Annotated in this window: 47 protein-coding genes, 2 pseudogenes and 3 riboswitches (1 of these 52 running past the window's edge); of the genes and pseudogenes, 32 read left to right on the top strand and 17 right to left on the bottom strand. The window is 73.6% G+C overall.

Going from position 1 to position 57,671, the window contains the following annotated elements; genetic code table 11:
• Positions 1-47: the final stretch of a LysE family translocator gene (locus CXR04_RS08945; RefSeq protein ID WP_101421324.1), read on the top strand. 601 nt of this gene lie to the left of the window's left edge; the window shows 47 of its 648 coding nt (coding positions 602-648); its start codon lies beyond the left edge, outside the window; its stop codon occupies positions 45-47.
• Positions 48-80: 33 nt separating this feature from the next.
• Here CXR04_RS08945 and CXR04_RS08940 read toward each other — a convergent pair whose 3' ends face one another.
• The 4 genes from CXR04_RS08940 to CXR04_RS08925 all read right to left on the bottom strand — a co-directional run bounded on the left by CXR04_RS08940 (position 81) and on the right by CXR04_RS08925 (position 4,872).
• Entirely contained in the window at positions 81-1,151 is a 1,071-nt protein-coding gene (locus tag CXR04_RS08940) for a hypothetical protein (protein ID WP_101421323.1), read from the bottom strand.
• A gap of 139 nt (positions 1,152-1,290) precedes the next feature.
• Positions 1,291-2,313: a hemolysin family protein gene (locus CXR04_RS08935; RefSeq protein ID WP_101421322.1), complete on the bottom strand. Its 1,023-nt coding sequence runs from the start codon at positions 2,311-2,313 to the stop codon at positions 1,291-1,293.
• Entirely contained in the window at positions 2,310-3,689 is a 1,380-nt protein-coding gene (locus CXR04_RS08930; protein ID WP_101421321.1) for a hemolysin family protein, read from the bottom strand. Before CXR04_RS08930 ends, CXR04_RS08935 begins: the two co-directional genes overlap by 4 nt.
• 235 nt (positions 3,690-3,924) lie before the next feature.
• Positions 3,925-4,872, bottom strand: a complete 948-nt coding sequence (locus CXR04_RS08925) for a LysR family transcriptional regulator (protein ID WP_101421320.1) — start codon at positions 4,870-4,872, stop codon at positions 3,925-3,927.
• 200 nt (positions 4,873-5,072) lie between these two features.
• On the opposite strand from CXR04_RS08925, the gene CXR04_RS08920 reads away from it, so the two are divergent.
• Positions 5,073-5,702 carry a snapalysin family zinc-dependent metalloprotease gene (locus tag CXR04_RS08920; RefSeq protein ID WP_101421319.1) on the top strand — a complete coding sequence of 210 codons (630 nt, stop codon included), beginning with the start codon at positions 5,073-5,075 and terminating at the stop codon, positions 5,700-5,702.
• 194 nt (positions 5,703-5,896) lie between these two features.
• Here the strand turns inward: CXR04_RS08920 and CXR04_RS08915 are convergent, their stop codons facing one another.
• From CXR04_RS08915 to CXR04_RS08905, 3 genes are all read right to left on the bottom strand, one after another.
• The gene (locus CXR04_RS08915; RefSeq protein ID WP_101421318.1) at positions 5,897-7,744 is read right to left on the bottom strand and encodes a chitinase; all 1,848 of its coding nucleotides are present in this window, start codon (positions 7,742-7,744) and stop codon (positions 5,897-5,899) included.
• A 180-nt stretch (positions 7,745-7,924) separates the two neighbouring features.
• A complete protein-coding gene (locus tag CXR04_RS08910; RefSeq protein WP_101421317.1) occupies positions 7,925-9,253 on the bottom strand; it encodes a DUF2252 domain-containing protein in 1,329 nt (442 codons plus the stop codon).
• A 219-nt stretch (positions 9,254-9,472) separates the two neighbouring features.
• Positions 9,473-11,353, bottom strand: coding sequence for a sugar-binding protein (locus tag CXR04_RS08905; RefSeq protein WP_101421316.1), 1,881 nt, complete (start codon positions 11,351-11,353; stop codon positions 9,473-9,475).
• Positions 11,354-11,598: 245 nt separating this feature from the next.
• On the opposite strand from CXR04_RS08905, the gene CXR04_RS08900 reads away from it, so the two are divergent.
• On the top strand, positions 11,599-12,474 hold the full coding sequence (locus CXR04_RS08900) for an SAM-dependent methyltransferase (RefSeq protein WP_101421315.1): 876 nt from the start codon (positions 11,599-11,601) through the stop codon (positions 12,472-12,474).
• Positions 12,471-13,033: pseudogene (locus tag CXR04_RS36875) on the top strand (SAM-dependent methyltransferase). The gene CXR04_RS08900 and the pseudogene CXR04_RS36875 overlap by 4 nt, the downstream one beginning before the upstream one ends.
• Before the next feature lie 62 nt (positions 13,034-13,095).
• Here the strand turns inward: CXR04_RS36875 and CXR04_RS35150 are convergent.
• Positions 13,096-13,347 carry a hypothetical protein gene (locus CXR04_RS35150; RefSeq protein WP_199850695.1) on the bottom strand — a complete coding sequence of 84 codons (252 nt, stop codon included), beginning with the start codon at positions 13,345-13,347 and terminating at the stop codon, positions 13,096-13,098.
• A 198-nt stretch (positions 13,348-13,545) separates the two neighbouring features.
• Between CXR04_RS35150 and CXR04_RS08890 the strand changes: the two genes are divergently transcribed.
• The 3 genes from CXR04_RS08890 to CXR04_RS08880 are packed head-to-tail and all read left to right on the top strand — an operon-like array spanning position 13,546 to position 15,670.
• Complete coding sequence (locus tag CXR04_RS08890; protein ID WP_159072280.1) at positions 13,546-14,316, top strand: hypothetical protein; 771 nt, start codon at positions 13,546-13,548, stop codon at positions 14,314-14,316.
• A gap of 10 nt (positions 14,317-14,326) precedes the next feature.
• Positions 14,327-14,851 carry a hypothetical protein gene (locus CXR04_RS08885; RefSeq protein ID WP_101421313.1) on the top strand — a complete coding sequence of 175 codons (525 nt, stop codon included), beginning with the start codon at positions 14,327-14,329 and terminating at the stop codon, positions 14,849-14,851.
• Positions 14,852-14,881: 30 nt separating this feature from the next.
• The gene (locus CXR04_RS08880; protein WP_101421312.1) at positions 14,882-15,670 is read left to right on the top strand and encodes a hypothetical protein; all 789 of its coding nucleotides are present in this window, start codon (positions 14,882-14,884) and stop codon (positions 15,668-15,670) included.
• A gap of 56 nt (positions 15,671-15,726) precedes the next feature.
• On the opposite strand, the gene CXR04_RS08875 is transcribed toward CXR04_RS08880, so the two are convergent.
• The 6 genes from CXR04_RS08875 to gcvT form a co-directional block, all read right to left on the bottom strand.
• Entirely contained in the window at positions 15,727-17,013 is a 1,287-nt protein-coding gene (locus CXR04_RS08875; RefSeq protein WP_101421311.1) for an alkaline phosphatase family protein, read from the bottom strand.
• 147 nt (positions 17,014-17,160) lie between these two features.
• The gene (locus CXR04_RS08870; RefSeq protein ID WP_101421310.1) at positions 17,161-17,913 is read right to left on the bottom strand and encodes a transglycosylase SLT domain-containing protein; all 753 of its coding nucleotides are present in this window, start codon (positions 17,911-17,913) and stop codon (positions 17,161-17,163) included.
• A gap of 1 nt (position 17,914) precedes the next feature.
• Positions 17,915-18,076, bottom strand: a riboswitch (cyclic di-AMP (ydaO/yuaA leader).
• A 508-nt stretch (positions 18,077-18,584) separates the two neighbouring features.
• A complete protein-coding gene (locus CXR04_RS08865; RefSeq protein ID WP_101421309.1) occupies positions 18,585-19,967 on the bottom strand; it encodes an L-serine ammonia-lyase in 1,383 nt (460 codons plus the stop codon).
• Positions 19,968-20,092: 125 nt separating this feature from the next.
• Entirely contained in the window at positions 20,093-21,361 is a 1,269-nt protein-coding gene (gene glyA / locus CXR04_RS08860; protein WP_101421308.1) for a serine hydroxymethyltransferase, read from the bottom strand.
• Between the two features lie 55 nt (positions 21,362-21,416).
• Positions 21,417-21,791, bottom strand: a complete 375-nt coding sequence (gene gcvH, locus CXR04_RS08855) for a glycine cleavage system protein GcvH (RefSeq protein ID WP_101421307.1) — start codon at positions 21,789-21,791, stop codon at positions 21,417-21,419.
• A gap of 102 nt (positions 21,792-21,893) precedes the next feature.
• Positions 21,894-23,027 (bottom strand): glycine cleavage system aminomethyltransferase GcvT, encoded by a 1,134-nt coding sequence (gcvT, locus tag CXR04_RS08850; protein WP_101421306.1) that lies wholly within the window; start codon positions 23,025-23,027, stop codon positions 21,894-21,896.
• Between the two features lie 30 nt (positions 23,028-23,057).
• Positions 23,058-23,175, bottom strand: a riboswitch (glycine riboswitch).
• A riboswitch (glycine riboswitch) is annotated at positions 23,176-23,273 on the bottom strand.
• A 163-nt stretch (positions 23,274-23,436) separates the two neighbouring features.
• Here gcvT and CXR04_RS08845 point away from each other — a divergent pair.
• On the top strand, positions 23,437-24,000 hold the full coding sequence (locus tag CXR04_RS08845) for an AAA family ATPase (protein ID WP_234380120.1): 564 nt from the start codon (positions 23,437-23,439) through the stop codon (positions 23,998-24,000).
• Between the two features lie 49 nt (positions 24,001-24,049).
• Here the strand turns inward: CXR04_RS08845 and CXR04_RS36390 are convergent, their stop codons facing one another.
• Positions 24,050-24,655 carry a hypothetical protein gene (locus CXR04_RS36390; protein ID WP_267898182.1) on the bottom strand — a complete coding sequence of 202 codons (606 nt, stop codon included), beginning with the start codon at positions 24,653-24,655 and terminating at the stop codon, positions 24,050-24,052.
• A 131-nt stretch (positions 24,656-24,786) separates the two neighbouring features.
• Here CXR04_RS36390 and CXR04_RS08835 point away from each other — a divergent pair, with 131 nt between their 5' ends.
• From CXR04_RS08835 to CXR04_RS08795, 9 genes are all read left to right on the top strand, one after another.
• Positions 24,787-25,560: an enhanced serine sensitivity protein SseB gene (locus CXR04_RS08835; protein ID WP_101421303.1), complete on the top strand. Its 774-nt coding sequence runs from the start codon at positions 24,787-24,789 to the stop codon at positions 25,558-25,560.
• A gap of 132 nt (positions 25,561-25,692) precedes the next feature.
• Positions 25,693-26,493 (top strand): enhanced serine sensitivity protein SseB C-terminal domain-containing protein, encoded by an 801-nt coding sequence (locus tag CXR04_RS08830; RefSeq protein WP_101421302.1) that lies wholly within the window; start codon positions 25,693-25,695, stop codon positions 26,491-26,493.
• Positions 26,494-26,850: 357 nt separating this feature from the next.
• Positions 26,851-27,849, top strand: a complete 999-nt coding sequence (locus tag CXR04_RS08825; protein WP_101421301.1) for an ABC transporter permease — start codon at positions 26,851-26,853, stop codon at positions 27,847-27,849.
• Between the two features lie 107 nt (positions 27,850-27,956).
• Positions 27,957-29,687 (top strand): ABC transporter substrate-binding protein, encoded by a 1,731-nt coding sequence (locus tag CXR04_RS08820; protein WP_101421300.1) that lies wholly within the window; start codon positions 27,957-27,959, stop codon positions 29,685-29,687.
• A gap of 75 nt (positions 29,688-29,762) precedes the next feature.
• Positions 29,763-30,770 carry an ABC transporter permease gene (locus CXR04_RS08815; protein WP_101421299.1) on the top strand — a complete coding sequence of 336 codons (1,008 nt, stop codon included), beginning with the start codon at positions 29,763-29,765 and terminating at the stop codon, positions 30,768-30,770.
• Positions 30,767-31,906 (top strand): ABC transporter ATP-binding protein, encoded by a 1,140-nt coding sequence (locus CXR04_RS08810; RefSeq protein WP_101421298.1) that lies wholly within the window; start codon positions 30,767-30,769, stop codon positions 31,904-31,906. The genes CXR04_RS08815 and CXR04_RS08810 overlap by 4 nt, the downstream gene beginning before the upstream one ends.
• Positions 31,903-33,108: an ABC transporter ATP-binding protein gene (locus CXR04_RS08805; RefSeq protein ID WP_101421297.1), complete on the top strand. Its 1,206-nt coding sequence runs from the start codon at positions 31,903-31,905 to the stop codon at positions 33,106-33,108. The genes CXR04_RS08810 and CXR04_RS08805 overlap by 4 nt, the downstream gene beginning before the upstream one ends.
• Before the next feature lie 28 nt (positions 33,109-33,136).
• Complete coding sequence (locus CXR04_RS08800) at positions 33,137-33,796, top strand: trimeric intracellular cation channel family protein (protein ID WP_442802365.1); 660 nt, start codon at positions 33,137-33,139, stop codon at positions 33,794-33,796.
• A 114-nt stretch (positions 33,797-33,910) separates the two neighbouring features.
• Positions 33,911-35,101, top strand: coding sequence for a cysteine desulfurase family protein (locus CXR04_RS08795; protein ID WP_101421295.1), 1,191 nt, complete (start codon positions 33,911-33,913; stop codon positions 35,099-35,101).
• A 77-nt stretch (positions 35,102-35,178) separates the two neighbouring features.
• Here CXR04_RS08795 and CXR04_RS08790 read toward each other — a convergent pair whose 3' ends face one another.
• Complete coding sequence (locus CXR04_RS08790) at positions 35,179-35,940, bottom strand: N-acetylmuramoyl-L-alanine amidase (protein WP_101421294.1); 762 nt, start codon at positions 35,938-35,940, stop codon at positions 35,179-35,181.
• Positions 35,941-36,040: 100 nt separating this feature from the next.
• Between CXR04_RS08790 and mnmA the strand changes: the two genes are divergently transcribed.
• The 15 genes and pseudogenes from mnmA to CXR04_RS35140 all read left to right on the top strand — a co-directional run bounded on the left by mnmA (position 36,041) and on the right by CXR04_RS35140 (position 54,552).
• Positions 36,041-37,180, top strand: a complete 1,140-nt coding sequence (gene mnmA, locus CXR04_RS08785; RefSeq protein ID WP_199850425.1) for a tRNA 2-thiouridine(34) synthase MnmA — start codon at positions 36,041-36,043, stop codon at positions 37,178-37,180.
• Positions 37,181-37,312: 132 nt separating this feature from the next.
• On the top strand, positions 37,313-37,849 hold the full coding sequence (locus CXR04_RS08780) for a TIGR00730 family Rossman fold protein (RefSeq protein WP_101421292.1): 537 nt from the start codon (positions 37,313-37,315) through the stop codon (positions 37,847-37,849).
• Positions 37,850-37,861: 12 nt separating this feature from the next.
• On the top strand, positions 37,862-38,572 hold the full coding sequence (locus tag CXR04_RS08775) for an SDR family oxidoreductase (protein WP_101421291.1): 711 nt from the start codon (positions 37,862-37,864) through the stop codon (positions 38,570-38,572).
• A 31-nt stretch (positions 38,573-38,603) separates the two neighbouring features.
• On the top strand, positions 38,604-39,662 hold the full coding sequence (locus CXR04_RS08770) for a methionine synthase (protein ID WP_101421290.1): 1,059 nt from the start codon (positions 38,604-38,606) through the stop codon (positions 39,660-39,662).
• A gap of 15 nt (positions 39,663-39,677) precedes the next feature.
• Positions 39,678-41,837, top strand: a complete 2,160-nt coding sequence (gene ligA / locus CXR04_RS08765; RefSeq protein ID WP_101421289.1) for an NAD-dependent DNA ligase LigA — start codon at positions 39,678-39,680, stop codon at positions 41,835-41,837.
• 149 nt (positions 41,838-41,986) lie between these two features.
• Positions 41,987-44,137, top strand: a complete 2,151-nt coding sequence (locus tag CXR04_RS08760) for a putative bifunctional diguanylate cyclase/phosphodiesterase (protein ID WP_101421288.1) — start codon at positions 41,987-41,989, stop codon at positions 44,135-44,137.
• A gap of 168 nt (positions 44,138-44,305) precedes the next feature.
• Entirely contained in the window at positions 44,306-44,602 is a 297-nt protein-coding gene (gatC, locus tag CXR04_RS08755) for an Asp-tRNA(Asn)/Glu-tRNA(Gln) amidotransferase subunit GatC (protein WP_018838916.1), read from the top strand.
• On the top strand, positions 44,599-46,107 hold the full coding sequence (gene gatA / locus CXR04_RS08750; RefSeq protein WP_101421287.1) for an Asp-tRNA(Asn)/Glu-tRNA(Gln) amidotransferase subunit GatA: 1,509 nt from the start codon (positions 44,599-44,601) through the stop codon (positions 46,105-46,107). The genes gatC and gatA overlap by 4 nt, the downstream gene beginning before the upstream one ends.
• Positions 46,104-46,343, top strand: a complete 240-nt coding sequence (locus CXR04_RS08745; protein WP_101421286.1) for a hypothetical protein — start codon at positions 46,104-46,106, stop codon at positions 46,341-46,343. Before gatA ends, CXR04_RS08745 begins: the two co-directional genes overlap by 4 nt.
• A gap of 37 nt (positions 46,344-46,380) precedes the next feature.
• On the top strand, positions 46,381-47,874 hold the full coding sequence (gene gatB, locus CXR04_RS08740) for an Asp-tRNA(Asn)/Glu-tRNA(Gln) amidotransferase subunit GatB (protein ID WP_101421285.1): 1,494 nt from the start codon (positions 46,381-46,383) through the stop codon (positions 47,872-47,874).
• A gap of 124 nt (positions 47,875-47,998) precedes the next feature.
• Positions 47,999-50,263 carry an MMPL family transporter gene (locus tag CXR04_RS08735; RefSeq protein ID WP_101421284.1) on the top strand — a complete coding sequence of 755 codons (2,265 nt, stop codon included), beginning with the start codon at positions 47,999-48,001 and terminating at the stop codon, positions 50,261-50,263.
• A gap of 35 nt (positions 50,264-50,298) precedes the next feature.
• Positions 50,299-50,928: a hypothetical protein gene (locus tag CXR04_RS08730; RefSeq protein ID WP_101421283.1), complete on the top strand. Its 630-nt coding sequence runs from the start codon at positions 50,299-50,301 to the stop codon at positions 50,926-50,928.
• A gap of 34 nt (positions 50,929-50,962) precedes the next feature.
• The gene (locus CXR04_RS08725; RefSeq protein ID WP_101421282.1) at positions 50,963-53,980 is read left to right on the top strand and encodes a helix-turn-helix transcriptional regulator; all 3,018 of its coding nucleotides are present in this window, start codon (positions 50,963-50,965) and stop codon (positions 53,978-53,980) included.
• A gap of 187 nt (positions 53,981-54,167) precedes the next feature.
• Positions 54,168-54,317, top strand: a pseudogene (locus CXR04_RS36870) (CPBP family glutamic-type intramembrane protease); the annotation flags it as partial.
• A gap of 40 nt (positions 54,318-54,357) precedes the next feature.
• Complete coding sequence (locus CXR04_RS35140) at positions 54,358-54,552, top strand: hypothetical protein (RefSeq protein ID WP_199850423.1); 195 nt, start codon at positions 54,358-54,360, stop codon at positions 54,550-54,552.
• Between the two features lie 49 nt (positions 54,553-54,601).
• Here the strand turns inward: CXR04_RS35140 and CXR04_RS08715 are convergent, their stop codons facing one another.
• Positions 54,602-57,622 carry a helix-turn-helix transcriptional regulator gene (locus CXR04_RS08715; RefSeq protein ID WP_101426265.1) on the bottom strand — a complete coding sequence of 1,007 codons (3,021 nt, stop codon included), beginning with the start codon at positions 57,620-57,622 and terminating at the stop codon, positions 54,602-54,604.
• Positions 57,623-57,671 lie beyond the last annotated feature (49 nt).

Here is a 57,671-nt window from a genome sequence, read left to right as displayed (position 1 = left end):
CGGTCTTCGCGGGCCTGGCCGTACGACTGGCGGCCACACCCCGCTGAGCCCGCGCCCCGCAGTCCCCGGCCCGGGTGCCCTCACGCCGGGGTGAGGCCCGCCCGGGGCGCGGGTCCGGGGGCGAGCAGCGCCCAGCTCCGCGCGTCGCCCCACGCCGAGTCCGGGGCGACGTACGGGCGCAGCAGCTCGTCGAGTTCGGGATCGGCGAGGCCGGCCAGCGCGTCGGAGGCCCGCTTGCGGGCGATCCCCGCGAGGAAGTCGGCGAGCTGCACCCGCGGATCGGTCTCGGCGTCGACGAAGCGCAGCGCGCGCAGGTGCGCCCGGGGCGGCCGGCACACCTCGTACAGCCGCGCCATCCGCTCGTCGGTCAGCGCCGTCTGCCGGTCGTGCACGACGGTCACCGGCGCACCGTCCCGCCCCCAGTACGCGACCGCAGCGGCCAGCGCCGGCAGCAGCGAGTCCAGCGCGGGCACGGTCCGCGGGTCTTCGAGGAGCGCGGCACGCAGCGCGTCGGCCCGCGGGCGCGCCTGTCGTACGAGCCCCAGCAGCCGCCCCGCCTCACCAGGCGCCCCCGCGCGGTGCAGTTCGCCGGCCAGTCCGAAGAAGCCGTCGGCCGACGTCTCCGCGCCCCGGCGGGTGTTGATCCACATCAGCTCGTTGAACGAGGCGAGGAACGCCCGCCAGCGCTCGCGGCCGTAGACGCGGGGGCCCGCGCGGTACAGCTCACCCGCGGGACCGCGCGCGTGCGCGCCGCGCAGCATCGCGGGCGCGTCCGCCGGGTCCGTCCCGGACACCAGCAGGTCCACGATCCGGGCGACGGTGAAGAAGGACTTCTCCGTCAGGTGCACGCGGGCGCGGCCGGGCAGCGGCCCCTCCGGACCGAGGAACCACAGCAGCGTGCCGCGGTGCTTCTCGCGCTGGAGGTGGTTCGCCTTGTAGACGGTCGCGGGGGAGCGGATGCGGTCCCGCAGCTCGCGGATGCAGTCCGCCGCGTCCGCGGCCGGGACCGTCACACCGGCGTGGGCGAAGACGTCGGTGATGCCGCCGACGAGGTTCTCGCCCTCGTAGCCGGACTCGTCGCAGAACAGCTCGGCACCGGGTGCCGGGGATACGGGGGCGTCCGTGGGGACGCCGGACGGCGGACCGTGCATGAGCCGCCTCCCGCCGTTGCCGAGAGCGCGACCGTACCGCGGCTGGTCCCCGCGCACGAGGGGTTTTCCCGCGCGGCGCCGCCGCCCGCCCGCCCGTACCCCCGGCGGGAGCCGGTGGGCGGGGCCGGCGGGCGGGCGCTCAGGCCGCGGCCGGCGCGGGGCCCACCAGCTCCGACAGGACGTCCTCCATGGTGACGAAGCCCAGCACCCGCCCCTGGTCGCCGGTGACGGCCGCCAGATGGCTGCCGGCGGCGCGCAGGGCGGTCAGCGTGTCGTCCAGCGGGGTGTCGATGGCCACCCGCGTCATCGGGTGCAGCGCCGTACGCGGGAACGGCGCGTCCCTTTCCGCCACCCCGAGGGTGTCCTTGATGTGCAGGTAGCCCAGCAGCGCGCCGCCCCGGTCGGTGACCGGGAAGCGGGAGAAGCCCGCCTCGGCGGCCAGCCGCTCCAGACGCGCCGGGGTGACGGTGTCCTCGACGGTCGTCATGGTGCCCGCGGGCACCAGGATCTCGCCGACCGGCCGGGTGCCCAGCTCCAGCGCGTCCCGCAGCCGCTCGCCGTCGGCCGGCTCCAGCAGCCCGGCCTGGCTGGCGTCGGTGACCATCCGGGCGAGCTGGTCGTCGGTGAAGACCGCCGCCACCTCGTCCTTCGGCTCCACCCGCAGCAGCTTCAGCAGCCCGTTCGCGAAGGCGTTGATGCCGAAGACCACCGGGCGCAGCGCCCGGGTCACCGCGACCAGCGGCGGGCCCAGCAGCAGCACGGTGGGCACGGGCGCGGCCAGCGCGATGTTCTTCGGGATCATCTCGCCGATGAGCATGTGCAGGTACGTCGCCACGGTCAGCGCGATCACGAACGCGATCGGGTGCACCGCGGCGGACGGCACGCTGGCCGCCTCGAAGCCGGGCTCCAGCAGGTGCGCGATGGCCGGTTCCGCGACCGCGCCCAGCACCAGCGAGGAGACGGTGATGCCGAGCTGGGCCGTGGCCATCATCGCGGAAAGGTGTTCGAGGCCGTAGAGCGTGATGCGGGCGCGCTTGTGCCCGCGGCGCGCCTGCGGCTCGATCTGGCTGCGCCGTACGGAGATCATCGCGAACTCGGCGCCGACGAAGAAGGCGTTCGTGACCAGCGTCAGCGCGCCGATCCACAGTTGCAGCGCGGTCACCGGCGCACCTCCTCGGCGGGCCGGCGCTGGTCGGGTGCGGCGGCCCGGCGCGGCGGCGCGGCACCGGCCGCGTCCTCGGCGGGGGCGGTGATCCGGACCCGGTCGGCGCGGTGGTGCTCGACGGCCAGGACGTCCAGCCGCCAGCCGGCGAGGTGCACCGCGTCGCCCTTGGCGGGGATGCGGGCCAGCAGCGTGGCGATCAGCCCTGCGACCGTCTCGTACGGGCCCTCCGGGGCCTCCAGGCCCAGCTCCGCAAGCTGGTCCAGGCGGACGCTGCCGTCCGCGTCCCAGGTCGGCCTGCCGTCCGCGCCGACGCCCGCCGGCTGCAGGTCGGGCAGCTCGACCGGGTCGTGCTCGTCGCGTACCTCGCCGACGACCTCCTCCACGATGTCCTCCATCGTGGCCACCCCCGCGGTGCCGCCGTACTCGTCGATGACCACGGCCATCGTGCGCCGCTCGCGCAACTGCTCCAGCAGCCGGTCGGCGGGCAGCGTCTCGGGCACCAGCAGCGGCTCGGTGGCCAGCTCGGTGACCGGCGTCGCGGCCCGGGTGCGGGGTTCGAGGGCGAGCACGTCGCGGATGTGCACCGTGCCGACGACCTCGTCCAGGCTGTGCGCGTAGACGGGGAAGCGGGACAGCCCGGTGGCGTGCGCGAGGTTCGCGGCGTCGAGGGCGGTGGCGCCGGACTCCAGCGCCTTGACGTCGACGCGGGGCGTCATGACGTTCTCCGCGGTCAGCTCGTGCAGGTGCAGGGTGCGGACGAACAGCTCGGCGGAGTCCGGCTCCAGCGCGCCGCCCGCGGCGGAGTGCCGGGCCAGCGAGACCAGCTCGTCGGGCGTACGGGCCGAGGCCAGCTCCTCGGCGGGCTCCAGCCCGACGCGGCGCACGACGCGGTTCGCGGTGCTGTTCAGATGGCGGATGAACGGGCCGAAGGCGGCGGTGAAGCCGCGCTGCGGTCCGGCCACGGTCTTCGCCACGGCCAGCGGCCGGGCGATCGCCCAGTTCTTCGGCACCAGCTCGCCGATCACCATCAGGACCACCGTGGACAGCGCCACGCCCAGCAGCGTCGCCACCGGCGAGGCCGTGCCGCCCAGGCCCATGGCCTCCAGCGGGCCGCGCAGCAGCGTGGCCAGCGAGGGCTCGGCCAGCATGCCGATGACCAGCGAGGTCACGGTGATGCCGAGCTGGGCGCCGGAGAGCTGGAAGGTGAGCCGGCGGACGGCCTTCAGGGCGCCCTCGGCGCCCCGCTCACCCGCGGCGGCGGCCCGCTCCAGGTCGCCGCGCTCGACGGTGGTCAGGGAGAACTCGGCCGCCACGAAGATCGCGCAGGCCAGGGTGAGGGCCAGGGCGGCGAGCAGCAGAAGGATCTCGGTCACCGTGCCACCCCCGCCCCGTCGCTCGTTCTCCGGCGGGCTGTGGCACGGCTGGTACTGGGAGGTTCGCCCATTGCGGGACCGCTGCTCCTTCGTGATCGTCGGCGGGGGTGCCGGAAGTGTCTCTTATCGAGTGTCTCCGACACCAGGGTAAAGGGATAGTAAACCGGCTTGCGCGCCCGCGGCCAGGCGCGGAGGGCGGCGCCCGGGGGCGCGTGCGGACGGGCGCCAGGTGGCGTCAGGTGAGCAGCAGCGGGTTGTCGTTGCGGTGCAGCCAGCGCAGATACGTCTCGGTGGACCTGGCCGCCTCGCGGTAGGCGTCCTCCAGCGCGGTGTAGACGGCATGGAACTCGCCGTCGGTGGTCGACGCCGCCCGGGCGGCCAGCAGCAGCCGTACGGTCAGCGGGTCGCCGCGCAGCGGCCTGATCGCCATGCCGGGGCGCGGCGTCGAGGTGGGCTGGCACGGGGTGACGGCGACCCCGGCCCGTACCAGGTCGGCGCCCGTCAGGTAGTCGCCCTGGATAACCCGCAACTCCAGCCCGGCGCTGGCGAACATCCGGCGGATGCCGTGCCACTCGCCGTCCACGTGCGGATCGATGACCCACGGGTGCCCGCAGAGGTCGGCGAGGGCCACCTCCTCGCCTTCGGCCGCGGGGTGCGCCGCGGGCAGCGCGACGAACTGCGGCTCGCGCCAGAGCAGCGTGCGCTGGCCGACGCCGTCGGGTACGCGCAGCGGGCAGCCGGTGACCTCGTGCACGAACGCGACGTCGAGGTGGCCCTCGGCGACCATGCGCAGCAGCGAGTTCGGCGACGGGTCGACGCGGATGGAGACGTCCGTGTCCGGGAACCGCCCGCGCAGCCGGCACAGCCAGCCGGCCACCGCCCGGTTCGCGGTGCTGCCCAGTCGCAGCCGGGGCCCGCTCTCCTGCGCGCGGGCCTCCTCGCGCGCCTCGCTGACCAGGGTGGACATCTCGGCGATGATCGGCCGCGCGCGGGCGGTCACGGAGCGGCCGAGCGGGGTCGGGCGGCAGCCCGAGCGGTCGCGTACGAACAGCCGGCCGCCCACGGCCCGTTCGATACGGTTCAACTGCGCCGTCAGGGCGGGCTGGGAGACTCCGAGCCACCTGGCCGCCCCGTGCACACTTCCGGCGTCGGAGATCGCGCACAGCGCGCGCAGATGCCTCAACTCCAGCTCCACGCGGGGAGCATAGCCGCAATTATTTGTCAGGGGCACTACACGTATGCGCCGTTCCGCCCCGGCGGCGGGCGCCGGCGGGGGTGGGATCGCACGCCGCTATCACCGGATGAGATCTGCCCCCGGCCACCTGTTCGCCCGCAGACTCCTCACCGACCGACCGACCAATCGTTCGTGAGGAGAAACCCCCCATGAAGCTCTCCGGAAGACTGGTCTCCACCGCCTTGGGCCTCGGCCTGGCGCTGACCGGCCTGGCCGCCTCCCCGGCACCCGCGGCCGACCACCACGACCGGCAGACGACGCAGGCCACCGCCTCCGCGGCGTATGTCGGGCACGACAAGGAACAGCAGGCGCAGAACCGGGCCTTCTTCGAGATGATCCGGGAGAAGGCGCGCGAGAAGCAGGCGGCGGAACCCGGCTACCAGGCCATCACCATCACGTACAACGACGCCAGCGCGCCCAACTACCAGGGCGACATATCCCAGAGCACCCAGATCTGGAACAACGCCACCAACAACATCACGCTGGCCGAGACCTCCGGCTCCGGCGACTTCAGCTACCGCCAGGGCAACGACCCGCGCGGCAGCCACGCCGTCACCGACGGCCGCGGCCACGGCTACGTCTTCCTGGACCTGCGCCAGACCCAGCAGTACTACTCGCTGCGCGTCGTCACCCACGAGACCGGCCACATCCTCGGCCTGCCGGACAACTACAGCGGCCCGTGCAGCGAGCTGATGTCCGGCGGCGGCCCCGGCACCTCCTGCCGCAACGCCTACCCGAACGCGAACGAAGCCGCCCGCGTGGACCGCAACTTCGGCTGAGCCGGACCCGGTTCCGGGCCCGCCCGGAGCCGGCCGCCGGCCGAGCCCGGTCCCGGCCCCACACGGGACCGGCGGGCCGCCGCCCGCGGGCCGAGTGCCCGGCGGCCCGACCGCGCCCGCCCCGCGAACCTGCGGGGCGGGCGCGGCGCGCGTCCGGCCGCCCGGGGCCGGCGCGCGTCCCGGGCCGGGGCCTCCTATGGCCAGTAGGCGTCGAAGTTCCTGCTGAACTCCCAGTTGTTGTACCGGTCCCAGTTGATCGACCAGGTCATCAGCCCGCGCATGCCGGGCCAGGTGCCGTGCGTCTTGTACGAGCCGCAGTTGCTGCCCTTCGTCAGGCAGTCCAGCGTCTTGTTCACCTCGCCGGTCGACACGTGCCCGTTGCCCGCCTGGGTGCTGGCCGGCATCCCGATGGCCACCTGGTCGGGCCGGAGCGCGGGGAAGAACCGGTCGGCGTTGCCCGCGACCGGGAAGCCGGTGAGCAGCATGTCCGTCATCGCGATGTGGAAGTCGGCGCCGCCCATGGTGTGGTACTGGTTGTCCAGGCCCATGATCGGGCCGGAGTTGTAGTCCTGGACGTGCAGCAGCGTGAGCGAGTCGCGCAGCGCGTGGATCACCGGCAGGTACGCGCCGCAGCGCGGGTCCTGGCCGCCCCACTGCCCGGTGCCGTAGAACTGGTAGCCCATCTGCACGAAGAACGTCTCCGGCGCCATGGTGAGTACGAACCGCTCGCCGTACTTCGCCTTGAGCGTCTTCAGCGCCGAGATCAGGTTGACGATCGACGGGGTGGTGGGGTTCCGGAAGTCGGTGTCGCCGTTGTCGAGCGAGAGCGAGTGGCCCTCGAAATCGATGTCGACGCCGTCGAGCCCGTACTCGTCGATGATGCCGCCGACCGAGCGGACGAAGGCGTCGCGCGCGGCCGTGCTGGTCAACTGGACCTGCCCGTTCTGGCCGCCGATGGACAGCAGCACCTTCTTGCCCGCGGCCTGCCTGGCCTTGATCGCCGCCTTGAAGTCCGCCACCGGTTCCACGTTCTGGCACTCGGTCTGCGGGCAGAGCGCGAAGCGGATGTCGCCGGAGGTCGACGAGGTGGGCTCGCCGAAGGCGAGGTTGATCACGTCCCAGCTCGCCGGGACGTCGGCGAGCCGGGTGTAGCCCGAGCCGTTGGCGAAGCTGGTGTGCAGATAGCCGACGAGGGCGTGCGGCGGCAGGGTGCCGCCGGGGTTGCCGCCGCCGTCGCCGGTGGTGGCGCTGACGGCGGCCGACCCGGGGGACTCGCCGGCGGCGTTGGTGGCGGTCACCTCGAAGCGGTACGAGGTCTTGGGCGTGAGCCCCGTGACGGTGGCGGAGGTACCGGTGACGGAGGTGGCGCGGGTGCCGTCGCGGTAGACGGTGTAGCCGGTCGCGCCGCTCACCGCGCCCCAGGACAGCGTGACGGAGGTGGCGGTGGTGGAGCCGGCCGCGAGTCCCGAGGGGGCGGCGGGGACGGTGCCCGGGTCGCCGCCTGGTCCGGTGAGCGTGAGGTCGTCGGCGTGGTAGGCGGGCTGGCCGTACCAGCCGTGGGTGTAGACCGTCACCGAGGTGGTGTTCGGCCCGGTGGTGAAGGACGTGTTCAGCTCGGTCCAGGTGCTCGCGGCGGGGGTCCAGTCCGCGACGTCGGTGGTGCCCGTGCCGCGGGCACCGAGGTAGGCGTACGCGCCCTGCACCCAGCCGCTCAGCGCGTACTGCGAGTGGGGGCGTACGGGCACGGTCTGGGTGCACTGGCCCTGGTCGCCGCCCGACGGCTGGACCCGCAGGGCGGACGTCCCGCTGTGCACGGGGCTGGTGACCGCGGAGCCGCTGCCGGCGGAGCAGCTCCAGCCGTCGAGCCCGGCCTCGATGCCGCCGTTGCGGACGAGGTTGGGCTCGGCGGCGGCCTCGGGCGCGGTGGCCCCGGCGGCGGTGCCGGAGAGCGCGCCGGCCAGCAGGGCGAGCGCGGCGAGCAGGGCCGCGAGCGGGGCGCTGCGGCGGGAGCGGTGTCTGGAGAAGCGCAGGAATCGGTCCACAACTGCCTCCACGGCTTGGGGTGTTGGGGCCTGGCGGGGGATGCGCGAGGGACAGGTTGGTCCAGACCAATAATGATGTCAAGGGGACGCGTACACGTCAGGGCGCGTACGCCGTCCGCGTACGCGCCCTGTGCCGCCGCCGTGTTCCGTCGTCAGGAGGCCGCCGTGGCCGGGGCTTCCTCAGAGGCCGGAGATCCGCCCGTTGCGGAAGAGGTCGACGAAGATCTGGTGGTCCGCCCGCGCCCGTACCCCGTAGTCGTGCGCGAAGTCCACCAGCATTTCGGTGAACCCGTCGGCGTCCGCCGAGATCGCCCCGTCGATCGCCTGCTCCGTCGAGAACGGCACCAGCGAGTGCCCGCTCTCCGCCACGTCCGCCGCCGCGTGCATGGTGGCGGTGGCCCGGCCCAGGTCGCCCACGACGGCCGCGGCCTGCTCCGGGTCATCGATGTCCGACCAGTCCAGGTCCACCGCGTACGGCGACACCTCCGCGACCAACTGCCCCGCCCCGTCCAGCTCCGTCCAGCCCAGCCACGGGTCGGAGGCGGCCTGCAGCGCGCGCTGCGAGATGACCGTGCGGTGCCCCTCGTGGTGGAAGTAGCCGCGGATCGCCGGGTCGGTGACGTGCCGCGCGACCGCCGGGGTCTGGCCGCGCTTCATGTAGATGACGATGTCGTTCTCCAGGGCGTCGCTGTGCCCTTCGAGGAGGATGTTGTACGACGGCAGCCCCGCGCTGCCGATCCCGATGCCCCGGCGGCCCACCACGTCCTTCACCCGGTACGCGTCCGGACGGCGCTCCCGGCCGCCGGAGGGCAGCGTCTCCAGATAGCCCTCGAAGGCGTCGAGCACCCGGGCGCGGGTGGCCGCGTCCAGCTCGATGGCGCCGCCGCCGGAGGTGAAGCGGCGCTCGAAGTCCCGTACCTCCGTCATCGACTCCAGCAGCCCGAAGCGGGTGTGCGCGCGGGCGGTGCGCAGCGCGCCGAGGAGCGGCCCGGTGGCGGTGTCGAGGGTGAACGGCGGCACCTCGTCGTCCTTGGCACCGGCGGCGAGGGCGCGGATGCGCTCGCGGTAGGCGTCGGCGTACGCGCGGACGAGGCCGGAGATCTGGCCGTCGCTGAGCGCCTTGGTGTAGCCGATGAGCGCCAGCGAGCCGGCCAGCCGCTTGACGTCCCAGGTGAACGGGCCGACGAACGCCTCGTCGAAGTCGTTGACGTTGAAGACGAGCCGGCCGTTGGCGTCCATGTAGGTGCCGAAGTTCTCGGCGTGCAGATCGCCGTGGATCCACACCCGGCCGGTCTGCTCGGTCAGGAACGGGTCGCCGCGCTCGCCGGCCTCCAGGTCGTGGTAATAGAGGGCGGCGGTCCCGCGGTAGAAGGCGAACGCCGAGGCCGCCATCTTGCGGAACTTGAGCCGGAAGGCGGCGGGATCGGCGGCGAGCAGCTCGCCGAATGCGGAGTCGAAGACGGCGAGTATCTCGTCGCCGCGCTGAGCGGCCTTGGTGTCCGTGACCATGCGGCTCACGATACCGGCGGGGCACCCCCCTGAACGGGGCGCCCGGGGAGCCCGGGGAGTGCGGTCCGCGCCCCGCCGGGGCGGGCGGGGCGCGGGGCGTACGCTCGGCGGACGCGCGTCACAGGCGCGCGCCCGCCGGGTGCTTCGGCCGGCCGAAGCCGGCCTGCATTACTGCTCTTTCTGCTCTTCCGACCGGTCTGCCGTTGCCCGTGCGCCGCGTCAGCGGCCGGGGCGCGGGCCGACCGCGAGCGGGACGCCCGTACGCCGCGACTGCGCCACCGACGCCGGCGAGTCCTCGCTGCGTGCCGCGTCCTTCGGGATCTCCGGCTCGGCCGGCTCCGTGGGCCGGTCCGCCGGCGGGGTGTAGCCCTCCAGCGTCGCGGTGCCCCAGACGTACGGGTCGGCCTGGGCGCTGCCGAACGGCGACCACGCCAGCCGGGTCTGGCCCGTCTTGTCGTCGGTGTCCGAGTCGTACACCAGGACGTTGAGCGCGAACTTCTCCGGGTCGGCCGCGGCCGGCAGGTCGGCCAGCGCGATCTTCGCCTCGATCGTGTAGCCCCGGTACGGGTCCGAGACCGCCGAGACCACCCGCATCCCGGGCGCCGTGGTGGCCGCCGGGCCCTGCCGGTTGTCGCCGTCGCGCTCGGCTGCCGCACCGCCGCCGTTCGCGGTGTACGGGAAGATGCCCGTCTTGAACGTCGTCGAGGTGTCGTCGGCCGTGCCGCGCGGGTCGAGGGTGATCTCGACCGCGTCCGTACGCCAGTGGCGCTTGGCGTCGCCCTCCTCCAGCGCCGTGCCCCTGCGGTCGTCGGTGACCTTGACGAACACGTAGAGGTCGTCACCGTGCCGCGACAGCTTCGCCGTGGCCGAGATGTCCTCCGCGCCGACCTTCTCGCCCTCCCAGTGCACCAGCGGCAGCTCCGGGCCCGGGTACTCGCCGGGGCGCTCCACCCCGTCGAGCACGGGGGCGGTGGCGACCTCGGGGATCGTCGTGGCCGGGGCGGCGGGGTACGTCGGCTGGGTGTCGTTCGCCAGCCACGGCAGGCCGACGCGCTCCGTCCAGTCGCGGAACTCCGCGTACAGCGGGCGCAGCTCGCCCTGGGACCGCACCTTCGACTTCACGGCCTTGCCGTTCGCCGCCAGGACCGTGAACCAGTCGGAGCCCAACTGCTCGGGGTCGGTCGGCACCTGCGGCGGCCGCGCGGCCCAGCCCTGCGTGACGTACTTGCGGGCGGCGTTCCGCTCCACCTGCGCCCAGCTCGTGCCGTACTCCTCGCTGTGCGCACCGGTGAAGACGCCGAAGACGGGCAGGCCGCTGGCGCGGTCCGTACGCCGCTGCTTCGGGGCGTCCGGGCCGAGCAGGCTGCCGAAGCCGTAGTTCTGCGCAAGCAGCAGCCGCGGGCGGTGCGGGCGGTACCCCTCCTTGGTGATCTGCGAGCGGAACGCGCGCGGGTCGCCGGCGAGGAAGAACGCCTCGATCGCCAGCCGGGCGGACAACTGGTGGCCGCCGTGCTGGTTGAAGGGGCGCGGGTCCATCGTCACGACCGTGTCGGGCGTGGTGGCGCGGATCAGCCGGACGACGCGCTCCAGCGTGTCGTCCACGTCCCAGATCGCGGCCGTCAGCGGGCCGGACAGGGTGTACCAGAAGTCGGGCTTGTCCAGGTAGTAGATGTTGTCGATGCCGGCGAGGCCGACCGCCTCGCGCTCCTCGTCCTCCCGCATCTGGCCGAGCGGCGGGCCCTCCTCCGGGCCGACCGCGTTGCCGCCGCCCTCGCCGCGGGTGACGGTGAGCACACCGGTGCTCAGCCCGTACTGCTCCCGCCACTGCCCGAAGGTGGCGAGGTTGCCGCACTCGTCGTCCGGGTGCGCGCCGACGAAGAGCACGTCGTTGTGCGCGCGGTCCCGCCCTCCCGGCGGTGCCTTGCGCGGGCGCGGCACGCTCCAGTCGTCCGCCCACGCGGACGGGGCGGTCGCGCCCAGCGCCGTACCGACGATGCCGGACACCAGCGCGGCCGAGACGAGCCGCCGGCTCGGTCCTGACCGGTCCGCGTCCTGTGCCCGTACGGGCTCCGTTCTGTCCCCCTGTGTCGAGTTCGTCACCGATGGCCTCCCCTTGACGTACATGGTGAGCCCCGCTTGATGAGGCTCACGACCGACCTTTCTAAGCCAGACCGGGAGCGGGGGCAAGGGGTTTGTCAGGACATCTTGTCAACTGGACGTCAGGCGGCGTCTCCCCGCGCGTCCCGCGGTGTTCCCAACTGTCCGCACGGGAACGGGAGTACGAGACAAATCGCACCGGGTGTGACAGAGTGCGGATCATCCGACGGCGTAATCCCGGAGCGCATGTGACCACCGAGAGCGGCGAGACGGCCTGGCTGAGCACGGTGGCCGGGACGTCCTGGACCCCGCCCGAGATCGATTTCACCAAGCCCCAGACCGCCCGGATGTACGACTACTACCTGGGCGGCAAGGACCACTACGCGCCGGACCGGGAGACCGCCGAGCGGGTCGTCGGGGTCTGGCCCGGCGTGGGCAAGTTCGCCCGCGCCAACCGGCACTTCATGCACCTGGCCGTCGAACGTCTTGCCGACCTCGGCGTCGACCAGTTCCTGGACGTCGGCACCGGCATCCCCACCTCGCCGAACGTCCACGAGATAGCCCAGGCCGTACGCCCCGCGGCGCGCATCCTCTACACCGACCACGACCCCGTGGTGCTCGCGCACGCCCGCGCCCTGATGAACTCCACCGCCGCGGGCCGCATCGACTACATCCAGGGCGACCTGCGCCGCCCGGAGACCATCCTCGGCCACCCCTGCATGACCGGCTCCGACCCGGCCCTCGACCTCGCCCGGCCGGTGGCCGTCAACCTCGTGGCGATCATGCACTTCATCACCCCCGAGGACGACCCGGGGCGCGTCCTCGGCGCCCTGATGGACGCGCTGCCCGCCGGCAGCCACCTCATCCTCAGCCACATCACGGCGGAGTTCGCCCCCGCGGAGGTCGAGGCCGCCGCCCGGCTCTACCACCGCCAGGGCCTGCCGGCGCACGCCCGCGACGAGCGCGAACTCGCCGGACTCGTCGACGCCCTCGGCCTGGAGCTGCTGCCGCCGGGCATCCTGCCCGTCAACCGCTGGTCCCCCGGCACCTCGCAAGAACCGCCCGCGCCCCTGTACACCGACGCCGAGGCGTCGTGCCTGGGCCTCATCGCGAGGAAGCCGTGACCGCCGTGAGCGACGACGACGCGCCGCGGCTCGCCGGCGCCATCGACACCTCCGTACCGCACTCGGCGCGGGTCTGGAACTACTGGGTCGGCGGCAAGGACAACTACGCGGTCGACCGCGCGGCCGGCGACGAGGTGCTGTCGGTCTACCCGCAGCAGGCGGAGAAGGCCCGCGCCTGCCGCGCGGGCCGCCGGCACCCTCGACCTCGGCCGCCCGGTGGCCCTGATGCTGCTGGGCATCCTCGGCCACGTCGAGGACCACACCACGGCCCGGGGCCTCGTCTCGCGCCTCCTCGCGGGGCTGCCGCCGGGCAGCTTTCCTGGTGCAGTACGACGGCACGGACACCAGCCCGGAGTACGTCGAGGCCCTCCGCCGCTACGCGGCCGCGGGCGGCGTCCCGTACCGCCTCCGCACCCCGGACCAGATCACGGCGTACTACGAGGGGCTGGAACTGATCGACCCGGGCGTGGTCCCCATCCCCACCTGGCGGCCGGATCCGACGCCGTTCGCCGGTCCGCGGGACGTGGACCAGTGGGGCGGCGTCGGCCGCAAGCGGTAGCCGCGGGGGCCCAGCGGGCAGCGGTACGGGCGCGGTCCCGGGCCGGCCTCGGGCCAGGAGGATCAGCGCAGGGCCGGTACGGTGCCGCCCGCCGCCCAGTCGACGCCCATCCCGCGCAGCCCGCCGCGCCATCCGCCGGCGATCTCCGCGAGCCGGGCGGCGCCCCGGCGGGGTGCGGCCGAGGCCGATCGCGTACCGGGCGAGAGCCGGGCCGGTCCCGAACGCCCCCGCAGCCCGGCCAGGTCACCCGCCCGTACATCGTCCGAGGCCGCCCCCGGGGACCACGGCAGATGCGGCGTACGGGGATAGTGCACGCATGATCCGGCTCCGTGACGCGGTCGGGTCCGGCCACTGGAGAAGCGCCTGCCGGCCCGCCTCCAGCGAATAACCCGGCGGGGACGGCGGCCGGTGGGGTGAATTCCCCGCCCGTACGTCGTGCGCCTGACGGGGCCGCCGCGCGCGGGAGCCGACACTGGGGCACCCTCGTGCCCTCGGAGAAACGGACTGCGCGCATGGACAGGTCAACGGCGTTGCAACTCGCGGCCGATGAACTGGAGGAGCGCGAGCTTCGTACCAGCCCCATCGAGATCATCGACTACGTGCCGAGCGATCCCGCCCAGGGCCTGCTGACCCCGCCCGGGTCGATCATGGTGTTCCTGGACCGCGCCGGCGCACCCGTCCTCGACCGGATCCGGGAGGCCGTCCTGGACGGCGGCGGCGCCGACGTCCGGCTCGCGCAGGAGATCAAGGAGCTGTTCCGCGCCCGCGAGAAGGTGAGCTACTACCGCGCCTACCGGCTGCTCCGCGAGGCGGAGAGCTTCGCCACCATCCGCTACGGCGGCCGCACCCTCGCCACCCACGCCTTCCCCGCCCCCGAAGCCGGCCTGTCGGCGATCGAGAACCCCTACAACGGCGGCCGGCTGGCACCGGACGAACTCACCCTGGTCGAGCACCTGATCCCGGGCACCCGGGGTGGCCTGGCCGCCGTCGCGGTCCGCCACATGCCTCCGCTCACCGACGCCGAGCGGGCCGCGGTGGAGCAGGTGCCCGACGACCAGCTCGAAATGAACCTCACCCTCCGGGCCGACTGCTGCGACAGCTGGACCGGATTCCTGGAGCAGCTCGCGCAGATCACGCACGCGACCATGTACTGCATGATGGAGGCCGCCAGCCGGCAGGAGGCTCCGCTGTCCACCGAGGACGTCGACCGCCTCGGCCCCGCGGCCTCCGCCCGCAAGCTGCTGAACCGGCGCCGGGAACTGCTCGGCCACAACCACGCCTGAGGCACCGGACATGCCCGAACTCGCCGGTCCGGTGTACGCGGCCGCGTGCGCCCTGTGGATCGCGCTGACCATGGTGTGCCAGACGCGGTCGCGGGTGGCCGCGAAGATCCGCAGGTACGACTTCCTCGCCATGATCCCGCGCTGGACCTTCTTCGCCCCGACTCCCGGCACCCAGGACTTCGTTCTGCTGCGCCGCTACCGCACGTCCGACGGCCGGCTGACCCGCTGGCGGGAGACGGGCGGCACCGCCGCCGCCGGCCGGCCCCTGTACGCCGTCTGGAATCCCGCCCGGCGCCACACCAAGGCCCTGCTCGACGCGTGCCAGAGCCTCCTGGAGCTGGCGTCCCAGGGCCCCCGGCCGGCGGAGATCGAGCTGACCGCGCCCTATCTCGCGCTCCTGGCCCACGTGTCGGCGCAGCCCTGTTCCGAGGAACCGCATGCCACCCAGTTCGCCCTCGTCATCCGGAAGAGCTCGGCCTTCGAAGGGGCCGCTCCCGCAGTGGCCTTCGTCTCCTCCCTGCACGCGGTCGACTGAGACTCCGCCCGGACTCGTGGAGCGGACCTCGTGAACGCCGACCTGGCGGTGCGCCTCACGCTGGCGATCGGCGGCGTGGGCGTGGCGATCTCCTCCTGGGAGTACCTCACCCGCCCCGCGCTGCTGGCCGACCACGCGATCGCCGGCTGGCCGGTCGGCCGGTCCTGCCGGCCGTACCGGCTGCGCCGCACCGCGGACCGGGCCGTCGACCTGCTGCTGCGGTACCCGAACGTCCTCGTCCTGGTGACGCTGCGGCTGGCGGCGGCGCTGGCGATCGTGATCGGCCGCCCGGTCCCGGCCGTCGTCTGCCTGGGCGTGCTCGCGGCGTCCTCGATCCTCCTCGGCGTGCGCTCCCCGTACGGCAGCGACGGCGCGGACCAGCTCTCGATGATCATCTTCGTGGCGGCGTTCTGCGCCGCGGCGATCGGCACCGGCGGCTCGCGGCACGTCTTCCTCTGGTTCGTGGCGGCCCAGGCGTGCTGCGCGTACTTCATCGCGGGCTTCGCCAAACTGGTCTCCCCGGTCTGGCGCAGCGGCCGCGCCCTCGGCGGCATCCTCGGCACCGCCACGTACGGCCACCGCCGCCTGGGCCCGGTCGTCGCCGCGCACCCCCGGGCGGCGTGGCTCGCGGGGTGGTGGGTGATCACGCTGGAATGCGCGTTCCCCCTGGTCCTGCTGGGCGACCCGCGCGTGACCTACGCGGTCCTGGGACTCACGCTGGCGATGCACCTCGGCATCCTGGCCTTCATGCGGCTGAACACCTTCCTCTGGGCGTTCACCGCGACCTATCCGAGCGTCATCTACTGCACGCTCCGCTGAGCCGCCAGGGCCCGCCGCGCGGCGGGCCCCGGCGGCACCGGGGGAGTGGATCCGGGTCAGGGCAGCAGCGACTCCCGCAGCACCCGGCCCTCGGACTGCGCGGGCGGGTCGACCCCGAGGAGCGCCGACATGGTCGCGGCCAGGTCGACGTGGCGCGGGTGCCGCGGCGGCCGTCCGCGCCGGATCCGGTGGCCGGCCAGGACGAGCGGGACCTTCGTCTCCGCGCGGCTGCCGTGGCGCCCGTCGAAGCCCTCGGCCGGCGGGGTGAAGGACAGCGCGTACGGCGCCGCCAGTTCGAGCACCAACTGGCCGTACTGCGGCGCCATCCGCAGCGCGGCCTGCTCCGCCTTGGTCAGCACCGCCGCGACGCCTTCGGTGTCCGCGAGCGCCGCGCGGGCACGGCCGACCGCGGCGGCGTCGGTGGCCGCCGCGCCCAGGAGGTGCACGGACGCGATGCTGCCGCCGGAGACCAGGACGGCATCGGTTCCCGGCGCCGGCCGGCCGCCGGACCCGATCACCTCGGGCGTGAAGCCCGCGGCGGTGAGGGCGGCGACCGCCTGGGCCGCCATCGGCGTGTTCCAGCCCGTCATGCCGTGGTCGCCGGTGACCACCCAGGTCGTCCGGCCGTAGAGATCCAGCTCCTTGACCGTCCGGATCAGCCGCCCGATCCCGGCATCGGTCTCGCGCAGGGTGTCGAGCATCCGGGGGTCGCCGGGTCCGAACGAGTGCCCGTCGCCGTCGAGGTCGCTGGAGTAGACCGCCAGGAAGTCCGGTCGCCGGGCGAGGGTCACCGTCGTGCCGCCGCTGTCGACGGGCTGCCCGGTGAGCATCGCGATCGCGTCGTCGACGCGCGCGCCGATGCGGCCGCCCGGCTGGGTGTAGAGGCCGTCGGGATCGCCGTAGGCCGTGCCCTTGTCCTGGAGGATGAACCACTGCGCGGACCCGATCCGGATGCCCTGCGGTCGCCACGCCTGGGCGAGCCCCTCGACCGCGCTGTCGCGGCTCTGGCCGCGGGCGACGCCGGCCGCCTCGTCGTAGTAGTAGGCGGCGTTGCGGGTGCGGTCCGGGTGGGCGCCGCAGGAGACCGCGGTCCACGACTGGTTGGTGATGCTGGCCATCACGCCGGTGCCGGTGGTCACCGAGCCGGCGCGCACCAGCGACATCAGGTGGGGCATCGGCGCGCGGCCGTCGAGGTAGTCGACGTCGAAGCCGTCGAGGGCGAGGAAGATCAGCAGGCCGCGCCTGCGGGCGGCGTGTGCGGGCACGGCGGCGAGGGGCGAGGCGAGCGCGCCGGCCACGGCGCCGGCGAGGACACCGCGTCGGGACAGAGAGGTGGCGGACATGGCGCGACCGTAGGAGCGGAACGCTCCCGGCCGGCGAGCACGGGGTGAACGGGCCGCGAATTCCCGCGTCCCGGCGTTCCGGACGCACTACGGGCGCCACCGCCGGAGCGGAGAGCGCCGGTGGGGGCACCGGCGCTCTCCGGTCTGTCAGTACGGCCCGTAGACGTTGTCGATCGACCCGTACCGGTCGGCCGCGTAGTTGCACGCGGCGGTGATGTTGGCGACCGGGTCGTAGCTGTCGGTCGACGTGCCCGGGACGTGGTACGCCTCGAAGGTGGGAGCGATGACCTGGAGCAGGCCCTTGGAGGGCGTGCCGTTCACGGCGTTGATATCCCAGTTGTTGATGGCCTGCGGGTCGCCCGCGGACTCCCGCATGATGTTGCGGTGAATACCGTCGTAGGTCCCGGGGATGCCGTGCTCGGCCATGACGTCGAGCGACTCCCGGATCCAGCCGTCGAGGTTGTCCGGGTAGCTCGTGACGGACGCGCTGGCGGTCTTCAGGCCAGACTCGGATTCCTTCGAGTCGCTCTTGTCGGCCTTGCCGCCGAGCGCGAGTTCAAGGCCGGGGAGGATGAAGTGCGGGTTGGCGCCGACGGCCTCGCGGTTGTCCTCGTACAGCTTCTTCCAGCCGCCGCGTACGGATTCCCTGTCGGCGATCTTCGCCAGGGAATCCCCGGCGACCACGGCGTACGTGGCCGCCGCCGCGCCGGCGGTCGCCGCGGCGGGGGCCTCGGCGCGTATGCCGGTCTGGGGGGCGGACGCGGGGACGGAGCCGGCCGCGGAGGCCGAGGACGCGCCGATCAGCGGAGCGGCGATCGCGACGCCGCTGACGCCGGCGAAAGTGATGCCGCGGCCGATCAGGCGCAGCTTGGGACGGCGATGCTTACCTTTTGCGGGCATGGGTGTTTCTCCTCAGCGCCTGCGAGGTGAGCTGTCGGGTTCGGGCTGGAGATGCCCGGCCGCACCAAGGTGCGACTTCACCCCAAGCCGTTCCGGAATCCGGACCGGCGACTTACCTATGGGTCCCCCGCTCCTGCCGTGTGTGAATAGGGAACGGTTTCCGGATGGCGGCAGGATTCGGCGTCCACCCGGCTGGCGGAGACTTAAGCATGTCTTTCCGGTCCGGACAAGCTGAGGAACTCGTCCGGTCGATACGGGGCCGGCTCCTGGACCGGATGAGTGCCGCCGCGGAATGGGGAGCGGGCCGCAACTCGCTTTCGGAATAAGGAAACTGTGAATTTCCGCCGCCGCCGCCCGCGGCCGAACGTGATTCGCGTCACCGGACACATGAGGTCCGATCGGTCAGAAGCGCGGGGCGATCGGGGGCGAATCCTTCAAATGGTACGTATCGCCCGTCAGGGAATATCCGACAAGTCCGTTTGTTCTTGACGGCCCGGCGCCGCGTTTGTGCGGCGGGAATTCACGAATCCGTAGCGGGGGAATCCGCTCGCCTGTGGGGACGGCGGGGCGTCAACTGGCCAAAGGAATTAACGTCTTCGGAGCCGCCGCCGAATTGCAGGCGGGGGCTGAGCAGTTGGCGCGTGGGGCGTGCAAGCCCCTCGCCAACTGCCTCAGCACTCCACCACGTTGACCGCGAGGCCGCCGCGGGCCGTTTCCTTGTACTTGACCTTCATGTCCGCGCCCGTCTCCTTCATCGTCTTGATGGCCTTGTCGAGGGAGACGAAGTGCTGGCCGTCGCCGCGCAGTGCCATGCGGGCCGCCGTGATGGCCTTGACCGCCGCCATGCCGTTGCGCTCGATGCACGGGATCTGGACCAGGCCGCCGATCGGGTCGCAGGTCAGCCCCAGGTTGTGCTCGATGCCGATCTCCGCGGCGTTCTCGACCTGTTCCGGGGTGCCGCCGAGGATCTCGGCGAGGCCGCCGGCGGCCATGGAGCAGGCGGAGCCCACCTCGCCCTGGCAGCCGACCTCCGCGCCGGAGATGGAGGCGTTCTCCTTGAAGAGCATGCCGATCGCGCCCGCCGCGAGGAGGAAGCGGACCGCGGTGTCGTCGTCCGCGCCGGGGACGAAGTCCACCGCGTAGTGGAGGACCGCGGGGATGATGCCCGCCGCGCCGTTGGTGGGGGCGGTGACGACGCGGCCGCCCGCGGCGTTCTCCTCGTTGACCGCCATCGCGTAGAGGGTGACCCACTCCATCGCGTGTGCCGCCGGGTCGCCCGCCGCGCGGAGCTGGCGGGCCTCGCCGGCGGCGCGGCGGCGGACCTTCAGGCCGCCCGGGAGGATGCCCTCGCGGCTGGTGCCGCGGGCGACGCACTCGCGCATGACCCGCCAGATCTCCAGCAGCCCGGCGCGGATCTCCGCCTCCGTGCGCCAGGCGCGCTCGTTCTCCAGCATCAGCGAGGAGAGCGACAGACCCGTCTCGCGGGTGCGGCGCAGCATCTCGTCCGCGGTACGGAACGGGTGCTTCAGCACGGTGTCGTCGAGCTTGATCCGGTCCTCGCCGACCGCCTCCTCGTCGACGACGAAGCCGCCGCCCACCGAGTAGTACGTCTTCTCCAGCAGCGTCCCGCCGTCCGCGTCGTACGCGGTCAGCGTCATGCCGTTCGCGTGGTACGGCAGCGAGCGGCGCCGGTGCAGGACGAGATCGGCGGCGGCGTCGAAGGGGATCTCGTGGTCGCGCCCTATCTCGGCGCCCAGCAGGTGCAGCCGCCCGGTGCCGCGGATCCGCTCCACCTCGCCCTCGGCCCACTCGATGTCGACGGTGCGCGGCGAGTGGCCCTCCAGGCCGAGGAGCACGGCCTTGGGGGTGCCGTGGCCGTGGCCGGTGGCGCCCAGGGAGCCGAAGAGTTCGGCGCGTACGGCGGCGGTGTGGGCCAGCAGGCCCTCGTTCTTCAGCCGGCGCGCGAACATCCGGGCAGCCCGCATCGGGCCGACCGTGTGCGAGCTCGACGGGCCGATGCCGATCGAGAAGAGGTCGAAGACGGAGATGGCCACTCGGGACTCCCTTGTCCTTGCGTGGGGCGTGCGCGTGCGTGGTGCGGGTGGTGACGGGTCGCGCGTACGGCCCCGGGGCCCGGCCGCCCGCCGCGTCGGAGCGGCGGGCGGCCGGGCCGTACGGGCTACAGGCCGGGGTACAGCGGGTGCTTCTGCGCCAGGGCGGTGACCCGGGCGGCGAGTGCGGCCGTCTTTGCCTCGTCGAAGCCCGGCTTGAGGGCTTCGGCGATGACGTCGGCGACCTCCTCGAAGTCCGCGGCGGTGAAGCCGCGGGTGGCCAGCGCGGGCGAGCCGATGCGCAGGCCGGAGGTGACCATGGGCGGGCGGGGGTCGTTCGGGACCGCGTTGCGGTTGACGGTGATGCCGGTCTCGTGGAGCCGGTCCTCGGCCTGCTGGCCGTCCAGCTCGGATTCGCGCAGGTCGACCAGGACCAGGTGGACGTCCGTACCGCCGGAGAGCACCGAGACGCCGGCCGCGCGGGCGTCGTCCCGCAGCAGCCGCTCGGCCAGGATCCGGGCGCCGTCCAGCGTGCGCTGCTGCCGCTCCCGGAACTCCTCCGACGCGGCGATCTTGAACGACACCGCCTTGGCCGCGATCACGTGCTCCAGCGGGCCGCCCTGCTGGCCGGGGAAGACCGCCGAGTTGATCTTCTTGGCGAGGGCCTGGCGGGAGAGGATGACCCCGCCGCGCGGGCCGCCGAGGGTCTTGTGCGTCGTGGTGGTGACGATGTCCGCGTACGGCACCGGGTTGGGGTGCAGGCCCGCGGCGACGAGACCGGCGAAGTGCGCCATGTCGACCATCAGCAGCGCGTCGACCTCGTCGGCGATCCGGCGGAAGCCGGCGAAGTCGAGCTGCCGGGGGTACGCCGACCAGCCCGCGATGATCAGCTTCGGCCGCCGCTCCTTGGCCAGCCGCTCGACCTCGGCCATGTCGACCTGGCCGGTCTCGGCGTCGACGTGGTAGGCGGCGACGTCGTACAGCTTGCCGGAGAAGTTGATCTTCATGCCGTGGGTCAGGTGCCCGCCGTGGGCCAGGTCCAGGCCCAGGATCGTGTCGCCGGGCTTGAGCACCGCGAACATCGCCGCCGCGTTCGCCGACGCGCCCGAGTGCGGCTGGACGTTCGCCGCCTCGGCGCCGAAGAGCGCCTTGACCCGCTCGCGGGCCAGCTCCTCGGCGACGTCGACGTACTCGCAGCCCCCGTAGTAGCGGCGGCCGGGGTAGCCCTCGGCGTACTTGTTGGTGAGGACCGAGCCCTGCGCCTCCAGCACGGCGACCGGGGCGAAGTTCTCCGAGGCGATCATTTCGAGGGTGGACTGCTGGCGCTTGAGTTCGGCGTCCACGGCGGCGGCGACCTCGGGGTCGACCTCGTGGAGCGAGCCGTTCAGAAGGGACATGGGACCTTCCGGGGAAAGAGAGGGACGCGGGCGGGCGGGGCTGCGGCGGCGGAGCTCAGCCCGCGGTGAACGCGGTGTACTCGGCGGCGGACATCAGGTCGGCGGCCTCGGCCGAGACGCGCACCCGGAACAGCCAGCCGTCCTGATACGGCCCGGAGTTCACCAGCGCCGGGTCGTCCACGACGTCCTGGTTGGTCTCGGTGACCTCCCCGGTCACCGGCGCGTAGAGGTCGGAGACGGACTTCGTCGACTCCAGCTCGCCGCAGGGCTCGCCCGCGGTGACCGCGGCGCCCACGTCCGGCAACTGGACGAAGACGACGTCGCCCAGCGCGTTCGCGGCGTGGGCGGTGATGCCGACGGTGGCGACGCCGTCGTCGGTCGCGACCCACTCGTGTTCCTTGCTGTAGCGCAGGTGCTCAGGGTTGTTCATAAGGCGATTCTCCAGGATCGGGACGTGAGTGGCGTAAAGGGGCGCTGGTGGCGCGGTCGAGGGGCCGCGGAAAGGAAGAGGCAGGCGTACGTGCGCAGCCGGTCAGGAGCGCTTGTAGAACGGCAGGGCGACGACCTCGTACGGCTCGTGGCTGCCGCGGATGTCGACGCCCACGCCGGTGGCCGCCGAGGGGCCGGGACCGGCGTGCGCGGCGTCCACGTACGCCATGGCGATCGGCTTGCCCAGGGTGGGGGAGGGGGCGCCGGAGGTGACCTCGCCGATGCGCCGGCCGCCGGCCACCACCCCGTACCCCGCGCGCGGCACCCGCCGGCCCGCGGCGACCAGGCCGACCAGCACCCGCGGCGGCTCGGCCGCGGCGCGCTCGGCGGCCTGTTCGAGCGCCTCGCGCCCGACGAAGTCGCCGGGCTTGTCGAGCTTGACGACCCGGCCGAGGCCGGCGTCGAAGGGCGTGAGCGCGGTGGTCAGCTCGTGCCCGTACAGCGGCATGCCGGCCTCGAGGCGCAGGGTGTCGCGGCAGGAGAGCCCGCACGGCACCAGGCCGTCGTCCGCGCCCGCCGCGGTCAGCGCCGCCCAGACGGCCGCCGCGTCCGCGGGGCGTACGAACAGCTCGAAGCCGTCCTCGCCGGTGTAGCCGGTACGGGCGATGAGCGCGTCCGCGCCGGCGACGGTGCCGGGCAGACCCGCGTAGTACTTCAGGCCGGCCAGATCCGCGTCGGTGACCCGGCCGAGGATGGCCGGCGACTTCGGACCCTGCACGGCGATCAGGGCGTACGCCTCCCGGTCGTCGCGCACCCCGGCGCCCGGGAAGCCGGCGGCCCGCCCGGCGAGGGCGTCCAGGACGACCTGGGCGTTGGCGGCGTTCGCGACGATCATGTACTCCTCGTCGGCGAGCCGGTAGACGATCAGGTCGTCGAGGATGCCGCCGTCCTCGCGGCAGATCATCGTGTACCGGGCACGGCCCGGGCGCACCGCGGACAGCCGGCCCACCAGGGCGTAGTCCAGCAGGTCCGCGGCCTGCGGGCCGGTGACGGCGATCTCGCCCATGTGGGAGAGGTCGAAGAGGCCGGCGCGGGTGCGCACCGCGACGTGCTCCTCACGCTCGCTGCCGTAGCGCAGCGGCATGTCCCAGCCGGCGAAGTCGGTCATGGTGGCGCCGAGGGCGCGGTGCGTGGCGTCGAGCGCGGTACGGCGCGGTGCAGGGCTCTCAGTGGTCATCGTCAGGCTCCCGGACAGGGGGTGGTCGTGTCCTCCCCATCTGTCATCGGAACCTGAGAGGTTCGCCACGATCCCGCGGGAGCGTGGCTTGCACCTTGGGTGGGGCGGCGCCGGCGCACGGCCGGGCACACCCGCTTTTCAGATCTGCCTCGCCCGCGCGGTGACGGTGCCTGAGAGATTCAAGGGAGGACTTGCTCCTTCGGCGCCCGGTGCGACGAGGCACCGGGACTCTCCCGCGCGGGTTCTGACGGCCGGTATGCAGTTGGCGGGCCCCATCATTGCACGCACCGTCGACCGCGGGACAGGGGAAGAAGTGGGAGGCCACCTTCCGTTGCGTCCTTGTCGAGTCCCGCTGCTGTTGCGACGCTTGTGGACGGCAAGAGCGGCGGTGCGGGGCGTGGGAGGCAGCGTGACGGTGGAGCAGGCGGCCTCCAGGGAACGGCTTCGATATCCCGAGGGGGACATCGTCGTGATCTCCGGGCTGCCGGGCAGCGGCAAGAGCACGCTCATGCGCCGCACGCAGCCGCCGGCCGCGGTGCGGCTGATCGACTCGCAGTACGTGCGCGAGCGCTGGGCGCAGAAGCTGGGCACGCGGCTGCCGTACGCCCTCTACCGGCCGTTAGTCCGCGTCGACCACTACGCGCGGCTGCGGCTCGCGGTCCGCGCGGGCGGCAGCCTCGTCGTGCACGACTGCGGCACGCTGCCGTGGGTGCGCTGGTGGCTGACCAGGCAGGCCAGGCGGTACGGGCGCGGGGTGCACGTCGTGGTGCTCGACGTGCCGGAGGATGTGGCACGGGAGCGGCAGGCGCGGCGCGGCCGCGCCGTGTCGCGGTACGCCTTCGCCCGGCACCGGTGGGCGCACCGGAGGCTGCTGGACTGGGCGCACGCCGGGCAGCCGGCGGAGGGGTGCGACTCGGTGCTGGTGCTGGACGGGGAGGCGACGGGGGCGCTGCGCTCGATCAGCTTCGGCTGAGTCCGCGGGGGGCGGCTGCGCGCCGCAGGACCGGGCCGGCGGCCGGCCGCTACGCGCCGGACTGCGCCGGCAGCTTCGGCGGCACCGCCGCGTTCTGCGGCATCGGCGGCACCTGCCCCGCCGGCACCAGCCCGCTGACCGCCGTCGCCGACAGGACCCGTACCAGCGCCGCCACGGTCACCGTGGCCCGGTCGGCCACCGCCGCCCGGTCGCCCGCCCGGCCCGCCCGTACCAGGCCGGCCAGCTCCTCCCGCAGCGAGCCGACGGCCTGCGCCAGGGCGGTCGTCTTCCGCGCCTTCATCGACTTCACCTTGCCCTTGGCCCCCGCCGCCGCGCCCACCGCGTCCAGGTGCGACCGCACGTCGGGCAGCGTGCGCGGGTTCTGCCGGCCGCCGTCGGCGACGGCCTGCTGGACCTGCCCGACGGTCCGGGCCGTGGCGGCGGTGAGGTGCCCGAGCTGCGCCAGCAGGTGCAGGGTCGGCGGGTCGACGTCGGCGGCGGCCGGGGCGGAAGCCGCGGTCCTGCCGCCGGGGTGCCCGCCCCGGGCGGCGTCCCCGGCGGCGGCGACGGGCCCGGCCATGCCGAGCACGAGGGCGCCGCCGGCGACGGCGGAGACGACGGTGGCGGCGAGGCCGGCCATTCGGTTCGTACGCATGGAAAACGGGCTCCCTGTCGCGAGGTCCTGAGGGTGAGAGGACTCCACCGTGGGCAGGTGCGGCCTTCGCCCGCGAGCGCTCGCAGCCGTTAGGGTGCCGACGTTCATCCCCCGAAAGTTGGCTGGTCCCGATGAGCTTCGACTACCGCTCCCCGCAGCCCCCCGCCACGGGCGGCTTCCCCGGCAACGAGCTGGAGGAGGTGCTCGCCGCCTCGCTCGGCAACCCGCAGGCCGCCCCGCGGCTGCTGGAGGTGCTGGGCCGCAGCAGCCTGTGGGTGCCGCTGCCCGGGGGCGGCGGGCCCGACAGTCCCACGCTGCCCGTGCCGACGACCGAGATCGGCGGCGCGCCGTACGTGCCGGTGTTCTCCTCGCAGGAGGAGTTCCTGCGGGTCACCGGCTCCCACATGTCGTTCACCGTCGCGCCGGCCCGCGAGTTCGCCCGCGGGCTGCCGCCGCAGGTCGGCATCGCGGTCAACCCCGGCGGTACGGTCGGCGTGCCGCTGCCGCCGGCGGCGGTCGCGGAGCTGTGCCGGGACCGCGGGGCGCCGCGGCTGCCGGGGGAGGCACGCGGCGGCCGGGTGCGGCTGTTCACGCCGGATTGGCAGGACGACCCGGTGGACTTCCTGTCGGTCGCGCGGGAGGAGTTCGAGCGGATCGGGGTGGTACGCAGCGCGCGCCGGGGGCTCGCGAGCGTCGAGGGCGGTGCGGAGCAGCTCTACATCGGGGTCGAGCTGCTGGACACGTACGACGAGAGCAGGCAGGCGACGGTGGAGGCGCTGGGCCGGGCGCTCGGCGCGCAGCCGGTGCCGTGGAAGGTCCAACTGGTCTTCCTCGACGCCGCGGTGGACCCGGTGATCACCTGGATGCGGGCCAAGGTCGAGCCGTTCTACATCCGGGTCGGCTGACGGGGTCAGGCTCTAAGCTGGTTTGATGACCTTTCCGGGCGTACACGCGTGCCCGGGAGCGGCGGCGGCCGAGACGAAGGGTTGGGGCCCAGGGTGAACGGGGGCGCGAGCGGGCGGGCGCCGGGAGCGGGCGTGGACCAGTTGGTCCGCCAGGTGGCTCCCGGCAGGTACGACGCGTACGAGGCGCTGCTCGCCGCGCTGGCCGCCGGGCAGGTGTGGATGCTGCTCTGGCAGGGCCGCCCCGACTCGCCGGACGCGCAGTACGGCAGCATGCAGGTCGAGGGCCACGCCTACGCGCCCTGCTTCAGCTCCGACCGCGAGCTGGCCGCCAGCGGCTGGGCCGGCGCCCACGAGCCCGTCGCCGGGGCGGAGATCGCCGCCGCGCTCTACCCCGACCGCTGGGGCCTCTGGCTCGACCCGCACGCCGCCGGCGGCGGCGTCGGCGTCCCCTGGCTCGACCTGCGCCGGGTGGCCACGGGCCTGGACCGGCTGCCCGCGGGCCCGCTGCGGATCGCGGAACCGGTCGTGGACGTCGCGCAGTTCTATGCCCTGCTGGGCCAGACCGCCCACCGCACCCCCGCCGTGCGCACGCTCTGCCGCGCCTGGGTGCAGCCGGTGCTCGGCGAGCCGTACCTCGCCATCGGCATCGACCTGTACGACACGGGCGCGCAGTCCGTCGCCGCGGCGCAGTCGATGATGCAGGAGTCCGTGGCCGCCGTGCCCCCGGGCCTGGCGGTCTCCACGGTGGCGCTCGCCGACGACCACGACCCGGTGGCGATGTGGATGCGGGCGAACTCCCGGCCGTTCTTCGACCGCGGCGCCTACGGCGGCGGCCCGGCCGCCCCGCCCGCCGGCTACGGCTACCCGCCGCCGCACTCCGCGGGCGGCGCCCCGCAGTCCGGCTGGCAGCCGGGACCCGCCCCGCAGTACTGAGCCGCCGACCCGCCTGACCCCGCTATATCCGTACGTGTCCTGATATCGGGCCGGTGAAGATCCGCTCAGCGGCGGTCGGATGTCCGGATAACGGTTATCCACTGCATCGCATCACGTTTGCGCATCCATTCCCTTTGGGGTCTGGCGAGTGATCGCAGGCGCATTGAAGACTCCCCCCGCAGGAAGCTGTCGTTCCCCTGTGCGACGGCAGAGCTTCACGATCACGCACTACGGGCACCGGGCACTACGGCACGACGGATCACGGCACCACGGCATGACTTGCACCAGCGAAGCGATTGAGCCGCTACCGCGGCAGACGACGGCGGGACGCCGCCGCTCGAGAGGGGTCCCCACAACATGACGGCACCTATCGAGACAACCGGCGCCACCGAGGCGACGCCGGAAGCTCTCGTCGAGGGCGTGGACAAGAGCCGGATCGAGGGCCGTTCGCTCGGGCGTATCGCCTGGATGCGGCTCAAGCGCGACCGCGTCGCCATGGCCGGCGGCATCGTCGTGGTGCTCCTCATCCTGATCGCCGCGCTCTCCCGGCCGATCCAGGCGATCTTCGGGCTCGACCCCAACAGGCTCAACCAGGATCTCGTCGACCCCTCCCTGGCCACGCCGTACGGCTCGTTCGGCGGCATGAGCTGGGACCACCCGCTGGGCATCGAGCCGCGGCTCGGCCGCGACATCGCCACCCGGATCCTGGAAGGCTCCTGGGTCTCGCTGCTCGTCGCCTTCGGCGCCACCATGGTCGCCGTCGTGATCGGCACCGTCCTCGGCGTCATCGCCGGCTACTACGGCAAGTGGGCGGACACGATCATCAGCCGGACCATGGACACGTTCCTGGCCTTCCCGGTGCTGCTCTTCGCCATCTCCATCTCGGCCGCGCTGCAGGGCGGCGCGTTCGGACTGAAGGGGCTGCAGCTCCACATCGGGGTGCTGATCTTCGTCATCGGCTTCTTCAGTTGGCCGTATATCGGCCGCATCGTCCGCGGACAGACGCTCAGCCTCCGCGAACGCGAGTTCGTGGAGGCGGCGAAGAGCCTGGGCGCGCGCGGCCCCTTCATCCTCTTCCGGGAGCTGCTGCCGAACCTGGTGGGGCCGATCCTCGTCTACTCCACCCTGCTGATCCCGACCAACATCCTCTTCGAGGCGGCGCTCAGCTTCCTCGGCGTGGGCATCCAGCCGCCGCAGGCATCCTGGGGCGGCATGCTGAGCAGCGCGATCGACTACTACCAGGTCGATCCGATGTTCATGGTCGTACCGGGCGTGGCGATCTTCCTGTCCGTGCTGGCCTTCAACCTCTTGGGCGACGGGCTCAGGGACGCACTCGATCCCAAGGGCCGCCGATGACGCCAAGAAGCCGACTGGGCGCGGCACCCGCCGTTCCCGCTCTCGTCCCATCACTCCGAACCAGGGGGCAACGCCTCACCATGAAACTCAGGTCGAAATCAGCCGCCATGCTCGCGGTTGCCGTCTCGGTCGCGCTGACCGTCTCCGCCTGCGGCGGTGGCGGCAACGACGACGGCGGCGACGACGGCGAGGGCGGCGCCGCCGCGAACGCGGCGATCGAGAAGGTCCTCAACGCCTCCGACAAGAAGGGCGGCACCCTCGTCTACGAGTCGGCCGACGTGCCGGACTCGATGGACCCGGGCAACACGTACTACGGCTACGTGTGGAACTTCAGCCGCCTGTACGCGCGCTCCCTCATGACCTACGCCCCCGGCCCGGGCGCGCAGGCCGCGGAGCCGGTCCCGGACCTCGCCGAGGGCCCCGGTGAGGCCACCGACGGCGGCAAGACCTGGACGTACAAGATCAAGAAGGGCGTCAAGTACGAGGACGGCACCGAGATCACGGCCGGCGACGTCAAGTACGCCGTCGAGCGGAGCAACTACGCCCGCGACGTGCTCTCCCTCGGCCCGAACTACTTCGCCCAGTACCTGGACAACCCGGACGACTACAAGGGTCCGTACAAGGACAAGAGCGAAGAGGGCATCGCGTCCATCGAGACGCCGGACGACCACACGATCGTCTTCAAGCTCTCGCAGGCGTTCCAGGAGTTCGACTACCTGGTGGCCATGACCCAGACGGCGCCGGTGCCGCGGGACAAGGACAACGGCTCGGACTACCAGAAGAACATCGTCTCCTCGGGCTCGTACAAGTTCGAGAGCTTCGAGCAGGACAAGTCCGCCACCCTGGTCCGCAACGACCAGTGGGACCCGAAGACGGACAAGATCCGCAAGCAGCTCCCGGACAAGATCGAGGTCCGGTTCAAGGTCAACGCCGAGACCATCGACAAGAACATCGAGGCCGGCAAGACCCACGTCATGTTCGACGCCCTCGGCGTCACCGGTCAGACCCAGTCCCAGCTCCTGCGGGACAAGTCCAACATGATCGACAACCCGACCGGCGGCCGGCTGACCTACCTGGCCATGAACACGCAGCTCGCGCCCTTCGACGACGTCAACTGCCGCAAGGCCGTGGAGTTCGCCGTCGACAAGGACTCCTCGATGCGCGCGCTCGGCGGCGAGCCCAAGGGTGACATCGCCACCACCGCGCTGCCCCCGGACGTCCCGAGCCACGAGGCGTACGACGACCCGTACGCCAGCGAGGGCAACAAGGGTGACGTGGAGAAGGCCAAGGCCGCGCTGAAGGAGTGCGGCAAGCCCGACGGGTTCGACACCGTGCTGACCGCGCGCACCGAGCGGCAGGACGAGATCGACAACGCCACCGCGATCCAGGCGGCCCTGAAGAAGGTCGGCATCAACGCCGAGATCCAGAAGTTCCCCGGCGGCAAGTACTTCACCGACTTCGCGGGCTCCCGCAAGTGGACCGAGGACAACAACGCCGGTCTGTACATGATGCAGTGGGGTTCCGACTGGCCCAGCGGCTACGGCTTCCTCCAGCAGATCGCCAACGGCGGCGCGCTCGGCGAGTCCGGTAACACGAACATCTCGTACCTGGACGACCCGGAGATCAACAAGCTCCTGGACGACTCGATCGCGAACCCCGACCAGGCGGCCCGTGCCACGGCGTACGCCGAGGTGGACAAGAAGATGCTGGAGACGGCGGCCATCGTGCCCCTCTCCTACTTCAAGGTCCTGCACCAGCGTTCGGACCAGCTCACCAACCTGGTGGTCTCGCAGGCGTTCAGCGGTCAGTACGACTACCTGAACCTCGGCCTGAAGTAGCACCCCCACCGGCTGCGCGGGCGGTGCCCTCACCGGCACCGCCCGCGCCGCCCGGACCGTGGAAGGCACGCCCTCGTGTTCGCGTATCTCATCCGGCGGCTGATGGCCGCAGTGGTGCTGCTGTTCGTCGTGAGCGCCATCACCTACGCCATCTTCTTCGTCCTGCCGCGGCTCGCCGGCAGCACCCCAGACCAGCTCGCCGCGCAGTACATCGGCAAGAGCCCGGACCCCAAGACCATCGAAGCGGTCAAGAAGAACCTCGGCCTCGACGATCCCGTCTACATCCAGTACTGGGACTTCATCCGCGGCATCTTCGCCGGCCGGGAGTTCAACTTCGGCCCCGACCCGTCGCAGTGCAACGCGCCCTGCCTCGGCTACTCCTTCCGCAAGCACGTGGAGGTCTGGCCGGAGATGCTGGACCGGCTGCCGGTCACCGCCTCGCTGGCCATCGGTGCCGCCGTGCTGTGGCTGATCTCCGGGGTGACGACGGGCGTGATCTCGGCGCTGCGCCCGGGGTCGTTCTTCGACCGCGCGGCGATGGGCATCGCCCTGGCCGGCGTCTCGCTGCCGATGTTCTTCACCGGCACCGTCGCGATGGCGCTGTTCGTCTACCACTGGCAGATCTTCCCGAACGAGTACACACCGCTCACCGACAACCCGGTGCGCTGGTTCCAGGGGTTGATGCTGCCCTGGTTCTCCCTGGCGTTCCTCTATTCCGCGCTCTATGCGAGACTCACGCGCGCCGGGATGCTGGAGACCATGGGTGAGGACTACATCCGCACCGCCCGCGCGAAGGGCCTGAAGGAGCCGGTGGTGATCGCCCGGCACGGACTCCGCTCCGCGCTGACGCCCATCGTGACCATCTTCGGCATGGACTTCGCGCTGCTGCTCGGCGGGGCGGTGATCACCGAGACGGTGTTCTCCTTCAACGGGGTCGGCTCCTGGGCGGTGCAGTCCATCAACGAGAACGACCTGCCACCGATCCTCGGTGTGACGTTGTTCGCCGCCTTCTTCATCGTGATCTGCAATCTGGTGGTCGACTTCGTGTACGCCGCCATCGACCCGAGGGTGAGGGTCTCGTGACCGGTCTGACGAAGACGGGCGCCGTCGGCGAGCCGGTACCGGCCGCCGCCACCGAAGCGTCGTCGTTCCTGGACATCCGGGACCTCAAGGTCCACTTCCCGACCGACGACGGCGTGGTGAAGTCCGTCGACGGGCTGTCCTTCCAACTGGAGAAGGGCAAGACCCTCGGTATCGTGGGCGAGTCGGGCTCCGGCAAGTCCGTCACCTCGCTGGCCGTCATGGGCCTGCACACCGCCGGGCAGTACGGCAAGCGCCGGCGGGCGCAGCTCTCCGGCGAGATCTGGCTCAACGGGCAGGAGCTGCTGTCCGCGGAGCCCGACACGGTGCGCCGGCTGCGCGGCCGCGAGATGTCGATGATCTTCCAGGACCCGCTCTCCGCGCTGCACCCGTACTACAAGATCGGGTACCAGATCGTCGAGGCGTACCGCGTCCACCACGACGTCGACAAGAAGACCGCGCGCAAGCGGGCCATCGAGATGCTCGACCGGGTCGGCATCCCGCAGCCCGACAAGCGCGTCGACGACTACCCGCACCAGTTCTCCGGCGGCATGCGGCAGCGCGCGATGATCGCGATGGCGCTGGTGAACAACCCCGAACTGCTCATCGCCGACGAGCCGACGACCGCGCTGGACGTCACCGTGCAGGCGCAGATCCTCGACCTGATCCGGGATCTGCAGAAGGAGTTCGGCTCCGCGGTCATCATCATCACCCACGACCTCGGCGTGGTCGCCGAACTGGCCGACGACATCGTGGTGATGTACGGCGGCCGGTGCGTGGAGCGGGGCTCGGCCGAGCAGATCTTCGACCGGCCGCAGCACCCGTACACCTGGGGTCTGCTCGGCTCGATGCCGCGCATCGACCGCGAGGCCACCGACCGGCTCGTCCCGGTCAAGGGCAGCCCGCCGAGCCTCATCAACGTGCCCGGCGGATGCGCGTTCCACCCCCGCTGCCCGTACGCGGACGTGCCCGCGGACAACGCCAGCCGCACCGTACGGCCCGAGCTGCGCCAGGTCGGCAGTGGGGGCACCCCCGCCAGTGAGGGCGCAGCCGGCGGGGGAGGCCACTTCGTCGCCTGCCACCTGCGGCAGGAAGACCGGGAGCGCATCTACACCGAAGAGATTGCGCCGAAGCTGTGAAGGACGAGGCTGTGCCCGAGAAGAAGGCCGACAAGGCGAGCTCCCCCGCCGGCTACGCCCCCACTGACGGGGGTACCCCCACTGCGGGGGACGGTAAGGGGACCGGCGCCGCGGCGGCCGGACCTGCCGACGCCGGCGGGGCGAAGGCGACCGCGACCATTCCGGGCGCCCGGATGCGCAAGAAGCCCGCCGCCGGCACCGAGCCGCTGCTGAAGGTCTCCGGGCTGACCAAGCACTTCCCCATCCGCAAGGGCCTGATGCAGCGCAAGGTCGGCGCCGTGCAGGCCGTGGACGGCATCGACTTCGACGTGCTGCCCGGCGAGACGCTGGGCGTCGTCGGCGAGTCCGGCTGCGGCAAGTCCACCATGGGCCGGCTGATCACCCGGCTGCTGGAGCCCACCGGCGGCACCGTCGAGTTCCAGGGCCGGGACATCACGCACCTGAGCACGGGCCGGATGCGCCCGCTGCGCCGCGACGTGCAGATGATCTTCCAGGACCCGTACTCCTCGCTGAACCCGCGGCACACCGTCGGCACCATCGTCGGCGCCCCCTTCAAGCTGCAGAACGTGCGGCCGGAGGGCGGGGTGAAGAAGGAGGTCCAGGGGATCCTGGAGCGGGTCGGGCTCAACCCCGAGCACTACAACCGCTACCCGCACGAGTTCTCCGGCGGCCAGCGCCAGCGCATCGGCATCGCCCGCGCCCTCGCCCTGCAGCCCAAGCTGATCGTGGCGGACGAGCCGGTCTCGGCGCTGGACGTGTCGATCCAGGCGCAGGTGGTCAACCTGCTGGACGACCTCCAGCAGGAGTTCGGCCTCACCTACGTGATCATCGCGCACGACCTGTCCGTCGTCCGGCACGTCTCGGACCGGATCGCGGTCATGTACCTGGGCAAGATCGTCGAACTGGCCGACCGCACCAGCCTGTACCAGGAGCCGCTGCACCCGTACACCAAGGCCCTGATGTCCGCGGTGCCGGTGCCGGACACCAAGCGCCGGCAGCAGCGCGAGCGGATCCTGCTCAAGGGCGACGTGCCCTCGCCGATCTCGCCGCCGACCGGCTGCCGCTTCCACACCCGGTGCTGGAAGGCCACCCAGGTCTGCAAGACCAAGGAGCCGCCGCTGCTGGAGCTGAAGCCCGGCCGGCGCACCGCCTGCTGGCACCCCGAGAACGCGCCCGACCAGGCACCAGAAGACAAGAAGTAGGACGTGCGGCGGTAAGACGGGGGCCGTGGTGTCCGACGAGTTGTTCACGCCCTCCCTGCAGCACTGGCTGGACCTCGCGGGGATCTTCGTCTTCGGGATCTCCGGCGCGCTGCTCGCGGTGCGGAAGAACTTCGACGTCTTCGGTATCGCGGTGCTCGCGCTGGCCACCGGGCTCGGCGGCGGGCTGCTGCGGGACCTGGTGATCGGCGCGGTGCCGCCGGCCGCGTTCACCGAGCCGGGGTACCTGTTCACGCCGCTCGTCGCCGCGCTGCTGGTCGTCTTCCTGCACCCCGAGGTGGAGCGGATCACCAGCGCGGTGATGGTCTTCGACGCCGCCGGGCTGGGGCTGTTCTGCGTCACCGGCACGCTCAAGGCGTACGAGTACGGGCTCGGCCTCACCTCCGCCGCCGTCCTCGGGCTGACCAGCGCGGCCGGCGGCGGCGTGGTGCGCGACCTGCTCGCCGGGGAGGTGCCGTCGCTGCTGCGCTGGGACCGGGAGATGTACGCGGTGCCGGCGCTGGTCGGCGCGGCGGCCACCGCGCTGCTGATCCGCTTCGGCCAGGTCGGGCCCGCCACGGCGACGGCCGCGGCGGCGCTGGCGTTCGTGCTGCGGCTGCTGGCGCTGCGCTTCCGCTGGCGGGCCCCGCGCGCCTGGCAGCGGCGCAGCAGGGCGGCAGGGGAGGGCTGAGGGCGGGCTGCGGGGCGCGTTGCCTCCCTCGCGAGGACGGGGCCGCGGCGGAGTCCGTACGGCCGGAAGGCGGCCTTCGGCGGCCGGGGCGGGCGCCGTAGAATCGGGAGCATCATGGACCAGGCCGTCTACCTCGATCACGCCGCCACCACCCCGATGCTCCCCGAGGCGGTGCGGGCCATGGCCGAACACCTCACCGCCACCGGCAACGCCTCCTCGCTGCACGCGGCGGGCCGCCGGGCCCGGCGCACCGTCGAGGAGTCCAGGGAGCGGCTGGCCGCCGCCTTCGGTGCCTGGCCCAGCGAGGTGGTCTTCACCTCCGGCGGCACCGAGGCGGACAACCTCGCGGTCAAGGGCCTGTACTGGTCGCGGCGGGCCGAGGATCCCGCCCGCACCCGGGTGCTCGCCAGCCCGGTCGAGCACCACGCGGTGCTGGACGCCGTGCACTGGCTGCAGAAGCACGAGGGCGCCACCGTCGACTGGCTGCCCGTCGACGCCTACGGCCGGGTGCATCCCGACGCGCTGCGCGCCGCGCTGGAGCGCGGCCCCGCCGGGGGCGCGGGCGACGTGGCGCTGGTGACCGCGATGTGGGCCAACAACGAGATCGGCACGGTCCTGCCGGTCGCCGAACTCGCCGCCGTGGCACGGGAGTACGGCGTGCCGATGCACTCCGACGCCGTGCAGGCCGCGGGCCAGGCAGAGGTCGGCTTCGGCGCCAGCGGGCTGGCCGCGCTGACGCTCACCGGGCACAAGATCGGCGGCCCGTACGGCATCGGGGCGCTGCTCCTCGGCCGCGGGTACGCGCCGGAGCCGCTGCTGCACGGCGGCGGGCAGGAGCGCGAGGTGCGCTCCGGCACGCTGGACGTGCCGGCGGTCGCGGCGTTCGCGGTGGCGGCGGAGCTGGCCGCGGAGCGGCGCGAGCAGTTCGCCGCCGAGGTGGGCGCGCTGCGCGATGCCCTGGTGGCGGCGGTACGGGCCGCGGTGCCCGACGCGGTGCTCAACGGCGATCCGGACCCGGCCGGGCGGCTGCCCGCCAACGCGCACTTCTCCTTCCCCGGCTGTGAGGGCGACTCCCTGCTGCTGCTCCTGGACGCCCAGGGCATCGCCTGCTCCACCGGCTCCGCGTGCACCGCGGGGGTGGCCCAGCCCAGCCACGTGCTGCTGGCCGCGGGGGCGGACCCGGACCTGGCGCGGGGCACGCTGCGGTTCTCGCTGGGGCACACCTCGACGGAGGCGGACGTGGCGGCGCTGGCGGCGGCGATCGGGCCCGCGGTGGCGCGGGCGCGGGCGGCGGGGCTGACCTGAGCCGACCGGTCGGACCCGCCCGGGCGGGGCGGCGTGGCCCGTAGCGGATCACCGGCCCCGAGCGCGTGCTGCCGGGGTCAGGGGCCGGGTGCCGGGCGGGCGGGCGCCCTGCGGTCCGCGGCGGCGTGCGCCCTGCGCACCAGGCGCATGTACCGCGGCCAGTCCCAGTGCGGGCCCGGGTCGGTGTGCGTGGCCTCCGGGACCTCGTCGTGGCCGACGATGTGCTCCCGGTCCACCGGTATGCCGTAGCGCAGGCAGATGTCCGCGGTCAGCTCCGCCGAGGAGCGGTACATGACGTCGGTCAGCGTCTCCGGGCGGTCCACGAAGCCCTCGTGCTCGATGCCGACGCTCCGCTCGTTCCACTCCCGGTTGCCCGCGTGGAACGCCACGTCCAGCTCGCGCACCGTCTGCGCCACGTGCCCGTCCTCGGCCCGGATGACGTAGTGGGTGGCGGCGCCGTGGCCCGGGTCGCCGAAGACCTTGAGCGCCACCGCGTAGCTGCCCTCGGTGACGTGGATGACGACGCGGTCGATGCCGTAGTCCGCGGGGCGGTCGGCGCGGCGCCAGTTGGCCTCCGAGGCGCCGGCCCAGCCGGCGGCGGCGTAGTCCAGCTCGCCCGGCCTGCGCGGCTTGTCGACGCCGGGGATCCGCCACCACATGTGCTTGAGCTGCTCGTACCCGGCCCAGCCGAGGCCGGCACCGACCGCGCCCACGCCGAGGGCGGCGAGCACGGCGCGGCGGCTGGAGCGCTTGCGCGGCTCCCCGCTCGCGGGCGGGCCGGGATCCGCGGGGGGCTCCGCGGCCCCGCGCACCGGTTCTGCGCCCTCCGTCGCCGGCATGCGGTCGTTCCCTCTCGTTCCTGCTCGTTCGGTCTCGATCGGCCAACGCCTCCGGCCGCCGGGCGGTTCCGCGCCGCGGCCTCGTTACCCTGGAGTGGCTATGACACCACGAGCGACACCCACGGCCCGCCCCGCCCGTCTGAAGGTCCTCGCCGCCATGTCCGGCGGCGTGGACTCCGCCGTCGCCGCCGCCCGCGCCGCGGCGGCGGGGCACGACGTCACCGGGGTGCACCTCGCGCTCTCCGCCAACCCGCAGTCCTTCCGCACCGGCGCCCGCGGCTGCTGCACCATCGAGGACTCGCACGACGCCCGCCGCGCCGCCGACGTCATCGGCATCCCCTTCTACATCTGGGACCTCGCCGAGCGGTTCCGCGAGGACGTCGTCGAGGACTTCGTCAGCGAGTACGCCGCGGGCCGTACGCCCAACCCCTGCCTGCGCTGCAACGAGAAGATCAAGTTCGCGGCGCTGCTCGACAAGGCGCTCGCCCTCGGCTTCGACGCGGTGTGCACCGGCCACTACGCGAAGGTCGTCACCCGCGAGGACGGCGGCCGCGAGCTGCACCGCGCGGCGGACGCCGCCAAGGACCAGTCGTACGTCCTCGGCGTGCTGGACGAACGGCAGCTCGCGCACGCGATGTTCCCGCTCGGCGAGACCGAGACCACCAAGGCCGAGATCCGCGCCGAGGCCGCGGAGCGCGGGCTGTTCGTGGCCAGGAAGCCCGACAGCCACGACATCTGCTTCATCGCGGACGGTGACACCCAGGGCTTCCTCGCCCGCCGCCTCGGCGCCGCCGAGGGCGACATCCTGGACGAGTCCGGCGCCCGCGTCGGCACCCACTCCGGCGCGTACGGCTTCACCGTGGGCCAGCGCAAGGGGCTGGCCCTGGGGCATCCGGCCCCCGACGGGCGGCCGCGGTACGTGCTCGACATCTCGCCCGTGGACAACACCGTCACCGTCGGCCCCGCCGCGGCCCTGGACGTCGAGGCGCTGACGGCGATCTCGCCGCGCTGGTGCGGTGCGCCGCCGGCCGGCCCCGGCGCGTACACCGCCCAACTGCGCGCGCACGGCGGCGAGACGGCGGTGACCGCGGAGGTCGCCGGCGGCGAGCTGCGGGTGAGCTTCGCGGCGCCGGTACGCGGGGTGGCACCCGGGCAGGCCGTGGTGCTGTACGACGGCACGCGCGTGGTCGGCTCCGCGACCATCGCCACCACCCGCCGCGCGGGCGCACCGGCGGCGTAGCGCGGCCGGGGCGGCCTCGTGCGGCCAGGGCGGCGTTATGCGGCCAAGGCGGCGTTAGGCGGCCAGGGCCGCGTAGCCGCGGCCGAAACGCGCCGGTCCGCGGCCCCGGTGCCCGCGCGTACGGTGTGAGGCATGAACATCTGCGTCTTCCTCTCCGCGGCCGACCTCGACGAGCGCTACACGGCGCCCGCCCGCCACTTCGCCGAACTCCTGGGCAAGCGCGGGCACACGCTGGTCTGGGGCGGGTCGGACGTGGGGCTGATGAAGGTGGTCGCCGACGGGGTGCAGGAGCACGGCGGCCGGCTCGTCGGAGTCTCGGTGACGTTCCTGGCCGACAAGGCGCGTGCGGGCGCCGACGAGATGGTGATCGCCGGGGACCTCGCGGAGCGCAAGGCGGAACTGCTCGGCCGCTCCGACGCCGTCGTGATCATGGTCGGCGGCACCGGCACGCTGGACGAGGCCACGGAGATCCTGGAGTTGAAGAAGCACGGGCTGCACGCCAAGCCGGTGGTGCTGCTCAACACCGCGGGGTACTACGACGGGCTGCGGGCGCAGTTCCGGCGGATGGAGGCGGAGGGGTTCCTGCCGCTGCCGCTGACGGAGCTGATGTTCTTCGCCGACGACCCCGTGGCCGCCATGACGTACCTGGAGGCCCGTCCGGCGCGGTGACAGGATGACCGCATGAGCGAGAACACCCCTGCCACCACACATCTGATCACGGGCGCCGGCTCGGGCATCGGCGAGGCGCTGGCCCGGCGGCTGGCCGCGCGCGGGTCCGCCGGGCTCTGGTTCCTCGTCCGCAGCGAGGCCCGCGCCGCGGAGCTGGCGGAGCGCTTCCCGGGCGCGCACTCCGTCGTGGCCGACCTCGGTGCGCCGGGCGGCCTGGCCGACGCGCTGGCCGGACAGGAACTGCCCGCCGAACTGGACTCGCTGGTGCACGTCGCGGGCGTGGTGGAGCTGGGTCCGGTCGCGGAGACCACCCCGAAGGTCTGGGACGAGACGCTGGCGGTCAACCTGACGGGGCCCGCGGAGCTGACCCGGCTGCTGCTGCCGCGGCTGCGGGCGGCGCGGGGGCACGTCGTGTTCGTCAACTCCGGCGCCGGGCTGAGCGCGGGGCCCGGGTGGGGCGCGTACGGCGCGAGCAAGCACGGGCTGAAGGCGCTGGCCGACGCGCTGCGCGCGGAGGAGGCCGGCAGCGGCGTGCGGGTCACCACGGTCTACCCGGGCCGCACCGCCACGCCGATGCAGGCCAAGGTGCACCAACAGGAGGGCCGGGAGTACGAGCCGGGGCGCTGGATCGACCCCGAGTCGGTGGCGACGACCCTGCTGACGGCCCTGGACCTGCCGCGCGACGCCCAGCTCACCGACGTCTCCGTCCGCCCCGGCCCGTAGCGAGGCGGCACTTTCGGCATACCCTCACCTCGTGACTCAGACAGCGACGCGCCCCTGGGGTGCAGGTGCCGCCACCGGCGTGGGCTCCATGCCAGGCGAGGACGCACGGGAGACCGCGCGCACCGTGACCGGCGAGGTCGGCGACTTCCCCTTCCTGCCCGAACTGCCCGGCCGCGGGCCCGGCGCCGACATGGTCGGCCGCAGCGTCGGGATGCTCGTCGACGTCTACGCCCACCTGCAGCCCAGCGGCTGGCGCACCGCCGACCGGCCGGGGATGGACACCCGCAGGGCGCGCTCCTGGCTGGGCGAGGACCTGGACGCGCTGGAGGAGTTCACCCAGGGCTACGCGGGACCGCTGAAGGTCCAGGCCACCGGGCCGTGGACGCTGGCCGCCGCGCTGGAGCTGAAGGGCGGCGAGGCCGCGCTGCGGGACCCGGGCGCCTGCCGCGACCTGGCGGCCTCGCTCGCCGAGGGGCTGCGCGCCCATCTGGCGGAGGTACGCCGCCGGGTGCCCGGCGCCGAGGTGGTGCTGCAGCTCGACGAGCCGTCCGTGACCGCCGTGCTCACCGGCCGGGTCGCCACCGCCAGCGGCTACCGCACCTACCGCGCCGTGGACCGCGCCGTCGTCGAGGGCACCCTGCGCGAGGTGATCGCCGCCGCCGGCGCCACCGGCCCGGCCGGCACCCCGGTGGTCGTCCACTCCTGCGCCCCGGACGTGCCCTTCGCGCTGCTGCACCGCGCGGGCGCCGCGGCCGTGTCGTACGACGCGGCGCTGCTGACCCAGCGCCAGGACGAGGCGGTCGGCGAGGCCGTGGAGGGCGGTCTCGGGCTCTTCGCGGGCGTCGTGCCGGCGACGGCGAACGCGTCCGCGGGCACGCCCGCCGGTGCGGGTCCGATGTCAGACCCTGCAGGTAGCGTCGGGGGTGTCAGGACGTTGTGGCGCAGGCTGGGGCTGTCGCCGCAGGCGCTCGCCGGCAGTGTGGTGATCACTCCGGCGTGCGGCCTCGCGGGCGCAGACCCGGAGTACGCCCGCCGGGCCCTCGCCCACTGCGTCCGTGCGGCAGGGTCCCTCGCCCGGGACCCGGAGTGACAACGGGAGGCCGGTGTGGGTGCGGACAGCGTGGCGCGTGAGCGTCATCGGCTGCTGGCGGAGCAGATCGAGGAGCACCGCTTCAGGTACTACGTGACGACGCCCGTCATCAGCGACGCCGACTTCGACAAGCTGCTGCGGGAGCTGGAGGCGCTGGAGGAGGAGCACCCGGAGCTGCGCACGCCCGACTCGCCGACCCAGAAGGTCGCAGGGGTGTACGAGACGGAGTTCACCTCCGTCCAGCACCGTGAGCGGATGCTCTCCCTGGACAACGCGTTCACGGACGAGGAGCTGGACGCCTGGGCCGACCGGATGGCCAGGGAGCTGGACCCGCAGCCGTACCACCTGCTGTGCGAGCTGAAGGTCGACGGCCTCGCGGTCAGCCTGACGTACGAGCACGGCCGGCTGGTCCGCGGCGCCACCCGCGGCGACGGCCGCGCCGGCGAGGACATCACGCCCAACATCCGCACCATCGGCGAGATCCCGCACCGGCTCCAGGGGGAGAACATCCCGGATCTCGTGGAGATCCGCGGCGAGGTGTACTTCTCGCTCGGGGACTTCCAGAAGCTCAACGCGGACCTGGTGGCCGAGGGCAAGCCCCCCTTCGCCAACCCGCGCAACTCCGCGGCCGGTTCGCTGCGCCAGAAGAACCCCCAGATCAGCGCCTCCCGCCCGCTGCACATGGTGGTCCACGGCATCGGCGCGCTCGAAGGCGCCCGCTTCGACCGCCTCTCCGGGGCGTACGACCTGCTCAAGGAGTGGGGCCTGCCCACCTCGCCGTACACGAAGGTGGTCGACGGCATCGACGGCGTACGGGCCTACATCGCCGGCTACGCCGACCGCCGGCACGACGTGGCGTACGAGTTCGACGGCGTCGTGGTCAAGCTCGACGAGATCGCCCTCCAGGGCCGCCTGGGCTCCACGTCCCGCGCGCCGCGCTGGGCCATCGCGTGGAAGTTCCCGCCGGAGGAGGTCAACACCAAGCTGGTCGACATCCGCGTCGGCGTCGGGCGCACCGGCCGGGTCACGCCGTACGCGGTGGTCGAGCCGGTGACGGTGGCGGGATCCGAGGTCGAGTTCGCCACGCTGCACAACCAGGACGTGGTCAGGGCCAAGGGCGTCCTCATCGGCGACACGGTCGCGCTGCGCAAGGCGGGCGACGTGATCCCCGAGATCATGGGCCCGCTGAGCGACCTCAGGGACGGCAGTGAGCGGGAGTTCGTGATGCCCGCGGAGTGCCCCGAGTGCGGGACGGCGCTCAAGCCCATGAAGGAGGGCGACATCGACCTGCGCTGCCCCAACGCCCGCTCCTGCCCCGCCCAGCTCCGCGAGCGGCTGTTCTATCTCGCAGGCCGCCGCTGCCTGGACATCGAGAACTTCGGGTACGTCGCCGCGACGGCGCTCACCCAGCCGCTGGAGCCGGCGGAGCCGCCGCTCAGGGACGAGGGCGGCCTGTTCGACCTGAAGGTCGAGGACCTGCTGCCCATCAAGTCGTACGTCCTCGACCAGGACACCGGACTGCCCAAGCGCGACCCGGAGACGGGCGAGGAGAAGGTCGTCACCTTCTTCGCCAACAAGGAGGGCAACCCGAAGAAGAACACCGAGCTGATGCTCGGTCACATCCGGGCCGCCAAGGACCGGCCGCTGGCCCGGGTCATCGCCGGGCTGTCCATCCGGCACGTCGGCCCCGTCGCCGCGGAGGCGCTGGCCCGCGAGTTCCGCTCCATCGACCGGATCATGGCGGCGAGCGAGGAGGAGCTGGCCGCGGCCGAGGGCGTAGGGCCCACCATCGCGGCCTCGCTGACGCAGTGGTTCGCCGAGGACTGGCACCGCGAGATCGTCGAGCGCTGGCGCGCGGCGGGCGTGCGGATGGAGGAGGAGGCGAAGGAGTCGGAGGGTTCGCGTCCGCTGGAGGGTCTGACGGTCGTCGTCACGGGCACGCTCCAGTCGCACACCAGGGACGGCGCGAAGGAGGCACTGCAGACCCGGGGGGCCAAGGTGACGGGTTCGGTCTCGAAGAAGACCGACTTCGTCGTCTCCGGCGACAACCCCGGGTCCAAGTACGACAAGGCCGTGCAGTTGAAGCTCGCCATCCTCGACGACGCGGGCTTCGCCGTCCTTTTGGAGCAGGGCCCCGACGCCGCCCGCGACGCCGCCCTGCCCCCGCCCGAGTAACCGCCGGGGCCCGGCTGTTCGAGTGCTGACCGAAACCCGGCGAGTCGGGGGCAATCGGGCGACCGCAGCCGATCGCCGCCCCGAACCGGCTTTCGCGGCCTAGTGTGGACGGGCGCGCCGACGCGCGCCCAGGCGGTGAGAGGGACGGGATGCGACCGACGGAGAGCACGGAACCGGCGCCGGTGCTGCGCCGGTTGGTGCTGCCCGCCCTGCCGTGGCTGGCGCAGGCCGCGGGCGGCCTGGTGTTCGCCCTCGGGGCGCTGTACGGGCTGCGGCAGGGCCACGCGCTCTTCCCGCGCGGCACCGCGGGCTGGGGCCTGGCCGTCCTGACGGCCGTCCTCATCGCCCATCTGGTCGCACCCGGCCGCGACCGCTGGTCCGGCGGCAACGGCTCGTCGGCCGCGCTCACCCTCGCCGTGCTGCTGCTCTACGGCTGGATCCCGGCCGTCGCCGTCAGCCTGCTGGTCATCCTCGCGGTCGCCCTCGTCCGCCGGCCGCACCGCCGCCAGGCGCCGCTGCACGGGGCCGTCGAGATCCTCGGCATCTCGACGGCCGCCCTGGTGCTGTGGACCTGCGGCGAGCACCCGACCGTCGAGGAGCCCTGGGAGCCGGGCTCCTGGGACCTGTACGCGCTGCCCGAGCTGATCGCGGCCGCCCTGGCGTACGTCCTGGTGACCCGCGTGCTCACCTGGTACGGGGACCCCGGCCACCGCGAGGGCCCCGGCCTGCTCGCCCGCGCCGCTCTCACCCGCCAGGGTCTGGGCGGCGCCGCGCTGCTCGGTATCGCGCCGCTCATCATCGTCGTGGCCGTCAACACCCCCGTGCTGCTGCCGCTGTTCGCCGTGCCGCTCATCGCGCTCGACTCCAGCCTGTGGATGGCCCGCGCCCGCGCCGAGGAGCAGTTGCGCGACCCGCTGACCGGGCTGCCCAACCGTCAGTGGCTGCTGGAGCGCACCTGGCACGCCCTGGGCGAGGCCGAGAGCACCGGCCGCCGCGCCGCCCTCATCCTCATCGACCTCGACCGCTTCCGCGCCGTCAACGACACCCTCGGCCACCGCGCCGGCGACCGGCTGCTGCTCCAGCTCGCCGGCCGGCTGCGGCTCGCGCTGCCCCGCGGCGCGGAGGCCGCCCGCCTCGGCGGCGACGAGTTCGCCGTGCTCATCCCGCTGACCGACTCCGCCACGAGCGCCCAGCGGGTGGCCCGTACGCTCGTCGCCGCCCTCGGCTCCCCCCTCGACCTCGACGGGATGAGTCTGGTGCTGGAGGCCAGCGCCGGCGTCGCCGTCTACCCCGAGCACGCCACCGAGACCGAGGGCCTGCTCCAGCGCGCCGACGTGGCGATGTACCAGGCCAAGCGGGACCGCAGCGGCGTCGAGGTCTACGAGGCCCGCCGCGACGGCAACACCCCCGACCGGCTCGGCCTGCTGGGCGACCTGCGCCGGGCGCTCCAGGCCCGCGAGATCGCGCTGCACTACCAGCCGAAGGTCGGCTTCGACGGCCGCGTCGTCGGCCTGGAGGCCCTGGTCCGCTGGGCGCACCCGGAGCGCGGGCACGTGAACCCCGAGGAGTTCATCGCCATCGCCGAGACCTCGGGCCTGATGCCGGTGCTCACCGAGTACGTGCTGGAGACCGCGCTCGCCCAGGTCGCCGACTGGCGCGCGGCCGGCCTCCAGGTCCCCGTCGCCGTCAACGTCTCGCCGCGCGACGTGCACACGCCCGGCTTCGCCGGCGCCGTCGCCGCCCGCCTCGCCCGGCACGGCGTGCCGCCCGGCGCGCTCCAACTGGAGATAACGGAGCACGTGCTGCTGGAGGACCCGCAGCGCGCGGCCGACACCCTCGCCGGGCTCACCGGGCACGGCGTGAAGATGTCGCTCGACGACTTCGGCACCGGCTACTCCTCGCTGGTCCATCTGCGCCGGCTGCCGGTCAGCGAGTTGAAGATCGACCGCTCGTTCGTCGCCCGGCTGGCGGTCGACCCGGAGGACCTGGAGATCGTCCGCTGCACGGTCGACCTCGCGCACTCCCTCGGGCTGCGCGTCGTCGCCGAGGGCGTCGAGGACGACGAGACCTGGGAGCACCTGCGCGACCTCGGCTGCGACGCGGTGCAGGGCTGGCTCGTCGCCGCGGCCATGCCGCCTCAGGAGGCCACCGCCTGGCTGCGCGCCCGCGGTCCCGGACCCGCCGGGGCCAGGGCGCTGCCGGCCGCGCCGCCCGCCGCGCGCGCCGCGGACGAGCCGGCGGCGGCCGGGTCCCTGCCGCAGCCGGGTGAGGCGGAGGAGCCGGTGAAGCCGGTGAAGTGACCGCGCCCTGCCGCAGTAGCGCACCCGGCCGGGCGAACTGTCGCGTACCGCCGGGGCGGCCGTGCGGGCGGCCGGAACCGCCCCGCCGGGAAACCCGGTCGGGCGCACCGCCCCGCGCCCCATAGGATTGCCCCGAAACCGTCACACCACCCTGTGAGGATGACCCGCATGCCTGGCATCACGCGCGAGGAGGTCGCCCACCTCGCCCGGCTGGCGCGCCTGGAGCTGAGCGGCGAGGAGCTGGACCACTTCGCCGGCCAGCTCGACGCCATCATCGGCGCGGTCGCCCGCGTCGCCGATGTGGCCGGCGAGGACGTACCGCCGACCAGCCACCCGCTGCCCCTGACGAACGTCATGCGCCCGGACGCCGTCCGGCCGAGCCTGACCGCGCAGCAGGCGCTCTCCGGCGCGCCCGCGCAGGAGCAGCAGCGTTTCAAGGTGCCGCAGATCCTGGGGGAGGAGTGACCGTGGCGGACAGCTCGGGAATCATCAGGCAGACCGCGGCCGGGACCGCCGCGCAGATCGCCGCCGGCGACGTCAGCGCCGTCGAGGTGGCGGAGGCCCATCTCGCCCGCATCGACGCCGTGGACGAGAAGGTGCACGCCTTCCTGCACGTCGACCGCGAGGGCGCGCTCGCGGCGGCGCGCGCCGTCGACGCCCGGCGCGAGCGCGGCGAGGAGCTCGGCCCGCTGGCCGGCGTGCCGCTGGCGCTCAAGGACATCTTCACCACCGAGGGGGTGCCCACCACCGCGGGGTCGAAGATGCTCCAGGGCTGGGTCCCGCCGTACGACGCGACCGTGACCCGGCGGCTGAAGGAAGCCGGCGTCGTCATCCTCGGCAAGACCAACATGGACGAGTTCGCGATGGGCTCCTCCACCGAGAACAGCGCCTACGGCCACACCGGCAACCCCTGGGACCTCACCCGGATCCCCGGCGGCTCCGGCGGCGGCTCGTCGGCCGCCGTCACCGCGTACATGGCGGCGCTGGCCATCGGCACCGACACCGGCGGCTCCATCCGCCAGCCCGCGTCCGTCACCGGCACCGTCGGCGTCAAGCCGACCTACGGCGGCGTCTCGCGGTACGGGATGATCGCGTTCTCCTCCAGCCTCGACCAGGGCGGCCCGTGCGCCCGTACGGTGCTGGACGCGGCGCTGCTGCACGAGGTGCTGGCCGGCCACGACCCGATGGACTCCACCTCCATCGACGCCCCCGTCCCGGCCGTCGTCGAGGCCGCGCGCCACGGCTCGGTGGCCGGGATGCGCGTCGGCGTGGTCAAGGAGTTCCGCGGCGAGGGCTACCAGCCGGGCGTCATGCAGCGCTTCGACGAGGCCGTCGAGCTGCTGCGCGAGCTGGGCGCCGAGGTCGTGGAGGTGTCCTGCCCGGCGTTCGACAAGGCGCTCGCGGCGTACTACCTGATCGCGCCCGCCGAGGTCTCCTCGAACCTCGCCCGCTACGACGGCCTGCGCTACGGCCTGCGGGCGGGCGACGACGGCACGCACTCCGCCGAGGAGGTCACCTCGCTGACCCGGGCGGCGGGCTTCGGCCCCGAGGTCAAGCGCCGCATCATGCTCGGCACGTACGCGCTCAGCTCCGGCTACTACGACGCCTACTACGGCTCGGCGCAGAAGGTCCGCACCCTCATCACCCGCGACTTCGAGCGCGCCTACGAGCAGGTCGACGTGCTCGTCTCGCCGACCACCCCGACGACCGCGTTCCCGATCGGCGAGCGGGTCGACGACCCGATGGCGATGTACCTCGCCGACCTGTGCACCATCCCGTCCAACCTGGCCGGCAACGCCGCCATGTCGCTGCCCTGCGGCCTCGCGCCGGAGGACGGGCTCCCGGTGGGGCTGCAGATCATCGCCCCCGCCATGGCCGACGACCGGCTCTACAAGGTCGGTGCCGCGGTGGAGGCCGCGTTCACCGACCGGTGGGGCCACCCCCTGCTGGAGGAGGCACCCGCCCTATGAGCAAGTTCGCCAAGGCCAAGGACTTCAAGAAGTCCAAGGCCGGTGTGTACATCTCCCTCACGTCCACGCTCTTCGGCGTGATCGGCGTCGCCAAGCAGATGAAGCAGGCGCGCTTCGACGAGGACCGGCTGCGTCAGCTCGACGCCGCGGTGTCCGCCGCCGCCATCGCCACCGGCGTCGCCCTGCTGGTGCGGGAGCTGCGCCGGATGAACGACGACGACATCCTCGCCGGCTGAGCGGGCCGCGCCGGGGTCGAGAGGCTGGAAGAGAGCTGTGACTGTCACGTACGAGGACGCCCTCGCGACGTACGAGCCGGTGCTGGGCCTGGAGGTCCACGTCGAGCTCGGCACCGCGACCAAGATGTTCTGCGGCTGCGCCACCGCGCTGGGCGCCGGGCCCAACACCCAGACCTGCCCCGTCTGCCTCGGCCTGCCCGGCGCGCTGCCGGTGGTCAACGAGACGGGCGTGGAGTCCGCGGTCAAGATCGGCCTGGCGCTCAACTGCGAGATCGCCGAGTGGTGCCGCTTCGCCCGGAAGAACTACTTCTATCCGGACATGCCGAAGAACTTCCAGACCTCGCAGTACGACGAGCCCATCGCGTACGACGGCTACCTCGACGTCGAGGTCGACGGCGAGGTCTTCCGGGTCGAGATCGAGCGCGCCCACATGGAGGAGGACACCGGCAAGTCCACCCACGTCGGCGGTGCCACCGGGCGGATCCACGGCGCCTCGCACTCGCTGCTGGACTACAACAGGGCCGGCATCCCGCTGATCGAGATCGTCACCAAGCCGATCACCGGTGCCGGCGCCAAGGCGCCCGACGTGGCGAAGGCGTACGTGGCCGAGCTGCGGGAGCTGATCAAGGCCCTCGGGGTCTCCGAGGCCCGCATGGAGCAGGGCCAGATGCGCTGCGACGTGAACCTGTCGCTGATGCCCGCCGGCGCCACCGTCTTCGGTACCCGCAGCGAGACGAAGAACGTCAACTCGCTGCGCAGCGTCGAGCGCGCGGTGCGCTCCGAGGTCGTCCGGCACGCCGAAGTCCTCGACGGCGGCGGCAAGATCGTCCAGGAGACCCGCCACTTCCACGAGGACACCGGTACCACCACCTCGGGCCGTACCAAGGAGGAGGCGGAGGACTACCGCTACTTCCCCGAGCCCGACCTCGTGCCGGTCGCGCCCGCCCGCGCCTGGGTGGAGCAACTGCGCGCCGGGCTGCCGGAGCTGCCGCGGCTGCGCCGCAACCGGCTGCGCGAGGAATGGGGCGTCTCCGCGCACGACATGCAGTCCATCCTCAACGCCGGGGCCATCGGCCCGATCGTCGCCACCATCGACGCGGGCGCGGACGCCACCGCGGCGCGCAAGTGGTGGATGGGCGAGCTGGCCCGGCGGGCCAACGAGGACGGCCTCGAACTGGCCGCGCTGGCGATCACGCCGGAGCAGGTCGCGCGGGTGGCGGCGCTGGTCGCGGAGGGCAAGCTGAACGACAAGCTGGCCCGCCAGGTCATCACCGGCGTCCTGGACGGCGAGGGCACCCCGGACGAGGTCGTCGACAAGCGCGGTCTTGCCATCGTCAAGGACGAGGGCGCGCTCGGCGCCGCGGTCGACGAGGCCATCGCGGGCAACCCGGCCATCGCGGACAAGATCCGCGGCGGCAAGGTGCAGGCGGCCGGGGCGCTGGTCGGCGCGGTCATGAAGGCCACCCGCGGGCAGGCGGACGCCGCCCGTGCCCGGGAGCTGATCATGGAGAAGCTGGGCGTAGCGGACTGATCGTGTGAAAAAGGCCACTCACCGGACAAACGATCTCCCGCACCTGTAACAGTGGCAGCGCAGGTGCAGGAGTCTTTGAGGGCCGACCTCCCTGAAAGATCGTGAATATCCCAGGGAGCCGCCCGTGTCCGGTCTCGCCCGGTGGTGTCTACGCCGCCGCCTGGTCGTGGTCCTGCTCTGGCTCGCCGCCTTCGCCGGGACCGCCGTCGCGGCGACCCTGCTGGGGCCGGCGTACTCGAACGACTACGACGTCCCGGGCACCGAGTCCGGACGGGCGCAGGTGCTCATGGCCGAGGCGTTCCCCGGCATGGACGGCGTCGCGGACTCCGTCGTCTGGCACGACGACGGCGGGGTGCGCGACGCGCAGACCCAGGAGCGGGTGGACGCGGCGCTGACGGAGATCGCCGGGCTGCCGGGGGTCGCGGAGGTGACCGGCCCCCACGGCTCGTACGCCGCCGGCGAAGCCGGCGTGGCCACCGGGAACGGTGCCGGCGACGGCGGGGCGGTCAGCGCCGACGGGCGCACGGCGTACGCGACCGTCACCTACGACGGCGCCGTGGACGACCTGGCGACCGGAGACGTCCGCAAGGTCGTCGAGACCGCGGAGACGGCGGCGGGCGACGGTCTGGAGGTCGCCGTGGGCGGCCCCGGGGCCGGGCTGCTCCAGGCGCCGTCCATGCACTACGGCGAGGCCGTCGGGGTGGTCGTCGCGGCGGTCGTGCTCTTCGTCGCGTTCGGGTCGCTCGCCGCGATGGCGCTGCCGATCGCGACCGCGCTGGTCGGCGTCGGCACGGCGTACTGGTGCGTCACGCTCCTCGGCCACGCCATGGCCGTCGCCGACTTCGCCCCCATGCTCGGCATGCTCGTGGGCCTCGGCGTCGGCATCGACTACGCCCTGTTCATCGTCACCAGACACCGGCGCGGGCTGCGCGAGGGGCTGCCCGTCGGCGAGGCCGCGCAGCGCGCCGTCGCCACGGCCGGGCGGGCCGTGGTCTTCGCCGGCGTCACCGTGTGCATCGCGCTGCTCGGCATGCTCGTGCTGCGGCTGAACTTCCTCACCGGCGTCGCCGTCGCCGCCTCGCTGACCGTGGTGCTCACCGTCGCTGCCTCGATCACGCTGCTGCCGGCGCTGCTCGGCGTCATCGGCATGAAGGCCCTCAGCCGCCGCGAGCGGCGCGCGCTCGTCGAAAACGGCCCGCGGCCCGAGGTGCCGCGCGGGCTCGCCGCCCGCTGGGCCGTCCTGGTGCAGCGCCGGCCGCGGCTGCTGGGCGCGCTCGCGCTGGTGCTGATGAGCGTCCTCGCGCTGCCCGTCGCCGCGCTCCACCTGGGCAGCTCCGACCAGGGCAACCATCCCGCGAGCGCCACCACCAGGCAGGCGTACGACATGATGGCCGGGGGTACCGCCCATGCCGGAGGCTCTGGGGGAGGCTTCGGCCCCGGCAGCAACGGCCCGCTCACGCTCGTCGCCCACCTCGACGGCGCCGGCGACCGGGTGGCCTTCGACTCGCTGCCCGAGACGCTGCGCGGCACCCCGGGCGTCGCCGACGCCACCGCCGCGGTGCACGGCAAGGGCGGCGGCACCGGAATGATCACCGTCACCCCGGAGACCGCGCCCCAGGACGAGGCGACGTCGGACCTGGTCGACAGGCTGCGCTCGGACGTGCTGCCGGAGGCCGCCGACGGCACGTCGATGCAGGTGCACGTGGGCGGGATCACGGCGGGACAGGACGACTTCGCCGAGGTGATCGTCGGCAAGCTGCCGCTCTTCGGCGGCGTCGTGATCGCGCTGGGCTGCCTGCTGCTGCTGGTGGCGTTCCGCAGCGTGGGCGTACCCCTGAAGGCCGCGCTGATGAACGTGCTGGCCGTGACGGCGTCCTTCGGGGTGGTCGTGGCCGTCTTCCAGTGGGGCTGGGGGGCCGGGCTGCTGGGGCTGGACGCCACCGGGCCGATCGAGCCGTTCCTGCCGGTGATCATGATCTCGGTGCTCTTCGGGCTCTCGATGGACTACCAGGTCTTCCTGGTCAGCAGGATCTACGAGGAGTGGCGGGCGACCCGCGACAACCGGCGGGCGGTACGGGTCGGACTCGCCGAGACCGGCCGGGTCATCAACTGCGCGGCGCTCATCATGATCGCGGTCTTCTCGGCGTTCGCGCTGGGCGGGGACCGGATCATCGCGATGTTCGGGGTGGCGCTGGCCGCGGCGGTGGCGCTGGACGCCTTCGTGCTGCGCACGCTGCTGGTGCCGGCGCTGATGCACCTGCTGGGCCGGGCCAACTGGTGGCTGCCCGGCTGGCTGGAGAAGCGGCTGCCGCACATCGGCATCGAAGGGCCCGGGGAGCCGGCGGCGGCCGAGCACATCCGGCTGCCGGAGGAGACGGCCGTACGTTAATACTCCTCTCAGACGGGCCGCCTACGGTGCCCGGCATGACTGCACTATCGAAGACCGACCAGGGGGCCGGCGCCGCCGGGACCGACGCCGAGGACGCCACGGGGGCGGCCGGCACCGCGAAGACCGCGGACCCGGCGGACGCGCCGGCGGCGGACGAGGCCGCGTACGACGACACGGCGGAGGCCGCCGACGGCGCCGCGCCGGGGGAGCACGACGGCGACGCGGACGACGACGAGCCCGGCGAGCTGCCCCCCGCCGCCCGCGCCTCCACCGGCGTGGCCGCCGGCGCCGCGGCCATCGTGGGCGCCGCCCTGGGCCTCGCCTCGCTGACCGGCACCTGGCTCGCCGACCTGGTCTCCGCCCGCCGGGAGCTGACCGGCCAGCTCGAATCCGCCAACGGCACCGCCGCCGAGCAGATCTCCGCCGCGTACGGCACCCCGTGGCACACCATCGCCCTCTTCAACGGCCTCACCGCGGTCGTCGCCCTGATCGTGTCGGCGGCGGTGCTCGTCCGCCCGGCGTTCGGCGACAGCGGCCTGCGGCCCGTGGTGTGGGTACGGGCCGTGGCCGTCGCGGGGCTGGTGCTGGGCCTGCTCGGGCTGGTGATCGCGGCCGTCATGCGCTTCGACGTCTTCGCCGACCTGCCCACCGTGCCCGGCCAGTGAGAAAACCGATTCCACGCTGTCAGTGCAGCGTGCGATGCTCGACAGCGTGCAGAGCCGATCCATCAGCCCGGTGTTCGCAGGCCGTCATGACGAGTTGAAGACCCTCGACGCCGCGCTCGCCCGCGCCGCGCTCGGCGAGCCGCAGGTGCTGCTCGTGGGGGGCGAGGCAGGCGTGGGCAAGAGCCGGCTGCTGGACGAGTTCCTGGAGGCGGCGCAGGACGCCGGCGCGGTCACCGCGGTCGGCGGCTGTCTGGAGCTGGGCGCGGACGGCCTGCCGTTCGCCCCGTTCGCCACGGCGCTGCGCATGCTGCACCGCAAGGTCGGCGCCGAGCTGACGGAGCTGGCCGCGGGGCAGGAGCCGGTGCTCGCCCGGCTGCTGCCCGACCTGGGCCCGGTCACCGAGGAGCCGCACGGCCAGGACAGCCGGGCCCGGCTCTTCGAGCTGACCGTCGGCCTGCTGGAGCGGCTGGCCGCGGGGCGCACCGTGGTGCTGGCCCTGGAGGACCTGCACTGGGCGGACCGCTCCACCCGCGAGCTGCTCGGCTATCTCGTCCGCTCGGTCCAGGGCGCCCGCCTCGTGGTCCTCATGACGTACCGCTCGGACGACGTCCACAGGCGCCATCCGCTGCGCCCCTTCCTCGCCGAGCTGGACCGGCTGCGCTCCGTGCAGCGGCTGGAGCTGGCCCGGCTCAGCGAGGACGAGGTGCGCAGCCAGCTCGCCGGCATCCGCGGCGTGGCCGAGCCCGAGCGCGAGCTGACCGCCGAGGTGTACGCGCGCAGCGAGGGCATCCCCTTCTTCGTCGAGGAGCTGGCCCTCAGCGACGACGCGGGCCGTCTCAGCGACTCCCTCCGGGATCTGCTGCTGGTACGGGTCGAGGCGCTGTCCGAGGGCGCCCAGCGCGTGGTGCGCCTCGCCGCGCGGAACACGCGCGTCCCGCACGCCCTGCTCGCGGTCGTCTCCGGCCTCACCGAGGACGAGCTGATCGAGGGCCTGCGCGCCGCCGTCGGGGCGAACGTGCTGGTGCCCGACGAGGAGGGCGAGGCGTACCGCTTCCGGCACGCGCTGCTGCGCGAGGCCGTGCTCGACGACCTGCTGCCCGGCGAGCGCACCCGCCTCAGCAGGCGGTACGCGGAGGCCCTGGAGGCCGACCCCGGGCTGGTCGCGGCGGAGGAGCGGGCGACCCGCCTGGCGAGCTACTGGTACTACGCGCGCGATCCCGCCAAGGCCCTGCCCGCCGTGCTCCACGCCGCCCTGGAGACCCGCGCCCGGCACGCCTACGCCGAGCAGCTCAAGCTGCTGGAGCGAGCGCTGGAGCTGTGGGACGAGGTGTCGCCCGAGGAGCGCCGCGGGCTGCCTTCGCAGGGCGGTTTCGAGTCGTATCCGCCGTGCGGCTGCGGGGACCGGCCGGAGGAGATCGAGCTGCACCTGGTCGACCTGCTGGCGCACGCCGCGTTCGCGGCCCGGCTCGACCACCAGTGGGAGCCGGCGCTGAAGTTCGTGAAGAAGGCGCTCAAGGTCGTCGACGAGACGCAGGACCCGCTGCGCGCCGCCTGGTTCTGGCTGGAGCGCTCCAAGCTCATCGCGCTCGCCGGCCGCGGCGACGGCCGCGCGGAGCTGACCCGGGCGCACGAGCTGATACACGACCTGCCGGCCTCGGCCACCCACGCCGACGTGCTCGCGCAGGTGGCGATGTGGGAGCTGCTGCACGCCTCCGACCTGGACAGCATGGCGCTCGCCGAGCGCGCCGTCGAGCTGGCCCGGCAGGCCGGCGCCGTGGACGTCGAGCTGGGTGCGCGGATCACGCTGTGCACGCTGCGTTCGGCCAAGGGCGACTCCGACGCCTGGATCGCCGAGTTGTACGAGATACGGGAGCTGGCCGGGCAGCGCGGCGCCCATCGCCAGATGGGCCGCGCGTGTATCAACCTCTGCGACGCGCTGGAGAAGGCCGGCCGGTCCGCGGAGGCGGTCGAGGCGGGCCTGGCCGGCATGAAGGACATGTACGGCCGCGGGCTGTACGACGCCGCCGCCTTCGCCGCGCTCAACGTCGTGGAGTCGCTGACCTCGCTGGGCGAGTGGGACCGCGCCGAGCAGATGCGCCAGGAGTGGAAGCGGCACGCGGCCGGCTCCCGCACCGGCGCGTCGGTGGCGCTGCGGCGGGCCCAGCTCGCGCTGCTGCGCGGGGAGTTCGAGCTGGTGCCGGAGCTGATCGCCGCGGCCCGCAGGTACCGGGGGCGCAACGACGGCGAGCCGCAGTACGAACTGCCGTTCGCCGCGGTGGAGATGAGCGCCCTGTGGACGCTGGGCCAGGCGCCGGAGGCGCTCGACCTGCTGGAGCGGCACCTCGCGCTGCTGCCGCTGTCCGGCCAGGAGGCGTACGTCTGGCAGCTCCTGGTCGCCGGTGCCCGGCTGGCGGGGGACGTCGCCGGGGTGCCGGGCGTGCCGGAGGCGCGGCGGGCGGAGATCGTGGCGCGGCTGGCGGACGCGGCGGCGGGCCTGCCGGCCGAGGGGCCGCCCTGGACGCCGTCGTCCCGCCTCTTCACCGCCGAACTGGCCCGCGCCCGCGGGCTCGCCGACTCCGTCGTATGGGCGGCGGCCGCCGCGGCGTACGAGCCGCTGAGCCACCCGCACACGCTGGCCCACATCGCGTACCGCCGGGCGGAGGCGCTGCTCGCCGGCGCCCCGGGCGGCGGCGCGGCGGCCCGCGACATCGCGGCCCCCCTGCTGGCCGAGGCGCACGCGACGGCGGTCCGCCTCGGCGCGGCCCCGCTCCGCGAGTCCGTGGAGCACCTCGCCGGCCGCGCCCGCGTCCCCCTCGGCCGGGCCTCCCGCCCGCCGGCGGACCCGGTGGAGTCGCTGGGCCTGACGGCCCGCGAGACGGACGTGCTGCGGCGGGTGGCGGCGGGGCGGAGCAACCGCGAGATAGCGGAAGAGCTGTTCATCGCGCCGAAGACGGCGAGTGTGCACGTGTCGAACCTGATGGCGAAGCTGGGTGTGTCGAACCGGGGCGAGGCGGCCGCGATGGCGCACCGCCTGCGCCTCTTCGAGGACTAGCCGGGACGTCATCGTTCGTGGCCGGTGAAGCGGCAACGTTCGGGTCCGGCGTCATGGTGCCGGGGGCCGGGGGCCGGCTGTTTCGCTGATGTCGGCGGTGGTCGGCACGTGGCGGGGCGTTCCGCCGCGGGTGGTGCGGATCATGGCTCGTCCGATGCCGGTGCTGCTGGTGATGTGACGCGGGGCGATGCGGCGGATCACGGGGGGCCAGGGGCTGGTCTTGGCGGTGGTGCCGGGCAGGGGGGCGATGCTGCTGGTGCTGGTCTTCCTGTACGAGGCGCTGCCCGAGGAACTGGTGTTCCGCGGCTACCTCCAGCGCAACCTGCACACCGAACTGCCCGCCGGGCAGGCGGTCGTCGTCCAGGGCGTGCTTTTCATTGCTCTTCGGCTTCCTCGTCGGGGTCGCCCGGTCGCCCTTCCGGCTCTTCGTCGGCGAGGGCGCGGCCTTCGAGGTGGCGGGGGAGGGCGTGTTCGGCGTGCTCGCGCTCGGCGGGCTGCCGTTCCTCGCCGCCTGGACGTATCTGGACCGGCGGCACCGCGCCGCGCTCGACTGGTCCGCCACCGCGCCGTAGCCCCCGGCCGCCGCCCGGGGGCGTAGGGCCGGGCGCATACGGCCGGATGTCAGGCGCTCTCGAAGAGGCGCATCCGGTGCGCCAGGGCCGCTGCCTCGCCGCGGTTGGACACCCCGAGCTTGGCCATCAGGTTCGACACGTGCACGCTCGCCGTCTTCGGCGAGATGAACAGCTCCTCGGCGATCTGCCTGTTGCTCCGCCCCGCGGTGACCAGCCGCAGCACGTCCGTCTCCCGCGCCGTCAGCCCCAGCGCCTCCGCCGGATCAGCGGGCGCCGGCGCCGGCGCCGCCGCATCGCCGGGAGCCACGAGCGGGATCCGCGCGCGCGCCGCCACCTGCTCGACGCCGTCGCGCAGCGGCGCCGCGCCCAGTGCCTCCGCCGCCGCGTGCGCCTGCCCGAGCAGCCGCGCCGCCCGCCCCCGTACGGGCCCGGCCGCGCCGCCCGCGAGCAGCGCCTCCGCCCACCGGTACCGCACCCAGCCCAGCTCGTGCGGCCGCTCCAGCGGCTCCAGCGCCGACGCCGCCGCCTCCCACAGGGCCACCTCGGCGCCGCCCCGCGCCCGGCCCAGCTCCGCGACGAAGTACCGCTGCCACGCCACCCAGATCGGCGTCGGCGTGTCCAACTGCCCCGCCGCGCGCTCCAGCCGGTCCAGCAGCTCGTCGCGGCCGTCCGCCGTCCCCGGCAGCCCGCGCGCGTCGCCCTCGGCCGCCGCCGCGGAGACCAGGAGCTGCCACAGATACGACTCGTGCCCCAGCTCCGGCAGCTTCACCAGCCCTTCGGCGAGCATCGCCCGCGCTTCCTCGTACTGCCCGCGCTCCATCAGGATCCGCGCGCCGATCTGCACCATGCGAAAGGCGCCCTGCGGCTCCGCCTGGCTCGCGCCCGCCTCTTCGCGCGCCTCGGCGAGCAGTTCACCGGCCCGGTCGGTGTCCCCGCGGTACAGCGCCAGCCAGGCGGCGGCGAGGGAGGCGAACGCGCGGGTACGGGCCTGGGCCCCGTACGACCGCAGCCGGGCGAGGTCCGCCTCGGCGGCGTCCCACTCGCCGACGGACATCATCGCGTCGACCATGTTGCACCCGATGAAGGCGATCGAGTCGCGCAGGCCCTGCTTCCTGGCCGCCGCGAGACCGCCGCGCGCCGCCTCGATCGCCTCGCGGGACCTGCCGGTCATCTCCAGCACGGACGCGAGGTTGTTGTGCGCCCGGCCGATGACGGTCGGCGCCCCGCTGCGGTCGGCGGCGTCGCGCAGCTCGTACAGCTCGGCGATGCCGCGGGCGACGTCGGCGGCGTGCGTACGCAGCGTGGCCAGCGTGATCCGCGCGTGCAGCTCGACCTCCGCGGCGCCGACCAGCCGCGCCTGCTCCACCGCGCTCTCCGCCAGCGGGATGCTCGCCGGATCCGGGCTGTGCAGCATCTTCCACAGCGCGGCCGTCGCCAGCACGTCCGCCTTCACCGGCGACGGCGGCCGGTCCGCCACCAGCTCCTGCGCCTTGCCCAGCTCCGCCCAGCCGTCGGCGCCGCCGCTGTTCACGACCTGCCACTGCCGCTCCAGCCAGAACCACGCCGCCCGCTCCGGCTCCGCCTCCTCGTCGAGCAGCTCCAGCGCCCGACGGGTCAGCGTGCGCGCCTGCTCGTGCGAGTCGTCGAGACGGGCGGCGACGGCGGCCTCGGCGAGCAGATCGACGAAGTGCAGGTGGGGCTGGTCGGCGCAGCGGCACAGCGGGTACGACTCGGCGTAGCGCGCGGCGGGCAGGGCGCGCAACTGCTCCTCCGGCACCTCGTCCCACAGCTCGACGGCCCGCCGCAGCAGGGCCAGTTGCTCGGCGAAGGCGTGCCGCATCCCCGCCTCGTCGGCCGCCTTGAGCGCGGCGGGCAGCGCCCGGGCCGGGTCACGGGCCGCGTACCAGTGGCTGGCCAGCCGGGCGGCGTGCTCCTCCGCGCGGACCAGCGAGGGGTCTGCCGCGAGCGCCTCGGCGTAGCGCCGGTGCAGCCGGGAGCGCTCGCCGGGCAGCAGGTCGTCCCCGGTGGCCTCGCGCAGCAGCGCGTGCCGGAAGCGGTAGCTGTCGGCGCCGGGGCCGCCCGCCGCGGGCATCAGGATGCCGGCGTCGACCGCGGGCCGCAGCGCCTCGATCAGCTCCTCCTCGCCCTGCCCCGACACCGCGAGCAGCAGCCCGAACTCCACGGTCGAGCCGGCCTCCGCGGCGGTCCGCAGCACCCGCTGCGTCGCCTCCGGCAGCGTCTCGACCCGGACGAGCAGCAGGTCGCGCAGCGACTCCGACAGCGCGTCCGGCGAGCCGCCGCAGTCCAGCAGGGCGGTCAGCTCCTCGACGAAGAAGGGGTTGCCGTCCGAGCGCTGGAAGATCGTGTCCACCAGGTGGGGCAGCGGCCCGGCGCCGCGGATCGCGGTGAGCTGGCCGATCACCTCCTGCCGGGAGAAGCGCGCCAGCTCCAGCCGCTCGACCGTGCGCAGCCGCTCCAGCTCGGCGAGGAAGGGGCGCAGCGGGTGGCGGCGGTGGATGTCGTCCGAGCGGTACGTGCCCAGCAGCACGACGCGGGCACCCTGGAGGGACCGGATGAGATAGCCCAGCAGCTCCCGGGTGGAGCGGTCCGACCAGTGCAGGTCCTCCAGGACCAGCACCACCGTCCGCTCGGCGGCCAGCTTCTCCAGCAGCCGGGCGGCGTGCTCGAAGAGCCGGGCCTTGGCCTCGACGTCGTGCCGGTCCCCGGGCTCCTCCGCGCCGCCGGCGCCGGCCAGCTCGGGCAGCAGGCGGGCCAGCTCGGCCTCGCCGCCGCGGGCGGCCCGCGCCAGCTCGTCGCCGAGCGCGCGGTGCAGCGCGCGCAGCGCGGTGGCGAACGGCGCGAACGGCAGCCCTTCGGCTCCCAGCTCCAGACAGCCGCCGACGGCCACCACGGCACCGGCCCGCTCGGCGCGGCCGGCGAACTCCTCCACCAGCCGGGTCTTGCCCACCCCGGCCTCGCCGCCGACCAGCAGGGCCTGGGGCACGCCGGCACCGGCCCGCTCCAGGGCGGTGCCGAGGGAGCGCAGCTCGCCGGCGCGGCCGACGAGCACGGGGCTCACGCACGAGATCGTCACAGTTGAGAGCATCGCACAGCCTTAC

The sequence above is a fragment of the Streptomyces sp. CMB-StM0423 genome (genome assembly GCF_002847285.1).
GTDB lineage: Bacteria > Actinomycetota > Actinomycetes > Streptomycetales > Streptomycetaceae > Streptomyces.
This window is presented reverse-complemented; position numbering and strand designations above follow the sequence as displayed.

Bases quoted from the DNA above. Each gene is read 5' to 3' on its own strand.
- CXR04_RS08940 (WP_101421323.1), bottom strand. From the start codon at position 1,151: ATGCACGGTCCGCCGTCCGGCGTCCCCACGGACGCCCCCGTATCCCCG.
- CXR04_RS08920 (WP_101421319.1), top strand. From the start codon at position 5,073: ATGAAGCTCTCCGGAAGACTGGTCTCCACCGCCTTGGGCCTCGGCCTG.
- CXR04_RS08910 (WP_101421317.1), bottom strand. From the start codon at position 9,253: ATGGTCACGGACACCAAGGCCGCTCAGCGCGGCGACGAGATACTCGCC.
- CXR04_RS08890 (WP_159072280.1), top strand. From the start codon at position 13,546: ATGGACAGGTCAACGGCGTTGCAACTCGCGGCCGATGAACTGGAGGAG.
- CXR04_RS08885 (WP_101421313.1), top strand. From the start codon at position 14,327: ATGCCCGAACTCGCCGGTCCGGTGTACGCGGCCGCGTGCGCCCTGTGG.
- CXR04_RS08875 (WP_101421311.1), bottom strand. From the start codon at position 17,013: ATGTCCGCCACCTCTCTGTCCCGACGCGGTGTCCTCGCCGGCGCCGTG.
- CXR04_RS08870 (WP_101421310.1), bottom strand. From the start codon at position 17,913: ATGCCCGCAAAAGGTAAGCATCGCCGTCCCAAGCTGCGCCTGATCGGC.
- glyA (WP_101421308.1), bottom strand. From the start codon at position 21,361: ATGTCCCTTCTGAACGGCTCGCTCCACGAGGTCGACCCCGAGGTCGCC.
- gcvH (WP_101421307.1), bottom strand. From the start codon at position 21,791: ATGAACAACCCTGAGCACCTGCGCTACAGCAAGGAACACGAGTGGGTC.
- gcvT (WP_101421306.1), bottom strand. From the start codon at position 23,027: ATGACCACTGAGAGCCCTGCACCGCGCCGTACCGCGCTCGACGCCACG.
- CXR04_RS36390 (WP_267898182.1), bottom strand. From the start codon at position 24,655: ATGCGTACGAACCGAATGGCCGGCCTCGCCGCCACCGTCGTCTCCGCC.
- CXR04_RS08835 (WP_101421303.1), top strand. From the start codon at position 24,787: ATGAGCTTCGACTACCGCTCCCCGCAGCCCCCCGCCACGGGCGGCTTC.
- CXR04_RS08825 (WP_101421301.1), top strand. From the start codon at position 26,851: ATGACGGCACCTATCGAGACAACCGGCGCCACCGAGGCGACGCCGGAA.
- CXR04_RS08820 (WP_101421300.1), top strand. From the start codon at position 27,957: ATGCTCGCGGTTGCCGTCTCGGTCGCGCTGACCGTCTCCGCCTGCGGC.
- CXR04_RS08795 (WP_101421295.1), top strand. From the start codon at position 33,911: ATGGACCAGGCCGTCTACCTCGATCACGCCGCCACCACCCCGATGCTC.
- CXR04_RS08790 (WP_101421294.1), bottom strand. From the start codon at position 35,940: ATGCCGGCGACGGAGGGCGCAGAACCGGTGCGCGGGGCCGCGGAGCCC.
- mnmA (WP_199850425.1), top strand. From the start codon at position 36,041: ATGACACCACGAGCGACACCCACGGCCCGCCCCGCCCGTCTGAAGGTC.
- CXR04_RS08780 (WP_101421292.1), top strand. From the start codon at position 37,313: ATGAACATCTGCGTCTTCCTCTCCGCGGCCGACCTCGACGAGCGCTAC.
- CXR04_RS08775 (WP_101421291.1), top strand. From the start codon at position 37,862: ATGAGCGAGAACACCCCTGCCACCACACATCTGATCACGGGCGCCGGC.
- CXR04_RS08760 (WP_101421288.1), top strand. From the start codon at position 41,987: ATGCGACCGACGGAGAGCACGGAACCGGCGCCGGTGCTGCGCCGGTTG.
- gatC (WP_018838916.1), top strand. From the start codon at position 44,306: ATGCCTGGCATCACGCGCGAGGAGGTCGCCCACCTCGCCCGGCTGGCG.
- CXR04_RS08745 (WP_101421286.1), top strand. From the start codon at position 46,104: ATGAGCAAGTTCGCCAAGGCCAAGGACTTCAAGAAGTCCAAGGCCGGT.
- CXR04_RS08730 (WP_101421283.1), top strand. From the start codon at position 50,299: ATGACTGCACTATCGAAGACCGACCAGGGGGCCGGCGCCGCCGGGACC.
- CXR04_RS08725 (WP_101421282.1), top strand. From the start codon at position 50,963: ATGCTCGACAGCGTGCAGAGCCGATCCATCAGCCCGGTGTTCGCAGGC.